This window comes from Paenibacillus sp. 1SOY10 (assembly GCF_056836745.1).
Genome location: NZ_JBXENK010000003.1, coordinates 1 through 57,671 on the forward strand (window position 1 = coordinate 1; position 57,671 = coordinate 57,671).

The 57,671-nt window shown below is 48.1% G+C and carries 51 protein-coding genes (1 of these 51 running past the window's edge); 26 read left to right on the top strand and 25 right to left on the bottom strand.

Annotated elements, in window-relative coordinates; all coding sequences use genetic code 11:
- Window positions 1-399 precede the first annotated feature (399 nt).
- The 4 genes from AC1VOR_RS10860 to sfsA all read left to right on the top strand — a co-directional run bounded on the left by AC1VOR_RS10860 (window position 400) and on the right by sfsA (window position 4,186).
- Complete coding sequence (locus AC1VOR_RS10860; RefSeq protein WP_059050307.1) at window positions 400-738, top strand: zinc ribbon domain-containing protein YjdM; 339 nt, start codon at window positions 400-402, stop codon at window positions 736-738.
- 225 nt (window positions 739-963) lie between these two features.
- Window positions 964-2,520: a malate:quinone oxidoreductase gene (locus AC1VOR_RS10865; protein WP_482618311.1), complete on the top strand. Its 1,557-nt coding sequence runs from the start codon at window positions 964-966 to the stop codon at window positions 2,518-2,520.
- Window positions 2,521-2,538: 18 nt separating this feature from the next.
- A complete protein-coding gene (gene hprK / locus AC1VOR_RS10870) occupies window positions 2,539-3,456 on the top strand; it encodes an HPr(Ser) kinase/phosphatase (RefSeq protein WP_482617726.1) in 918 nt (305 codons plus the stop codon).
- 43 nt (window positions 3,457-3,499) lie between these two features.
- On the top strand, window positions 3,500-4,186 hold the full coding sequence (gene sfsA, locus AC1VOR_RS10875; protein ID WP_482617728.1) for a DNA/RNA nuclease SfsA: 687 nt from the start codon (window positions 3,500-3,502) through the stop codon (window positions 4,184-4,186).
- A 110-nt stretch (window positions 4,187-4,296) separates the two neighbouring features.
- Here sfsA and AC1VOR_RS10880 read toward each other — a convergent pair whose 3' ends face one another.
- The 6 genes from AC1VOR_RS10880 to AC1VOR_RS10905 form a co-directional block, all read right to left on the bottom strand.
- On the bottom strand, window positions 4,297-5,142 hold the full coding sequence (locus AC1VOR_RS10880; RefSeq protein WP_482617730.1) for a carbohydrate ABC transporter permease: 846 nt from the start codon (window positions 5,140-5,142) through the stop codon (window positions 4,297-4,299).
- A gap of 31 nt (window positions 5,143-5,173) precedes the next feature.
- A complete protein-coding gene (locus AC1VOR_RS10885) occupies window positions 5,174-6,040 on the bottom strand; it encodes a carbohydrate ABC transporter permease (protein WP_482617732.1) in 867 nt (288 codons plus the stop codon).
- A 20-nt stretch (window positions 6,041-6,060) separates the two neighbouring features.
- Complete coding sequence (locus tag AC1VOR_RS10890; protein ID WP_482617733.1) at window positions 6,061-7,392, bottom strand: sugar ABC transporter substrate-binding protein; 1,332 nt, start codon at window positions 7,390-7,392, stop codon at window positions 6,061-6,063.
- 39 nt (window positions 7,393-7,431) lie between these two features.
- On the bottom strand, window positions 7,432-8,325 hold the full coding sequence (locus AC1VOR_RS10895; protein WP_482617735.1) for a nucleoside hydrolase: 894 nt from the start codon (window positions 8,323-8,325) through the stop codon (window positions 7,432-7,434).
- Between the two features lie 43 nt (window positions 8,326-8,368).
- Window positions 8,369-9,061, bottom strand: coding sequence for a Crp/Fnr family transcriptional regulator (locus AC1VOR_RS10900; RefSeq protein WP_482617736.1), 693 nt, complete (start codon window positions 9,059-9,061; stop codon window positions 8,369-8,371).
- 318 nt (window positions 9,062-9,379) lie between these two features.
- Entirely contained in the window at window positions 9,380-12,973 is a 3,594-nt protein-coding gene (locus tag AC1VOR_RS10905) for a discoidin domain-containing protein (RefSeq protein WP_482617738.1), read from the bottom strand.
- A 221-nt stretch (window positions 12,974-13,194) separates the two neighbouring features.
- Between AC1VOR_RS10905 and AC1VOR_RS10910 the strand changes: the two genes are divergently transcribed.
- A complete protein-coding gene (locus tag AC1VOR_RS10910; protein WP_482617740.1) occupies window positions 13,195-13,788 on the top strand; it encodes a Crp/Fnr family transcriptional regulator in 594 nt (197 codons plus the stop codon).
- A 52-nt stretch (window positions 13,789-13,840) separates the two neighbouring features.
- On the opposite strand, the gene AC1VOR_RS10915 is transcribed toward AC1VOR_RS10910, so the two are convergent.
- From AC1VOR_RS10915 to AC1VOR_RS10925, 3 genes are all read right to left on the bottom strand, one after another.
- Window positions 13,841-14,566, bottom strand: coding sequence for a DUF4386 domain-containing protein (locus AC1VOR_RS10915; RefSeq protein WP_482617742.1), 726 nt, complete (start codon window positions 14,564-14,566; stop codon window positions 13,841-13,843).
- A 228-nt stretch (window positions 14,567-14,794) separates the two neighbouring features.
- Window positions 14,795-15,922 (bottom strand): carboxynorspermidine decarboxylase, encoded by a 1,128-nt coding sequence (gene nspC / locus AC1VOR_RS10920; protein ID WP_482617744.1) that lies wholly within the window; start codon window positions 15,920-15,922, stop codon window positions 14,795-14,797.
- Between the two features lies 1 nt (window position 15,923).
- Window positions 15,924-17,168 (bottom strand): saccharopine dehydrogenase family protein, encoded by a 1,245-nt coding sequence (locus AC1VOR_RS10925; protein WP_482617746.1) that lies wholly within the window; start codon window positions 17,166-17,168, stop codon window positions 15,924-15,926.
- A gap of 653 nt (window positions 17,169-17,821) precedes the next feature.
- On the opposite strand from AC1VOR_RS10925, the gene AC1VOR_RS10930 reads away from it, so the two are divergent.
- The 8 genes from AC1VOR_RS10930 (at window position 17,822) to AC1VOR_RS10965 (ending at window position 25,697) form a co-directional block, all read left to right on the top strand.
- Window positions 17,822-18,781, top strand: a complete 960-nt coding sequence (locus AC1VOR_RS10930; RefSeq protein ID WP_482617747.1) for an SMI1/KNR4 family protein — start codon at window positions 17,822-17,824, stop codon at window positions 18,779-18,781.
- A gap of 30 nt (window positions 18,782-18,811) precedes the next feature.
- Window positions 18,812-19,540, top strand: coding sequence for a GntR family transcriptional regulator (locus tag AC1VOR_RS10935; RefSeq protein WP_482617749.1), 729 nt, complete (start codon window positions 18,812-18,814; stop codon window positions 19,538-19,540).
- 475 nt (window positions 19,541-20,015) lie between these two features.
- Window positions 20,016-22,400, top strand: a complete 2,385-nt coding sequence (locus AC1VOR_RS10940) for a phosphoketolase family protein (RefSeq protein WP_482617751.1) — start codon at window positions 20,016-20,018, stop codon at window positions 22,398-22,400.
- A 111-nt stretch (window positions 22,401-22,511) separates the two neighbouring features.
- A complete protein-coding gene (locus AC1VOR_RS10945) occupies window positions 22,512-22,859 on the top strand; it encodes a PadR family transcriptional regulator (RefSeq protein WP_482617752.1) in 348 nt (115 codons plus the stop codon).
- Window positions 22,846-24,228, top strand: a complete 1,383-nt coding sequence (locus AC1VOR_RS10950) for a permease prefix domain 1-containing protein (RefSeq protein WP_482617753.1) — start codon at window positions 22,846-22,848, stop codon at window positions 24,226-24,228. The genes AC1VOR_RS10945 and AC1VOR_RS10950 overlap by 14 nt, the downstream gene beginning before the upstream one ends.
- 12 nt (window positions 24,229-24,240) lie before the next feature.
- On the top strand, window positions 24,241-24,618 hold the full coding sequence (locus tag AC1VOR_RS10955; protein WP_482617755.1) for an iron-sulfur cluster biosynthesis family protein: 378 nt from the start codon (window positions 24,241-24,243) through the stop codon (window positions 24,616-24,618).
- A gap of 23 nt (window positions 24,619-24,641) precedes the next feature.
- Window positions 24,642-25,022 (top strand): DUF488 domain-containing protein, encoded by a 381-nt coding sequence (locus AC1VOR_RS10960; RefSeq protein ID WP_482617756.1) that lies wholly within the window; start codon window positions 24,642-24,644, stop codon window positions 25,020-25,022.
- A 192-nt stretch (window positions 25,023-25,214) separates the two neighbouring features.
- Window positions 25,215-25,697 carry a pyridoxamine 5'-phosphate oxidase family protein gene (locus AC1VOR_RS10965; RefSeq protein ID WP_482617758.1) on the top strand — a complete coding sequence of 161 codons (483 nt, stop codon included), beginning with the start codon at window positions 25,215-25,217 and terminating at the stop codon, window positions 25,695-25,697.
- Window positions 25,698-25,805: 108 nt separating this feature from the next.
- On the opposite strand, the gene AC1VOR_RS10970 is transcribed toward AC1VOR_RS10965, so the two are convergent.
- The 3 genes from AC1VOR_RS10970 to AC1VOR_RS10980 all read right to left on the bottom strand — a co-directional run bounded on the left by AC1VOR_RS10970 (window position 25,806) and on the right by AC1VOR_RS10980 (window position 28,344).
- On the bottom strand, window positions 25,806-26,738 hold the full coding sequence (locus AC1VOR_RS10970) for a GGDEF domain-containing protein (RefSeq protein ID WP_482618312.1): 933 nt from the start codon (window positions 26,736-26,738) through the stop codon (window positions 25,806-25,808).
- Between the two features lie 85 nt (window positions 26,739-26,823).
- Window positions 26,824-27,681, bottom strand: coding sequence for an EAL domain-containing protein (locus AC1VOR_RS10975; protein WP_482617759.1), 858 nt, complete (start codon window positions 27,679-27,681; stop codon window positions 26,824-26,826).
- A 450-nt stretch (window positions 27,682-28,131) separates the two neighbouring features.
- Entirely contained in the window at window positions 28,132-28,344 is a 213-nt protein-coding gene (locus AC1VOR_RS10980; RefSeq protein ID WP_482617761.1) for a hypothetical protein, read from the bottom strand.
- A gap of 285 nt (window positions 28,345-28,629) precedes the next feature.
- On the opposite strand from AC1VOR_RS10980, the gene AC1VOR_RS10985 reads away from it, so the two are divergent.
- The 3 genes from AC1VOR_RS10985 (at window position 28,630) to AC1VOR_RS10995 (ending at window position 30,652) form a co-directional block, all read left to right on the top strand.
- Window positions 28,630-29,199, top strand: coding sequence for an RNA polymerase sigma factor (locus AC1VOR_RS10985; protein WP_482617763.1), 570 nt, complete (start codon window positions 28,630-28,632; stop codon window positions 29,197-29,199).
- A gap of 156 nt (window positions 29,200-29,355) precedes the next feature.
- Window positions 29,356-29,958: a hypothetical protein gene (locus AC1VOR_RS10990; RefSeq protein ID WP_482617765.1), complete on the top strand. Its 603-nt coding sequence runs from the start codon at window positions 29,356-29,358 to the stop codon at window positions 29,956-29,958.
- Between the two features lie 91 nt (window positions 29,959-30,049).
- The gene (locus tag AC1VOR_RS10995) at window positions 30,050-30,652 is read left to right on the top strand and encodes a hypothetical protein (protein WP_482617767.1); all 603 of its coding nucleotides are present in this window, start codon (window positions 30,050-30,052) and stop codon (window positions 30,650-30,652) included.
- A 630-nt stretch (window positions 30,653-31,282) separates the two neighbouring features.
- Here the strand turns inward: AC1VOR_RS10995 and AC1VOR_RS11000 are convergent.
- On the bottom strand, window positions 31,283-31,948 hold the full coding sequence (locus tag AC1VOR_RS11000) for a TetR/AcrR family transcriptional regulator (RefSeq protein WP_482617769.1): 666 nt from the start codon (window positions 31,946-31,948) through the stop codon (window positions 31,283-31,285).
- A 154-nt stretch (window positions 31,949-32,102) separates the two neighbouring features.
- On the opposite strand from AC1VOR_RS11000, the gene AC1VOR_RS11005 reads away from it, so the two are divergent.
- The 3 genes from AC1VOR_RS11005 to AC1VOR_RS11015 all read left to right on the top strand — a co-directional run bounded on the left by AC1VOR_RS11005 (window position 32,103) and on the right by AC1VOR_RS11015 (window position 37,671).
- Window positions 32,103-32,966 carry an SDR family NAD(P)-dependent oxidoreductase gene (locus tag AC1VOR_RS11005; RefSeq protein ID WP_482617771.1) on the top strand — a complete coding sequence of 288 codons (864 nt, stop codon included), beginning with the start codon at window positions 32,103-32,105 and terminating at the stop codon, window positions 32,964-32,966.
- A 284-nt stretch (window positions 32,967-33,250) separates the two neighbouring features.
- Window positions 33,251-36,493, top strand: coding sequence for an Ig-like domain-containing protein (locus AC1VOR_RS11010; RefSeq protein ID WP_482617772.1), 3,243 nt, complete (start codon window positions 33,251-33,253; stop codon window positions 36,491-36,493).
- A gap of 332 nt (window positions 36,494-36,825) precedes the next feature.
- Entirely contained in the window at window positions 36,826-37,671 is an 846-nt protein-coding gene (locus AC1VOR_RS11015) for a sugar phosphate isomerase/epimerase family protein (protein ID WP_482617774.1), read from the top strand.
- A 114-nt stretch (window positions 37,672-37,785) separates the two neighbouring features.
- Here the strand turns inward: AC1VOR_RS11015 and AC1VOR_RS11020 are convergent, their stop codons facing one another.
- The 8 genes from AC1VOR_RS11020 to AC1VOR_RS11055 form a co-directional block, all read right to left on the bottom strand.
- Entirely contained in the window at window positions 37,786-39,003 is a 1,218-nt protein-coding gene (locus tag AC1VOR_RS11020) for a VWA domain-containing protein (RefSeq protein WP_482617776.1), read from the bottom strand.
- Between the two features lie 2 nt (window positions 39,004-39,005).
- Window positions 39,006-41,342, bottom strand: coding sequence for a DUF5682 family protein (locus AC1VOR_RS11025; RefSeq protein WP_482617778.1), 2,337 nt, complete (start codon window positions 41,340-41,342; stop codon window positions 39,006-39,008).
- On the bottom strand, window positions 41,343-42,446 hold the full coding sequence (locus AC1VOR_RS11030) for an AAA family ATPase (RefSeq protein ID WP_059050276.1): 1,104 nt from the start codon (window positions 42,444-42,446) through the stop codon (window positions 41,343-41,345).
- The gene (locus AC1VOR_RS11035; RefSeq protein ID WP_482617780.1) at window positions 42,443-44,251 is read right to left on the bottom strand and encodes a HEAT repeat domain-containing protein; all 1,809 of its coding nucleotides are present in this window, start codon (window positions 44,249-44,251) and stop codon (window positions 42,443-42,445) included. The genes AC1VOR_RS11030 and AC1VOR_RS11035 overlap by 4 nt, the downstream gene beginning before the upstream one ends.
- Before the next feature lie 26 nt (window positions 44,252-44,277).
- Complete coding sequence (locus AC1VOR_RS11040; protein ID WP_482617782.1) at window positions 44,278-45,711, bottom strand: SWIM zinc finger family protein; 1,434 nt, start codon at window positions 45,709-45,711, stop codon at window positions 44,278-44,280.
- Between the two features lie 406 nt (window positions 45,712-46,117).
- A complete protein-coding gene (locus AC1VOR_RS11045) occupies window positions 46,118-48,229 on the bottom strand; it encodes a TerD family protein (protein WP_482617784.1) in 2,112 nt (703 codons plus the stop codon).
- 229 nt (window positions 48,230-48,458) lie between these two features.
- Window positions 48,459-49,226, bottom strand: a complete 768-nt coding sequence (locus AC1VOR_RS11050) for a DUF4097 family beta strand repeat-containing protein (RefSeq protein ID WP_482617786.1) — start codon at window positions 49,224-49,226, stop codon at window positions 48,459-48,461.
- Window positions 49,227-49,877 (bottom strand): TetR/AcrR family transcriptional regulator, encoded by a 651-nt coding sequence (locus tag AC1VOR_RS11055; protein WP_482617788.1) that lies wholly within the window; start codon window positions 49,875-49,877, stop codon window positions 49,227-49,229.
- 203 nt (window positions 49,878-50,080) lie between these two features.
- Between AC1VOR_RS11055 and AC1VOR_RS11060 the strand changes: the two genes are divergently transcribed.
- Window positions 50,081-50,413 carry a nucleotide pyrophosphohydrolase gene (locus tag AC1VOR_RS11060; protein WP_482617791.1) on the top strand — a complete coding sequence of 111 codons (333 nt, stop codon included), beginning with the start codon at window positions 50,081-50,083 and terminating at the stop codon, window positions 50,411-50,413.
- A 13-nt stretch (window positions 50,414-50,426) separates the two neighbouring features.
- A complete protein-coding gene (locus AC1VOR_RS11065) occupies window positions 50,427-52,292 on the top strand; it encodes a DNA/RNA helicase domain-containing protein (RefSeq protein WP_482617792.1) in 1,866 nt (621 codons plus the stop codon).
- Window positions 52,293-52,374: 82 nt separating this feature from the next.
- On the opposite strand, the gene AC1VOR_RS11070 is transcribed toward AC1VOR_RS11065, so the two are convergent.
- A complete protein-coding gene (locus AC1VOR_RS11070) occupies window positions 52,375-52,719 on the bottom strand; it encodes a helix-turn-helix domain-containing protein (RefSeq protein ID WP_482617794.1) in 345 nt (114 codons plus the stop codon).
- A 166-nt stretch (window positions 52,720-52,885) separates the two neighbouring features.
- On the opposite strand from AC1VOR_RS11070, the gene AC1VOR_RS11075 reads away from it, so the two are divergent.
- Window positions 52,886-54,283: a helix-turn-helix domain-containing protein gene (locus AC1VOR_RS11075; RefSeq protein ID WP_482617796.1), complete on the top strand. Its 1,398-nt coding sequence runs from the start codon at window positions 52,886-52,888 to the stop codon at window positions 54,281-54,283.
- Between the two features lie 189 nt (window positions 54,284-54,472).
- Here the strand turns inward: AC1VOR_RS11075 and AC1VOR_RS11080 are convergent, their stop codons facing one another.
- Window positions 54,473-54,889 (bottom strand): hypothetical protein, encoded by a 417-nt coding sequence (locus AC1VOR_RS11080; protein ID WP_482617798.1) that lies wholly within the window; start codon window positions 54,887-54,889, stop codon window positions 54,473-54,475.
- A 143-nt stretch (window positions 54,890-55,032) separates the two neighbouring features.
- Here AC1VOR_RS11080 and AC1VOR_RS11085 point away from each other — a divergent pair, with 143 nt between their 5' ends.
- Window positions 55,033-55,221: a hypothetical protein gene (locus AC1VOR_RS11085; protein WP_482617800.1), complete on the top strand. Its 189-nt coding sequence runs from the start codon at window positions 55,033-55,035 to the stop codon at window positions 55,219-55,221.
- A gap of 47 nt (window positions 55,222-55,268) precedes the next feature.
- Window positions 55,269-55,790 carry a hypothetical protein gene (locus tag AC1VOR_RS11090; RefSeq protein WP_482617802.1) on the top strand — a complete coding sequence of 174 codons (522 nt, stop codon included), beginning with the start codon at window positions 55,269-55,271 and terminating at the stop codon, window positions 55,788-55,790.
- A 27-nt stretch (window positions 55,791-55,817) separates the two neighbouring features.
- Here the strand turns inward: AC1VOR_RS11090 and AC1VOR_RS11095 are convergent, their stop codons facing one another.
- A complete protein-coding gene (locus AC1VOR_RS11095) occupies window positions 55,818-56,117 on the bottom strand; it encodes a hypothetical protein (protein ID WP_482617803.1) in 300 nt (99 codons plus the stop codon).
- Between the two features lie 194 nt (window positions 56,118-56,311).
- Window positions 56,312-56,701, bottom strand: a complete 390-nt coding sequence (locus AC1VOR_RS11100) for a RidA family protein (protein WP_482617805.1) — start codon at window positions 56,699-56,701, stop codon at window positions 56,312-56,314.
- A 105-nt stretch (window positions 56,702-56,806) separates the two neighbouring features.
- Between AC1VOR_RS11100 and AC1VOR_RS11105 the strand changes: the two genes are divergently transcribed.
- Together AC1VOR_RS11105 and AC1VOR_RS11110 are read left to right on the top strand one after the other, a co-directional pair.
- On the top strand, window positions 56,807-57,151 hold the full coding sequence (locus tag AC1VOR_RS11105) for a winged helix-turn-helix transcriptional regulator (protein WP_482617807.1): 345 nt from the start codon (window positions 56,807-56,809) through the stop codon (window positions 57,149-57,151).
- A gap of 47 nt (window positions 57,152-57,198) precedes the next feature.
- On the top strand, window positions 57,199-57,671 hold the start of the coding sequence (locus AC1VOR_RS11110) for a LacI family DNA-binding transcriptional regulator (RefSeq protein WP_482617809.1). Its footprint extends 535 nt past the window's final position; the window shows 473 of its 1,008 coding nt (coding positions 1-473); it begins with the start codon at window positions 57,199-57,201; its stop codon lies off the right edge, out of view.

Sequence of the window (57,671 nt, forward strand, 5' to 3'; positions counted from 1 at the left end):
TTTCTCCCTATAATGTTGCCCCGATTACCGAAAATGGCTCAAAAACGCGGAATTATAGGGAGCTTTTCCAGTTAAGTAGCACAAATCAGCCAATCTGTGAAAATGAACTGGATGATTTCCTGCTAATTTGCCACAAGAGGGGGATATGAGCAAGGGGCTGCATATTCTAACTTGCCTCCAGGCCCATTTTCGGCCACCATGGTGCTTGTCCCTTGTCCCTTATGTTTTACCACTTGCTCGCTGCTCCCTTGCCACTGAACTATACTTCGGACGCTCGCAAGTAAGAGCACAGCCAGCTGTACCGAGCGTGCCAATGAGGATGCCGCTCTTTTCTGCGGAAAAGTTCCGGTTATGTTATGATAAGGGCTAATGATAAAGCAAAGGGAGAGTATGAATTTCATGTCAGATTTGCCAAACTGCCCAAAATGCAACTCCGAATACACTTATGAGGACGGCAACCTTCTCATTTGCCCGGAGTGTGCCCATGAGTGGAGCCTGGAGCAACAAGAAGCCTCCGAGGACAGCAAGGTTTATAAGGATGCCAATGGCAACGTATTGAACGACGGGGACAGCGTAACCGTAATTAAGGACCTTAAAGTCAAAGGCAGCTCATCCGTGCTCAAGATCGGAACCAAGGTCAAGAACATCCGCTTGGTCGATGGCGATCACAATATCGATTGCAAGATCGACGGCTTCGGTGCGATGAAATTGAAGTCGGAATACGTTAAAAAGGCGTAAGCTGTTACGGTTAATTAAGAAGTCGATTCAAGTATCCCAGCGGATACTTGAGTCGGCTTTATTTCATATGAGGGCCAGTTCAACCCCTAAAAAATAAATATTATAGAAATACATATTTCAATCCTTGCACGCTATTGATACACTAAGACCAGAGAAGTTATCGGAAAAGGTGTGGGCCTGCTCGAAGTCCCGGGCTATCGATAGAACGGAAGCGAGAACGCTTACATCGTTTCGGCAAATTTTAAGGTAAGGATGGTAGACATGAGCCACGAACAAACTACTACGGATGTTATCTTGATTGGTGCCGGAATTATGAGTGCGACATTAGGGGCTTTGCTGAAGGAATTGGCCCCACATTGGAGTATCGCAGTATTCGAGAAGCTGGACAAAGCCGGAGAAGAAGCGTCCAATGAGTGGAACAATGCGGGAACAGGACATGCTGCGCTCTGTGAACTCAACTACACCCACGAACGGCCGGATGGCTCTATCGATATTGCCCAGGCCGTGAAGGTGAACGAGCAATTTCAGGTATCCAAGCAATTTTGGGCCCATCTGGTGCGGACTAAGCGAATTGCCAACCCGCAGGATTTCATTATGCCGCTTCCGCATCTGAGCTACGTACAGGGAGAGCGCAACGTTCAATTCTTGAAGAGCCGGTATGAGGCTATGTCCAGCCATCCACTGTTCCAGGGGATGGAATATTCGGAGAACCCGGATCAGTTGAAGGAATGGATACCGCTCATGATGAAGAACCGTAATATACAAGAGCCTATCGCTGTGACCAAGGTAGACTACGGCACGGATGTTAACTTCGGCGCTTTAACGCGCATCATGCTGGAGTCCTTGCAGAAGCAGCAAGTGGATATTCGTTACGGTCATAGCGTGACCAGATTGAGCCGAACGAGTGATGGGCGCTGGGAACTTAAGGTGAAGGATTTGAAGAGCGGCGAGACGAAGCGGCATACGGCCAAATTTGTCTTTATTGGCGCTGGTGGTGGCAGTTTGCACTTATTGCAAAAATCCGGCATTCCAGAGGGTAAGCATATCGGGGGCTTCCCGGTTAGTGGCTTGTTCCTGGTGTGCAATAATCCGGAGGTCATTCAGCAGCATCATGCCAAGGTGTATGGCAAGGCTTCGGTAGGAGCCCCGCCTATGTCAGTACCCCATCTGGATACCCGGTTTATTGATAACCGCAAATCGCTGCTATTTGGACCGTTTGCTGGATTTTCACCTAAATTTCTCAAGACAGGCTCCATGATGGATTTGATTACTTCGATAAAAACGCATAATTTCTTAACTATGATGGCCGCGGGCGTCAAGGAGATGTCGCTGACGAAATATCTGGTACAACAATTAATGTTATCCAAGGAGCAGCGTATAGAAGAATTACGGCAGTTTGTTCCGGACGCCCGCAGTGAGGACTGGGATTTGGTCGTGGCCGGGCAACGGGTACAAGTCATCAAGGACACCCCTGAGGGCAAGGGCAAATTGAGATTCGGGACAGAGGTAATTAGCAGTGCTGACGGCTCGGTAGCCGCATTGCTTGGTGCCTCTCCAGGGGCCTCGACGGCAGTGAATGTTATGCTGGAGGTCATCCACAGATGCTTCCCTCAACATGTGAAGGATTGGGAGCCGAAAATCAAGCAAATGATTCCTTCCTATGGCTTGCTGCTGTCAGAGCAACCGGACCTTCTGCGCGAGATTGAGCCTACCGTTGCGCAGGTGCTTGGCTTGACCGTGATGCCCTCTCTTGCCGATGAGACTGTGGAGCCTTTCATTTAGCTCCAGAAGGAGAACAACATGAAGACGATAACCGCCGAGATTCTTGCAGATAAATTCAAGCTCGAAGTGCTGGCAGGAGCCAGCCGAATGGACCGGGTGATTACCCGTCCGAGAACGCATCGCCCCGGCCTGGAATTCGTGGGGTACTTTGATTTTTTCCCCATGGAACGGGTACAGGTCCTGGGCCGCAAAGAGATTACTTACTTGCTGACCTTAAGTGTGGAGGAACGCAAGCTGCATATTGGAAACATTGTAAAATACCATCCACCGTGTTTTATCGTGACTTCGGGCCAGCAGGAAATTCCCTATCTGACCCTCTTCTGCGATCAGGAGGGCATACCGCTCCTGCGCACGAAGGAAACGACGACGGAATTTATCGCCAAGCTGGATAGCTATCTGGTCAAGGCGCTGGCCCCCGAGCTGTCGATTCACGGGGTGTGCGTGAATGTATCCGGTATCGGCATTCTCCTGCGTGGTAAATCCGGCATTGGCAAAAGCGAGACGGCCCATACGTTAATCCGCAGAGGACACCGCTTTGTGGCGGATGATGTTGTGGTGCTGAAGAAGCTGGGACCTACGACATTGTTAGGTACCCATAATGAGACGACTCGGGAATTCCTGGCCTTGCGCAGCGTGGGGCTGATTAACGTTGTCCGTCAATATGGACGTAGGGCCTTCCAGGATGAGACGCGTATTGTTCTGGATATCGAGCTGGTGCCATGGCGGGAGAACGCCCTAAACAATGAATTGGAAGTGGTGCCTCAGTTCACGGAGTACCTGGGCGTCCAAATCCCGCATATTGAGGTCCAGCTTCAGCCAGGCCGGGATGTGGCCGGGTTAATTGAAGCGGCGGCGAACAACTGGTATCTCAAGCAACTTGGATATAGTGCGGCCGAAGAGTTCATGAAGCGAATCCAAGACGAGATGCAATCGTGAGCGATGGCTTCAGGTTCGGGCTATTAAGGGAAGTGATTCAAGGTTGAAGTATGGACAAATTGTATATGGACGGTTCTACGTGCGGCTTAATCGTTTTATTGCCGAAGTCTTCGTAGGCGGTGTTAAAGAACGGGTTCATATCAAAAATACTGGCCGACTAAAGGAGCTTCTGCTACCAGATGCCGAGGTACTGTTGGAGGCGAGCGGTAATCCCTCCCGGCTGACCCGCTATTCGCTCATTGCGGTAGTCAAGGAAGGACGCTGGGTGAATATTGATTCCCAGGCGCCCAATGCCGCGGCGTTCGAGGCGGTACTAGCGGGAAAGGTAGCGGAACTGGGGCCTATCGTCAAAGTAAAGCGGGAGGTTACTTATGGGGATTCCCGCTTTGACCTATATTATGAGCACGATAGGGGTCAAGGCTTTGTCGAGGTCAAGGGTGTGACGCTTGAGCAGGAGGCAGTAGCGATGTTCCCCGATGCTCCGACAGCCCGGGGGACCAAGCATGTGTTGGAGATGGCTCGGGCGGTTCGCGAGGGCTATGCCGGAGCTATTCTGTTTCTGGTGCAAATGAAGGGCTGCCGCTCCTTTACACCGCATCGCCAGATGGATGAGGCGTTAGCCGATGCGTTGCTGGAGGCTTCCCGCCAGGGAGTGCGCATTTTAGCTTATGATGCAGTGGTGACGGAGAATGAGCTGCGGCTGGATCAGCCGCTCCCGGTTATCTTGTAATAAGCAGCAAAAAAGGACGCTCTCGGAGACGTCCTTTTTTGCTGCTGTCCAGCCATTCTCCACTACATCGCCCTTGCAATATCACGGCGTAATCATTGGCGCAGCTTACCTTACTCCTTGCTGCCCGTATTGGCAATCCCTTGCACATAATAACGCTGCAAGGGAATCAGCAGAATGACCGGGATAATGACCGACAGAATGGCAGCAGCGAACATTTCGTTCCAGTAGGTTCCATACTCGGTGATGAAGTCGCTCAAGGCAACCTGAATGACCTTATATTCCTTGGACCGGGTGGCGATGAGTGGCCACATGAAGGATTCCCATTGCTGGATGAAGATAAGCAAGCTGGCGCTCACGGTGACAGGCTTACATAGGGGCATGACCACGCGGGCATACACCCGGCCCCAGGAGGCTCCGTCCATCCGGGCAGATTCAATCAAGGAGTAGGGAAGCTCCAGGAAGAACTGGCGGAACAAGAAGACCACCAGCCCGTTCGCCAAGCCAGGAACGATGATCCCCGCGTAGGTATCGATCCATCCCAACTGATTCACCAGGCTGTAGAGGGGAATGGAGATCACTTCGAATGGAATCATGAAGGTTAACAGAACGAGCAGGAACAACGCCGACTTGCCGCGGAATTCGAAGTAGACGAAGGCAAAGGCAGCCATCGAGCCCAGGAGAAGTCCGCCCACAACCGAAGAGAAGCCTACGAGGAACGTATTCAGGAGCGTTCTCCCGAACCCACGTTCCGTGAACAGGGATTGGTAGGCCTCCCAGGTTAGCTCACTGGGCCAGAAGGTCTTCCAGGTGACCGGAGACATATATTTATAGATTTCATCCAGGGGTCTGAATGAAGATACTAGCGCAAAGGCCAACGGGAGCAGCACGATCAGAGCCAGGGCCAAATGAATGATATAGACCGGCAACGACGAGCGTAGAGATCGGATCACAGGCATGTCCTTTCTGACAGTTGTCTTAAAATGTAGTTTAGTGGGACGCCTTCAACCATTTGAACTGAGCAGCAACCGCCGTCAGCGTGAGCAGCAGCAAGATAACAACGATGGCCGAAGATCGCCCCAAGTCGGAGTATAGAAAGGCACTGTTGAAGCTTTCCAGCATCAGTACGTTGGTACTGTTCTCCGGCCCTCCCTTGGTAAGAATGTACATGGGCGAGAACAGAAGAAAGTTGGCGGTGGTGATGGATACCACAATGAACGTCAGGGGACGCTTCATCATGGGGTAAATAATGTGAATCAGTTGCCGCCACCGTCCCGCTCCGTCCAGAGAAGAAGCCTCCATTAATGAGGCGGGAACCTCTTGAAGACCAGCTAGCAGGAATAGCGCCCAGTAGCCTACGCCCTTCCAGGAAGCAATAGCAATAATCGAGCCTAAAGCCTGGGCGCTACTGCCTAGGAACGGCTGCTCCGGCAGGCCGAAGGCGGCCAGGATGGAATTGACGACGCCTTGCTCCGGACTGAGCATGATATTCCACAGCATGCAGGCGGTAGGCACCGATATGGCCACGGGCACAAAGTGGATACTTCGGAACCAAGCGATTCTCTTGATTCTGGCATTCAATAGTAACGCCAACAAGAAGGCGAGCACGACCTGCAACGGATTAATAATGATATTGAACAACACCGTCACCTTCAGGGAGTTCCAAAATACGGGGTCCTGAAATAACGTGATGTAATTCTGGAGTCCAACAAAGCTTTGGCCGCCGGTCAGGAACGATGTCGTGTACAAACTTTGCAGAATGCCATTGCCGATGGGGTACAGCTTGAATAGAAAGAGGCCCGTCAAAGCGGGCAACAGAAATAGTAGAAGAGGGCCAAGCCTTTTTTTGCTACGCATCGGGTTCACCTTTGACCTATTTATTTTGCAGCTACGTCTTTGTATTTCTTCAATTGATTATCAATAATCGATACCGCTTGATCCAAGGCCTTTTGAGGCTCAGCCCCATTCTTGATATCATCAAATGCCTTGTTCATATTGGACTCCCATTCCAGATATCCTGGTGTCATAGGACGGGATACGGCTGTCTCCAGCGATTCCTTGGCCGCAATGCGAAGAATGGAATCCGGGAAGGCCTCATATTTCGGATCGGTAGCGATGGCGTCAAGTAGCTCAACCTGTGGAGGTAGTGTTCCCCCTACTTCAAAGATGATTTGCGCACCTTCACCTAGCGTCAGGAATTCAACCAGCTTGGCGGCGGCTTCTTTCTTCTCGGAGAACTGGGATACCCCAAGGTTCCATGCGCCCGTAGGAGTAGCGATTTGTTTGCCTGCAAAATAAGGATGGAGCATCACGCCGAAGTCCATCCCGGAATCCCGGATTTTCGGCATATTCTGATTGGTGGCCAGGTACATGGCGACTTTACCTGAGGTGAAGTAGTCCAGCGATTCTTCTTTCTTAATCTTAGGACTCACTTGATCTTGATTGAACAGATCGCCATAGAATTGGAAGGCCTGCGCAGCTTCCGGGGAATTGGAATATCCCGTTGCTGTTAGTCCATCCTCGCTGATCATCTTCACACCCAGACTATCGGATAAGGCTAGCATTTGATAGGCTTTGCTAATCTGCTCGAACGAGAAGCCGTAGACATTATCACCGGTGAGCTTCTTGGCGAGCGCTACAACTTCTTCCCAGGTCATGCGTGTGTTCTCATCCGGAAGAGGAATGCCGTTCTTCTCAAACAGCTCTTTGTTGTAGTAGAGTACTTGACTGGAGCTATTCATCGGTGCCGCTACTAGCTGGTTATTGTAGGTCACACTTTCTACGGCAGCAGGCGTCCATTTTTGCTTGGCGTCTCCGTCAATCAACTCGTCTAAGGGAGCTAAGTACCCTTTAACCGAGTAGTTCATGACCAGCGGGGAATCGACAAACAGGGCGTCCACGTCTTTCGATTTGGCACTCAGCTTGATTTCAATCGTCTCCATCAGTTGATCGAAGGGAGCCAGGTCCAGCTTGACCTTAATCTCGGGATTCTGTTCTTCGAATGCATTGATGGCTTCGGTTAACGGCTTCTCATAGTTGGAATATGCGGCAAATGTGATTTCCTGCGTACCGGCGGTGGACTCCGATCCCGCTTGTCCATCCGCAGAAGGGGCGGGGGTACCGGAAGCACAGCCAGCCAGGATCGTTGAAGTGATCAACAGCGGAGCAAGCCAGGCTCCTAATTTATGCATCGTTCGGTTCTTTATCATCAAATCTTACACCTCATTTGTAATTAATGAAATCTAGCCTTAAGCGAACAGTCGTTGATGCAGCAGATCGAAGAAACGCTCCTTATCCAGCTCCAGGGCCACTTCAATGGCGCTATCAGGGTGAAGGCGAGCTACTGTTTGGCCCGAGGAGGTTCGGTGGTCGTACATGACCTCGACGTCCATGGCCGATGTACGAATCAATGATGGATCGATCAAGGTGGCAATGGTCAGCGGGTCGCACATATAGGAGAAATCTCGCTCCATATAGTCCATAAAGGCGTGCATCTTCTCTACCAGGTATGCTGCGAGCGGGGTGGCGCATTGCGCCATCTGCCGGGCCTCGTCTCGAGTGAATCGTGCTTGTCTGGTGACGTCCAGTCCTACCATCAGGATGGGAGCACCACTGCCGAATACCACCGAGGCTGCTTCCGGATCGCATTGAATATTATGCTCTACTGCATCCAGTTCGGCGGCATTGGCCGCCAGACGGGTCACACCACCCATCATGACGATGCGCTTTACCTGCTTGGCGACCCGGGGTTCGAGAATCAAGGCGGTGGCTACATTAGTCAGGGGTCCAATCGTAACCAGTGTAATTTCGCCCGGATGGTCTACTATCTGCTGAATGATGAATTCCACGGCATGACGTTCAGGTACCGTGGCTTCATTGAACGATGGCCCATAGCCTTCAATGCCTGCCCGTAGTAACGGCCGATTACGAAGCAGGGGAGACGATACCCCTGGAAATACAGGGATATGATCTATCCCGCACAGCTTCAGGACGGTACGTGCAATTTGTGCTCGAGCGTAAACTTGTCCGTAGACGGTGGTCAGGCCTTCTACACGGATTTCCGGGGATCGTAAGGCCAGGGCGACAGCTACCGCGTCGTCGGCATTGGTGCCGATATCGGTATCGATGATAATTCTTGACAATAGGTCCACTACTTTCTCTCTAGTTGCCTGGGAGTACCCTTGCTTAGCTGGGCTCTCCGATAATTGGTGTCAAATCATGGATCAGAATATGTTTGCGGTCATAACGTATAAATCCTTGCTGTTTCCATCGGCTAAGCAGTTCGGAGACGGTCTGACGGGTGCAGCCGATGATGTTGGATATTTCCTCATGGCTCAAATCCAGTTCTACCCGAAGCTCCCCGGAGGAAACCACGGTTCCCAGCTCTTGAAGTAGCCAGGCCAGTCTCCATGCCACAGGCTTGGAGATCAGTAACTCCACCGTGCTTTGATGATGAATCAGCCTGTGAGTCAGCGTGTACAGAATGGTCTGTGTGATGGCCGGGTTGGTCAGGATTTGTTCACGAATGATGGAAGATTCCAGCACCCAGATTTGGCTATCATGCAAGCATTGGGCATAGCAAGGATGGTTCTGCTGCAAGATGATCTCAGCTAGTCCAAACGCATCCCCTGTCTTGCGAATGAAGAAGGTGACGTCTCGTCCTTCCTCCGTAAATTGGCAGACCTTCAGGAGTCCGGATTCAATATAATACGAGCCGGTGGATACAGACCCTTTCGTAAATACAAAGGAGCCTTTGGGAAAACGCCGCAAGGTCCCGTGTTTACGATGCAACTCATGGACTGAATTGTCGGGATAAGGGGCATTCGCAGACGCCGGGTTAATCCTAAGGTCACGGCCAGAATGTTGAAGCTCAATCAAGCTGATCCCCTCCTTCGCTTCTGTACACAAAGCGTGGATAGGAGACTTCACTTGTCGAGTGCGATTTCAGTATAAATAAGGGGTTATGTGGATTCTGTCGGCTATCCGACAGAGAGAGAAGAAGTTGCTCAGACAAAGACATGAAGGGTTCCTCCCATCTGATGGTATTGCACTCTTCAGTATGGAGGACGAGTACACGCGAAATGTTATGGCAGGGTAAAACTTTGTAAAACCCAGTATTTTCAAAGCCGCAATGCATAAGAGCCAAGCCCCATTCAAGGGGCTTGGCTCTATGTTGTTAAATCCCACGATTTAACCTTACCAATTATTTCCCGATACCCGGATGACGTCGAAGTTTGGACTTCCGCTTTCCCCGTAAATGGCGGTTACACCAGGATTATGGATCTGCACATTGGTGAAGCTGGCTTCTCCCACGACAGGCCCTTGCCCGGCTTCCGCACTGACAACCAGCTTGATTCCGTAACGGGTCGGGTTGTTGATATTGATGTTCTCCAGGCGGACATTCTCCATGGGAAGATTCTCCGGCGACTTGGTTTGGAACATAATTCCGAAGTAGACCGGATCATTAATGTCCACATTTTTTACGACCACGTTCTTGAAGTCGCGGTCACCACTATGAAGCCAGATCGCCCCGAAGTTTTGGTATTCGTTGATCTTATCGTCGGCTCCGACGCTGGTCCAGAAATCTCCGCCAGTACGGTCCAGTGTGACCCCGTCGATGACGGTATCCTCATCGCCAAATCCGAGGGTATTGTATCCAAAGCTCAGACTGCTGACGGTCAAGCCTGGATAAGTGAGCGTATCTGCACCGTACAGGTTCTGGAACAGATTGTTCTGACCTCCATAGACGGCAAATGCAGCCGCACGTCTCACGTTAGTTGCCGTAAGATTCGTGTACTTGTTGCCTACATTATAAGATCCTCCCGAATCGATGGCACTGAACAGGGCAAAAGAATCATCGCCGGTGCCACGGGCGTAGTTATTGTCGATGATGTTGTAGGAGGAACCGTTAGTCATGTTGATTCCGTCGGCAAATACGTTCTTAATCCGGTTATCCTTGAACGTATTATAGGAGGAATTCACTCCCCAGTAGAGGCAGATAAAGTGCTCTGCCCAGATATTCTCGATGGTTACGTTCTGCATCCCGTTTCCGTCGATGAATTTGCCTGGACCATCCACACGATAGACGTAGTTGCCCCAAGCGGACAGGTCTTTAATGGTTGAACCATTGGCCTGGGAGCTGATATTGAATCCGACATCGGTATTGGTTTTGTCCTGCGGAGCCACCAGCTTGGTATGCCATGGACCCGCCCCAATAATCTCTGTGGCCCGGCCGTAGAGATAAATCTTGGATGAGATCGTCCATTCTCCGGCTGGAATAAAGATTCCTTTCTTGGCCGGGTCTTGGCGGAATTCATTTAAGGCTTGCTCAATAGATTTGGTGCTGGATACTTCTACATACTTGCTTGGATCAGGATTGGATGCGGCAGGTGCTACCTGCTCGGTCTCAATCATGTCCACGTAAATCCAGGGTACATCTCCGGAATCCTTCTGGATTTTGATCTTGGTTCCAGCAGGATAGACCTGGTCCAGCATAAGCTGAGCATCTTCATAAAGCCAGTAAGCTTTGGAGCCAGAATTGTCATAGCCAAGTTGCCCTAAGGTTGAAGGCGTTGCATAGACGTAAGAAAACTTGGAGGTGACGGTGAAGTTACCTTTGTCCACGCCATCGGCATAAATGCTAATCGTGCCTGTTGTATCCTCGTCAACCGCGTTGCGCAGCACGAAGGCATTCGCCGGAGAGGTTAACGTGAATTCTACATATTCCCCTGTAGCATCCAGACGAACGGCAGATCGGCCAGAAGCCTCGCCTGCAAAATCGCCCGGGGTAAAGTTTGGTGCCAGTTTGGTGCCGTTAGTGCTATTGCCCGGAGCCTCAGCTTCCAGAATGGTGAATGGCATATTCGCCCCACGACCGGAATACAAGCTCAGCGTACTGGTGTTATTTGCTTGCTTGGAGGCGACTTCGTTCGCATCCACATCTACCGTAGTGGTTACTGTATAGCTACCGTTAACGGCGGTCCAGGTGCCCATGGTTACGTGGGACGATGCACCCGCAGCCAAGGAGCCGTTATAGGATTTGGTGAAGGATTGAATGGTGGAGCCGCTGGCATCCTTCAATTCCAGAGTAATGCCATGGGCACCACCGGCAGAGGCCAGAATGCCCTGATTGCTGAGGTTGACACTGAAAGTCACTGTATCCCCGGCACTTGGGCTACTTGGAGTCCATGAAGCCGTGCCAATGAGATCGGAGCTTTGCACCTGGCTCACAACCAGTGGCGTGGCATGGGTATAGCTGTTATTGGTATTGTCCTTCTCAATAACCGTGTTGCTTTCGTCTACTTTGGCCGACACAGCGTAAGAGCCTGCTTCTACGGCATCGATGGTGGCGGAGACCTGTACAGATTGGCCTGCGTCAATCGCGCTCACAGGAGCTGTTCCCGCAAGCTGGGTGCCCAGATAGAAGTTGACGTCAGTAGCCCCTGAAGCTAAATCGCCGATATTGGCGACAGTGGCTTGAAGGTTAATATCCTGGCTCTCATCAGGTGAGGCTGGGGACCAGGTGATGTCCGTGACGGTTAAATCCGGATTAGGAGCAGGGATACCGATGACTTCAAATTCAGCAACCTGTCCCCCAGGAGCACCCGAATTGTCAGTGAAGCGGAGCTGAACGCTGCTGACAGTTGCGCTGACCGGAATCGTAACCGTGTTATTTAAGGCCGGGTTGAACGTATAAGAGGAAGCGGGAACCAGACTCGTGAAGTTGGCTGCTTCCTGGGTACGTCCCAGCACTTGGATGGTTTGGGTACGCGTTGCCCAATCGCTGGATGGATTCAGCTTGATGCGAGCCGCTGATAGGCTGGAATTGGCTTCCAGGTCGACGGTCAATGTGCTTGGATGACCATTGCCTTCCCAGTATGTGCTTGTATCATTGTCGTTGGCGTTGGTGGCTACAAAGGTAACGGCAGAGGAGGAAGCTGTGATTGGCTTGCCCAGCGCCAGATTCACTTCGTCCTGCCCACCGCCTGAAGCTGTGCGTGTTACTGAATTGCTAGGTGGTGACACATTGCCTGCCGCATCCTTGGCAGTGACATAGTAGGTCACCGTTACGTCTGCTGGCTGTTGATCAGTGTAAGCCAGGGTAGACCCGCTCACGCTACCTTGAAGCTGATGATTCGCATACACGTCATAGCCAGTCACGCCTACATTATCTGTGGACGCAGCCCAAGCCAGTTGGATCGTATCCGTTGCGGATTGAGTATAGGTCAAGTTGGCCGGTGCGGTTGGCGGCTCTTGATCCGGAGTTCCAGGAGAGGTAGCACCGTAGACTTCTAACTCGGACAGTTGTGCCGCTGGCCAGCCGGTATTAGCAGTGACCTCGATGCGGACATAACGTGCCTGGGTAGCTGCAAAGTCGATCGCTACCGTATTTCCGGTATTTGGATCAAACGTATAGCTGTCGGAAGCTTTAAGCTGGGTAAATGTACTCCCATCGGCACTGCCTTGTACAGACAGGGTTTGAGTACGGCTTTCCCACCCTGCGGGGAGTTTCAATACGACCTGTTCCACCGAGGCGGATTGGGCCAAATCAACTTGAACCCATTGGGGAAAAGCTTGATTGGTGCTCTCCCAATACGTTCCGGCATTTCCATCTACAACGTTCCCTGATACATAAACATCGGCATGTCCCGAGGCCGAGGTGGCCTTGCCTGCGGCCAGGTTCGGGCCTGCTGCACGCGCGGGGTCCGCAAAGCCAAAGGCGGTCAGGAATGTTCCCGCCACTAAGGTAATCATGCAAATCCAGGCAAATACTCGCTGATAACGTTTCACGAATGTAATTCTCCCTTCATTACTGTTTAGAATCTTGTAAGCGGTGTCAAAAATGAGCAGCTCCTTTCCACACCTGAAATTGGATGCACTGCAATCATAAGTCAATCAATGAGATGAAGTAAGGCGCAATTCTATCGAAATGGTGTGCATGACTATGATATATTGACTGAGAAATACTCCTATAGTATTGCTTGCTTTGATGGAAAGGAGCTTGAGGTCTCATGAAGGATATTCTAATGAAATATATGGGCGAGCTGACTTCGCTCAGTGAAGAGGAGCAGCAGGCTGTGCTTGCTGATATTCAGATCGAGGAGTTCACAAAGGGAACAATCCTGCTGAAGCAAGGGGATATCCCTCAGGAATGTTATTTTGTCCTAAAGGGTTGCGTCAGACAGTATATGCTGGATGAGGCAGGGAAAGAGGTCACAACCGGCTTCTATACGGAGGAGCAAGCGATCGTCAGCTTTAACCGTCACAAGCAGGATAAATCCTCCGAGTTCTCACTTGTGTGTCTGGAGGATTGCACTCTGGTCGTAGGGGATGTAAGCATCGAGCAGGATATGTATGCCAGGTATGGGCAGCTTGAAGGCATGACGCGAAGCATGGTGGAACAACATTTCGGTGAGACTCAAGACCGTTTTGCTGCCTTTATCGCTTCTACACCTGAAGAGCGTTACACCAGGCTTTTGCAGGAACGCCCTGATCTGGTGGTCCGGGTGCCGCAGCATCAATTGGCAAGCTATCTTGGCATTACCCCGGAGTCGTTAAGCAGAATTAAGAAGCGGCTGCAAAAGGAGACGAAGCCGTCGGACTAATATAAGAAGAGGTGAGCGCAAAGCTTTCAGTATCTGATCAAATGGCTTCGAGTTAACCGATTTGCTTGCGGCGTTTTGGCAGAACAGTTGAGATCAGCCAGAAGGCTAAGCCCAATTCGCCAATCATCATCGGTACGGTCAGGATAGATTCAAGCAACGTAACTATGCCGCTACCACTTGGAAGAAGTAAGGTACAAAGATGTATGATGATGTATCCAATGGCGGACAGAAGTAGTAGGAAGCCAAGCAGATTAGGCATTGAATCCGCGATCAGTACCAGATAACCTACCATCAGCAGATGTGCTCCGAAAACAAGGAGCCCTGCGGACCACATCATATCAAAGCCTTGCAGAAAGAGCATGTTCAAGGCCTCTAGCTGTACATGGTCGAGAGCGGTGGCCAGAGATGAGCTATTCGTCAGGAGCAAGACCAGTAATAAATTCAGAATAGAGGTTCCCAGTAGCGCGGCATAGATCAATCGTAGCCAGGCAGCCAGGAGAGACAGTGGGCGATGGAACGGCTGGAAGAAGAGATAAAGGGCCCAGGCTACCACCACATCGCAAATCAATATAAAGATCCAGCCTAGAATTCCCCCCTTGAACAGCAGGCTGGATGCTTGAAGGTTATTCCATGTGGCAAGTGCGTCATCCTTTACGACAAGGCTTCCGTGGGCGATTCCATAAGAGAATGCCGCAGCCAAGGCCATCAGCAATAGCGCGATTCCTCCAATCAGTGCAGACTTGCGTTGGTCAGACGGGTTGTTCTTCAAGGCTATCATGTTCATTCCCCCTGCTTATTTTAAATCATCGTGCTAAGTTCAATAAGGTTAGGTTCTCTGCTTATCTGTAGTTTAATGAAGCGAGCCGTAAAGCTCATTGACTTAAGTTAAGCCGCGGAGAAAGAGGGAGTTCCCTAGCAGAAATAGCAAAGACGCCTCCAAACACCACCAATCGGTGGGCCTGAGGCGTCTTCTTGTATAACAAGGATGCTGCATAAATCATTAAGCTTAAGCCAGGCGCATCTTGAAATCTTCGTAACCGAACTCGTGCACAATATGGCAGTCGCCAGATTTATCTTGAAGCACGATGGCAGGCAGTGGCATGCCGTTAAATGTCGTGTTCTTCACCATAGTGTAGATCGCCATGTCACCAAACACCAGGCGGTCACCTGGCTTCAGGGGTTGATCGAACGAGTAATCTCCGATATTGTCCCCGGACAGGCAAGTGGGTCCGCCCAGTCGGTACGTATGAGCCTTCTCGCCTGGCTCGCCGGAGCCAAGAAGCGGCGGACGGTATGGCATTTCCAGCACATCTGGCATATGGCAAGAAGCCGAAGTGTCCAGAATGGCGATATCCATGCCATTTTGCAACGTATCCAGTACGGTAGTAATCAGGTAACCGGCATTCAGTGCTACTGCTTCCCCAGGCTCCAGATAGACTTCCAGACCGTATTTCTCTTGCATCCGTCTGATGCATTGCTCCAACAGTGGAATATCGTAGTCCTCGCGGGTGATATGGTGCCCACCACCAAAGTTAATCCATTCCATCTGGGATAAATAAGGTCCGAACTTTTCCTCGATGGCATCAAGCGTTATGGCCAGATCATCGGAGTTCTGCTGGCAGAGGGTATGGAAATGCAGCCCGGATACCCCATCCAGCAGCTCGGGACGGAAATGCTCGATCGTTACGCCAAAGCGAGAGCCAATGGCACAAGGGTTATAGATATCGTGTCCTACTTGGGTAGAGCATTCAGGATTGATACGAAGGCCGATCTTCTTGCCTGCGGCCAGCACCTTATCACGGAATTTCTCCACTTGGGACAAGGAGTTGAAGATGACATGATCGCAAAGCTGCACGATCTCGTCAATTTGATCCTCCCGGTAAGCGGGGGCAAAGACATGATTCTCTTTGCCCATCTCTTCACGGCCAAGCCGTGCTTCATACAGACCACTGGAGGCGGTTCCGCTCAAATACTGTCCGATCAGCGGGTACGTCGAGTACATCGAGAACGCTTTTTGCGCCAGGATGATTTTCGCGCCCGTCCGCTCCATGATGCCGGCCAGGATTTTCAGGTTTTTTTCCAATAGTGTCTCATCGACAACATAACATGGGGTAGGCAGCTCCTCAAAGCGCATCTTAACGAACGAGCCCCGATTCCAATTTCTCAGCGTCTTCCGGGAAGGCATCGACCAGTTCAGGGTTGAAGCTTTCTTGCCAAGGCAAGCCCCATTTGTTCAAAGCTTCCATGAACGGATCTGGATCGAATTCTTCAATATTAAATACGCCTGGTTTGTTCCATTTGCCTGTCATCAGCATCATGGCGCCGATCATGGCTGGAACGCCTGTAGTATAAGCAACGGCTTGAGAGCCGACTTCCTTGTAGCATTCTTCATGGTCGCAGACATTGTACACATAATACAGCTTATCCTTGCCATCTTTTTTACCTTTGAAAATACAACCGATATTCGTCTTGCCCTTGGTGCGAGGTCCCAGAGAGGAAGGGTCCGGCAGGACAGCCTTCAGGAACTGCAACGGAATGATTTGCTTGCCCTCGTATTCAATAGGCTCAATCGACGTCATGCCCACGTTCTCCAGACATTTCAGATGAGTCAGGTAGCTTTGGCCAAAGGTCATGAAGAAGCGAATCCGCTTGATGCCAGGCATATTCAAGGCCAGGGATTCAATTTCCTCATGGTGCAGCAGGTACATATCCTTCTCGCCGATTTCCGGGAAGTTGTAGACGCGTTTGATCTCCATTGGCTCGGTATGAATCCAATCGCCGTTCTCCCAATAGCTGCCCTTCGCCGATACTTCACGAATGTTGATCTCCGGGTTGAAGTTGGTGGCAAATGGATAACCATGGTCGCCGGCATTGCAGTCCAGAATATCAATGTACTCGATTTCGTCAAAATGATGCTTCAGGGCATGGGCCGAGAATACGCCGGTTACGCCCGGGTCGAAGCCGCTACCCAGCAGCGCAGTAATTCCTGCTTTTTCAAAGCGCTCACGGTAGTCCCATTGCCATTTGTATTCAAATTTTGCTGTATCTTCAGGTTCGTAGTTCGCAGTATCCATATAATTTGTTTTGGTCGCCAGGCAGGCGTCCATAATCGTCAAATCCTGATAAGGCAGAGCCAGGTTCATCACTATATCCGGTTTGACCTCGTTGATCAACGCGATGAGTTCATCTACATTGTTGGCATCCACTTGGGCCGTCGTAATTTTGGTGTTGCCGCCGTCCAGCTTGGCTTTCAGGTCGTCACATTTCGATTTCGTCCGGCTTGCAATACAAATTTCTTCAAAAACCTCACTGTTCTGCACACATTTGTGAATGGCTACCGAGGCTACTCCACCGCAACCGATAATAAGCGCTTTTCCCATGTTAACACTCTCCTATCCAAGTTTGTTTTGTCTGCCTTGTGAACGTAAAAAAAAGCAAGTGAAAAGGGGCCGTAGCACACCGCATCACTTGCTTTTTGACATAGTCATCATATTAGGATTACCCATAGTGGGCACGCGAACGCCAGTCCAACGCAAGAACGTCGGCAGCACAGTAGCGTAACCAAGGGGGAAAGCCCTTAATACCTGAATATATCAAATTCGGATCAGAGTCTATTTAGCAAATAATCGCCTTTACCACTCTTATTGACCGTTTCACAAGTTGATGTGCATATGCACTGGTTGTAAAGTAACCAACTTATAAAATTTGAGCTTTTAACTCAATCAATAAGGCAACAGTAGTTGCCAATCGGCATTTGACCCGGCTGTCCGTATGGCCTTAACTCTCCGAGGAAAGTGGTCAAAGTTATCTGCTTGGAAAGACCCTGCGATATATTCAATATGCTTTCCAAATTTCGTGCTTCTTAATATTAGCAGGAACTTTTCCAATGAGCAATAGAAATTTTAAATAAATATTTTCCAACTATTTACTTACTAAGTTAGACCAAAACCTGGCGAATACCGCTGTACTGGTGATGTATGCCTTTCCAATGGTATAATTTGCTTTAGGACAATTTGCCTGGGAGGCCAAGTGAATGAGAGATGAGTTATTGCAGCAGTTGGAAGCGTGGCATGAAGCTGATGATTATGAGCAAATCGTACAAGCCGTAACGGATATTCCTAGCGGGGAAAGGGATTACGTGCTGGTCAGCCATCTGGGTCGGGCGTTGAATAACCTGGAGCGGTACGAGGAAGCGGTTGAGCAATTTCTGACGGTTGTACATGAGGGTGCGCAAGATGCATTATGGCATTACCGGTTGGGGCTCGCTTATTACTACCTGGGGAAATATGATAAGGCGCGTCAAGCATTTCAGGCGGCAGATCGCCTGGAGCCGGGGGATGAAGATACGCTGGAGTTCCTCCGCTGGATTGAGGAGAGAGAAGCGGAAGCCGCCGAAGCCGGAGGAAACCAAGTGGCAGGTGTAGACAAGGCGCAGGCGGTGACCGGGAACGTGACTGCTGAACCCGGTACTCCGGGGGATGTAGCTTCGGTGTTATCTACCTATGAAGCCAGTCTTGATTCAAGCGGGTTCTGGGACGATGTCAATCCTGCGGCTGAGAAGTATGTATCTGCTCTCGCTTCGGATGAACTGGTGGCCTCGCTGGAGGAAGAGCTGGTGTTCCGCCTGCCTGCTTCTTATATTAGCCTGATGAAGACACATAATGGCGGGATTCCGCGGCGCAGATATTTTTCCATATCGGGAGGTTCTGTGTCTAAGATTGAAATCCTGGGGTTCCTGAGCATTGGGCGGGACAAGCCGCATTCCTTGGGCGGAGCCGCGGGTAGCCGGGCCACGATTGAACGGGAGGGATACCCTGAATTCGGGGTGGTCTTGTGCGATACTCCATCTGATACGGGCGTAGTAATGCTTGATTATCGGGAATTCGGCAATGATGGCGAGCCGGAGGTCGTCTATGTGGAGAAGGCGAGCAAGCAGGTTACGCGGCTAGCAGCGAGCTTTACAGACTTTGTCCAGGGATTAATGGAAGAGTAAGCTAATCGCAGACCTGAGAAGGGATAGGACATGGCACAATTAGTGTATAAGCAGATCATCGATGATCTGAAGAAGAGAATCTTTGCGGGGGAGTACCCCAATATGAGATTGCCGGATGAGCGGAGCTTGAGCGAGACGTATCAGGTCAGTCGTAGTTCCGTCAAGCGGGCGTTGATGAAGATGGAGCATGACGGCATTATCTTCAAGAAGCGCGGCTCGGGTACGTTTATTAATCCTCTTTACATTAAGAACGAATCCATCTTCAATTATGAAGGCTCCAACCTGGGCGTGACCGACAATTTTCAGATGCATGGGCAGAAGCCACAGGTAAAGGTATTGAGCTTCGAGGTGATTCCGCCAACAGAGGAGTTACAGCGTGATTTGTTCCTGGAGCCCCATGATTTTGTTTATAAAATCGTGCGGTTGCGGTTGTTTGATGATGAGCCTTTTATGATTGAAACCGGGTATATCCCCATCAAAATAGTGCAGGATCTGAACCAGACCATCATTGAGGGCTCCATCTTCAATTATCTGGAGGATTCGCGCAACTTGGCGGTAACGAAGTCGTTCCTGTCCATCTCCGCAGAGCCATCCCGTGCAGAAGATCACGAATTGCTTCGTCTGATGGAGCATGAGCCCGTCAGCATCATGGAAGGCGTATTCTTTCTGGATAACGGGACGCCATTTGAATATTCCCACATGCGGTTCCATTACAAATACATGAAATTTAATACGTTCGTATCGGTTCAAGAGCGATAGGAGGCCATCCATTCGTAGGACTTGGAACCGAGCGAAGACGACAGAAGCGATGTCAGGTCAAGGTGCCTGGACATCGCTTCTTTCTATTGGACAGAACACAAACTGCAAATTTCCCCAGTCAGGATAAGTGCAAGCTTTCTGGAGGATGTTAATCCTAAGGCGAGGAGCCATACTGCTGCTTGGAAAACAATTTTACCATATCGTTGGGCCACCTTTCGCTTGCTATGCTGGTGATTGGGGGGCAGGGCGCCCGGGTAAGAACAGATAAGTAAGAATGTTGCTTTACGCTAGCAATGGAAAGACGGCAAGTTGCTTGGCATAACCCTGCGAATAAGTCCGTACAAATTTCATATTATGTTCATCATTTAATTAAATTGGACCGTATCAATTTTTACAAAGGATTGCTATTATAATAATAGTACAGGTGAAAATTTTCACATATAAGAGATAAACCTACTTTAAGGGAGTGGAGAGCATGGCATTATCTATGACAGATGTCGATTATTCTTCGCCGACGTATATGTCCAAGCTGGATGCATACTGGCGCGCAACAAACTATATTTCGGTAGGACAATTATATCTGAAGGACAACCCATTGCTTCGCGAGCCACTGACTGATGCTCACGTTAAGGTCAAGCCGATCGGACATTGGGGCACGATTTCCGGACAGAACTTTATCTATGCGCATTTGAACCGGGTCATCTGCAAATATGATCTGGATATGTTTTATATTGAAGGGCCTGGGCATGGCGGGCAAGTGATGGTGTCCAACTCCTATCTGGATGGCACTTACACGGAGATTTATCCGAAGATTACGCAAGACATTGCCGGGATGAAGAAGCTGTTCAAGCAGTTTTCGTTCCCGGGTGGAATTGCATCCCATGCAGCACCGGAAACACCAGGCTCCATTCATGAAGGTGGAGAGTTAGGCTACTCCCTGTCCCATGGCGTGGGGGCGGTGCTTGATCATCCTGACCTGATTGCTGCGATTGTTGTAGGAGATGGGGAAGCAGAAACAGGACCACTCGCGGCTTCCTGGCTGTCCAATCGATTCATTAATCCGATTACGGATGGAGCGGCATTCCCGATCTTGCACTTGAATGGCTTCAAGATTAGTAATCCGACCATCTTGTCGCGGATGAGTCATGAGGAATTGACAGCTTATTTCAAGGGTATGGGCTGGGAGCCGTTCTTCGTGGAAGGGGAAGACCCGGCAGTAATGCACGTAGCTATGGCGAAGACACTGGATACCATCGTGGAAAGAATCCGCGAAATCCAGCAGCATGCCCGTACAACCGGTGATACAACGCGTCCGGCATGGCCGATGCTCGTCTTCCGGTCTCCAAAAGGTTGGACTGGGCCGAAGGAATGGGGAGGCGTACCGAACGAGAATTCCTTCCGTGCGCATCAGGTACCCATTCCGGTCGATCAGAAGAACATGCAGCATGCCCCGGCTTTGCTGGAATGGATGAACAGTTACCGTCCAGAAGAGCTGTTTGACGAGAAGGGGCAGTTAAAAGCTGAACTGGCTGCTATTCTGCCGAAGGGCAATCGCCGCATGGGAATGAACCCGGTGACCGATGCCGGGAAGCTGGTTAAGGAGCTACATTTGCCGGATTTCCGTCAATATGCGCTGAATAATGCCGTGCCAGGCGAGGTTATCGCCCAAGATATGCTGGTGTTGGGTAAATATGTGGCCGAGGTTGTGCGTTTGAACGAAGAGAATCGCAACTTCCGTATTTTTGGACCGGACGAGACAATGTCCAACCGCTTGGGTCCTGTATTTGAGGTAACGAAGCGCCAATGGCTGGATACCGTGAAGGAACCGTATGATGAATTTCTAGCTCCTTATGGACGCGTCATTGACTCACAGTTGTCCGAGCATCAGGCGGAGGGATTGCTGGAAGGTTATGTGCTGACGGGAAGACATGGATTCTTTGCCAGCTATGAAGCATTCCTGCGCGTAGTTGATTCCATGATTACTCAGCATTTCAAATGGCTGCGTAAGGCGACCGATCAAGGTTGGCGTGCTGATATTCCTTCCCTGAATGTGGTGGCGACCTCCACCGTGTTCCAGCAGGACCATAACGGCTATACACACCAAGATCCGGGACTGCTTGGCCATCTGGCTGATAAGAAACCGGAATTCATTCGCGAATATTTGCCAGCCGATGCGAATTCTCTGCTCGCTGTCTTTGACCAAATTCTGAATGACCGGCAGAAGATTAACCTGATCGTGTCCTCCAAGCATCCGCGCCCGCAATGGTTCACCGCGGATGAAGCAGCGGAATTGGTCGAACAAGGCCTTAAGATTATCGATTGGGCCAGCACCGATCAAGGTGGGGAACCGGACATCGTGATTGCTTCCGCAGGAACGGAGCCTACCATGGAGAGCCTGGCGGCAATCAACATTTTGCATGACAAGCTACCGAATTTGAAAATTCGTTATATCAACGTGGTGGATTTGCTTAAGTTGAGAAGCCAGAAGCTGGACCCACGCGGGTTATCGGATGAGGAATTTGATGCCTTCTTTACGAAGGATAAACCGGTGGTCTTTGCCTTCCATGGCTATGAGGGCTTGATTAAGGATCTGTTCTTCGACCGTCATAATCATAACCTGCATGTTCACGGGTATCGGGAGAACGGAGACATCACTACACCATTTGATATGCGTGTGCTGAATCAAATGGACCGCTTCGATCTGGCGAGGGAAGCGGTACTCAGTCTGCCGCAGCCTGAACAATATGCGGTCATTGTAACGGAGATGGAGGCCATGGTGGATAAGCACCATGCCTACATTCGCGAGGAAGGCGTCGACCTGCCTGAGGTGGAGAACTGGGTTTGGAAGCCGTTGAAATAGGTGTAAATTGTGGGGTGTTCCGGATTATCGGGACACCTCTATTGTTGTTTATATATATAGATACTCGATATATAATATATAGATAATCTATATATGGAGGGGGACCTGTATATGCCCATCGATAAAGGACTGTTAACAGGCAGCACAACAACTTTAATTTTAAAATTGCTTGAAGAAAAAGACATGTATGGATACCAAATGATAGACACTCTAATTCAAAAATCAGACCAGACTTTTAATTTGAAGGCTGGAACACTATATCCTATATTACACAACCTTGAGAAAAACGGAGCTGTCGAATCATACGAAGAAAGAGCAGATAATGACAGAGTGAGAAAATACTATCATTTAACACCCAAAGGGAAGAAGCTTCTACGAGAAAAGCATGAAGAATGGATCTCCTATACATCAGCTGTCAACAAAGTATTGAATGGTGGGCTCAACCATGCAACCACTTGATCTAATAAAGCAATATAGCCAGGCAGTCTGCGATCAGATACGTTGGAAAAAAGCCCACAGTATTGTTGCAAAAGAAATAGAAAATCATATATATGATCAAAAGGATACATACATTTTGAATGGAGAGAATGAGCAAGAGGCTGTTAATAAGGCCATTCTGCAAATGGGTGATCCAGTCTCTATTGGTTCAGAACTCGATAAAGCACATCGACCTAAACCGCAAGGATTGATGTTTGTTTTAACTGGAGTTTTAATGCTCATTGGGATGCTTGCAAATTATTATATGGATGCCTCTTCTTACTCCTTGAATCTCTTTAGTTTTGTGCCCTATTTAATAGCTTTTTTTATGTTTGTCGTTTGCTATTATCTAGACTTTACCCTTTTAGGTAAGTATCCAGCACATTTATACTCTTTGGTGATGCTTGTTTCAGCAGTAGCTGTATTGTTGGGGAATCAAGTAAATGGCAAGAAGTATTGGCTAGAAGGGTTCTCGTTTAACTTAACGTATTTGTCTCTAATATTTCCAATTATGTATGCTTTACTCATTTATAAGATGCGTGGCAAAGGATACAGGGGAATATTTTTTTGTGGATTAGGCTACCTGCCGCCGGCGACCATTCTATTATTGATTCCTACATCTGCAGGACTGGTCTTATTCACTTTGTCAGCACTAGTGATTCTTTGCTTTAGTATAATAAGAGGCTGGTTTGGAGATGGCAGAAGGAATTACCTGCTATTTGTTTTATTTCCAACGTCAATCGTTTCTATATTCATTTTTCTTTTCCTTGTGCAAGGCACTTCTTTTCTGACCAGGATAAAAACGCTAATAAACCCTTATCCAGAGCGTAGTGAAGCAGGATTTTTATATTGTCTCATCCGAGACCTGCTTGGAAATTCTCAATTTATTGGGCAGGGAAAGATACCACCATCTTTGGAATATGGAGCTCAGGAGATATTAACGTATGATACCGGATTTATGCTCACTTCCTTAACTCATGATGTGGGATGGATCTCTTTTGTTGTTATACTAGCTGTAATAGCAACTTTTTCAGTAATTGGGTTACACAAAGTTTTTAAGCAAAAGAGTGTTTTAGGGACCTTGGTTGCCCTGGCAATCATGCTGTCATTTATATTTCAGTCTATTTCTTATATGATCAACAATCTTGGTTACGGCTTATTATCATCTGTGTCCCTCCCCTTTATCTCTTACGGAAAAACGGCGCTTAATATAAATGCTGCTTTAATTGGCTTTATGCTGTCCGTATTTAGAACGGGAGACGTTTACCGAGATCAGATGAAATCACCACTTAATCTTCGTACCATGTTTTCGTATAAGGATGGGAAATTAGTGATTAACTTTAGAGCTTAGGAGGATGTAGTCATGAAAATTGAATTGAACGCCGTAACCGAAGCGCGGCTGCGTGAGTTGAAGGGCGAACAACCGGGCTGCTATAAGCTTTATTATGATACGGAAAGCTGTGGTTGCAACGGGGTGTTAACCCTCCAGCTTCGGACGGAGCCGCTGGACACGGATATCATCGTACAGGAGCAGCCGTTTGTGTTTGCGGTAGATCGCCAGCAACAGCAGCAGTTCGACCGGACGATGAAGATTGAAGCCGATCCGGCATACCCTTCCTTCAAAGTCACGGGTGATAGCGGACTGTTCAGCTCCAATGTGCGCGTCCAGGATGTGCGCGGTGGTAAGGCGGCTGACGCTGACGGAGCGGCACAATGCGAAATACAGAACCGGATCCAATGAGCAAAAGGACATGGGGAACAGATATGCTACGAGTGAAGCGTATCTACACACCGCCGGAGGACACCGATGGGATCAGGGTTCTGGTGGACCGCTTGTGGCCCCGCGGCTTGAGTAAGGAAGCGGCCGGGCTGGATGCCTGGCTGCGAGAGGTGGCGCCTTCTTCAGAGCTGCGCAAATGGTTCAACCATGAGCCGGGCAAGTTTGCGGAATTTGCCAAGCGCTATGAAGCGGAGCTGGCCAGGGAGCCAGCCGCAAACGAACTGGCTCAGATCTGGCAGTGGGCGGAGTCTGGCCGCCCGGTCACGCTGCTGTATGCAGCGAAGGATGAGCAGCATAACCATGCTGTGGTGTTATATAAGGTGCTTTTCCAGCGAATATCCCAGAAGGGAAAGAATCATTTGTAATAAGTTTTCTATAGCTTAAAGGACAGTGTAATGCCTACAATTCTACGCCCATCCGCGTTGTGATCTGGAACGGATAGAACTAATCTCACCGTCTTGCCTGGCCTATTTTCTCACCAGAGATGGTTAATTATGCTGCGTTTTGTTTAATCTAAAGAATGAAATGCACATCACTTTTGCTGGGAGGGAATTTCAATGATGAATCATCAAGAACATCGCGAGGCTGTGGAAACGGTCAGAGATTTGATTAAGGGCATTGAGATTGCTATGCTGACAACGGTGACGGACGAGGGACTTGTGTCCCGTCCCATGAAGACCCAAGAGGTTGAATTTGACGGGGACCTCTGGTTCCTGACCAAGTCGGATACGGATAAATATGGCCAGTTGCAGCTGCATCCCGAAGTGAATGTCTCGTATGTGGGCAGATCCTATGTATCGGTTCGCGGAAGAGCCGAACTGGTATATGATCGAGAGAAAATCAAGCAATTCTGGAATCCGGCGTATGCGAGCTTTCTGCACACGACCAGCGATGATCCGGAGCTGGTGCTGATCAAGGTGAAGGCGGAAGCCGCCGAATATTGGGAGACGGGTAATGTGGTCAAGATGGTCAAGCGGATGTTCTCCCAGATCGCGGGGAAAGAGAACCGCGAGGAACTGAACAAAACCGTCGAGTTGTAGGCATGAAAAGCGGACCTTGGGGTCTTTCCGATACGGAAGGCCTGTCAAGGTCAGCTTTCTTTTTGCGGATAAAAAAAGAAATAGTCTCGCATTTATGGACCAGAGCTGCTAATTGGCCAAGCTGATGCTGCCTGGACGTGCCTTGCAAATTTTCTTCATGCGGGTCGCTTCCTCAACAATCTCGTCCATGTTGTAGAACTGGCGGCTTTGATTCGTGACGATGGCAATGGAAATAGCTACGAGTGGAATCGGGCCGTATTTGCCAGAACGTCCGTCACCCATGACGAAGTTGTTCTTCAGATCTTCCTTGCTGTAGAACTCTTTCTTCAGTAACTCGAACCCCTCAATGACTTTGCTGCAACCAAACTCATAGTTATGGTGGTGGAGGATGACGATATAATCATCTCCTCCGATATGTCCGAGGAACGATCCAGGTGTGGGGAACTGCTCTCGCAGCAGGGATGCTGTAGCTTGAATAAGCAGATCCCCCCGCTTGAAGCCATAGCTGTCATTATAGGATTTGAAGTTATCCAGATCGACATACAATACGCTGAATTGCTCCTGCCGGGCAGCCTGCTGCAATCGGTCATCAATAATTCGGTTGCCAGGCAAGCCGGTTAACGGGTTGAGGAAGATTGCCATTTCCGCCCGAACGTTCGCGACCTCCAGCAGTAAGCGCCGAATGCTGACAAAGCCGTAAAGACAGCCCTCTTCAACAACCAGCACACCGTCATACAGTTCTTCTTCGGGGCGGTTCATGGCGCGGATGCTGATGTCGGTAATGGGTTCGTTGCGCTCCACGATGAGTGGCTGATTGTTCATCACCAGGCTGACAGGCCGACCCATATATAAGTTAAATCCATATTGCGTAGCCAGTAGCTGGTAGAACCGTGCGCGCATCAGTATGGCCAAGCTACCAGCTTCGCCTACGACGGCAATTCCCTCTAGCTTGGGATTCTGCTTAAACAGAGTATTGATTGTTCCACATTTGGTTTCAGGCTCAACAACGGGTACGATCTCCGCAATTTCGCCGATATTCATCAACAACACGTCCGACCTCCTATAAGTGCAAGTTCAAAAAGCCAGGTTTTCAGCACCAAGAAGCCTGGATGCCATTATCCCCCTCCTACATGGGCAGGAGAGGTGTGCTACCCATTTCTGTAGCTGGTCTTCCCAGGGCATAACCTTGTCCATAATGAATACCTCTTTGGTGAAGGAAAGCTAGTTCTTCGCGTTCTTCAATGCCCTCGGCGATAATATGTGTGCCGGATTCATTGGCAAACTCTTGCAGCAACTGCACGATTCGCTGTTGATTGGCATTGAGGTGGATCGAACGGATGAGTGATTTATCCAGCTTGATAAATTCAGGCTTAAGACTAACGATGGCCTTCAGGCTGTTATAGCCGGAACCAGCATCATCGATGGCGATGCGAAATCCCTGCGCACGGTAGTGAGATACAATGCTTTGGAAGGCAATATAGTCTTGCACCGCCTGCTTCTCCGTGAGTTCAAATACGACCTGCTGAGGAGACAGGCCATACCGGGCTAGCAGATGAATCGTCTCTCCGCTCCGATAGCTTGGGTCCGAGAGCACCTGTGGATGAACGTTGACAAATACGACCGTGTCCGCCGGTTTGTGCGCTAACAGCAAGGCCAGGCGAAAACGATTAAAGGAAATATCGCGGCAGAAGCGTTCGAAGGCAAAGGCTTGATCCGTATGCCCGATAAAGTCGTAGAAGGCTTCTGTATGTGGGAACAAGGAGGACACGGGCGGGCGGTTAAGTACCTCGTAGCCAAGGCAACCGCCCCCCTGCAAGTCCAGGATGGGTTGGAAGTAAGTCGTTAAGGTCTGATGACGAATGATTTTTTGCAAGGCATGGTATTTCCTGCAGGACAGCCAATACTGCCGGGTCGAGCGAGTGAAGTAGGTCATGTAATTGTATAGCCCACGGTTGTCCGCCGAGGTAGGGAGCGGCAATTTCATGTCGGAATCATCCTTTATGCCCAAGAATTCGGGGAATGGGCATACCTAAGGCCCGTCCCTATAGTCCCATCGTATCACTACCTGGCGTAATCGGTATCAACGTAGCGTTAACTTCAAGTAAAATCTATAGTAGCACCCGGTTGAACTTGAAATTTTTGTCTGAGGTCGCTTGCAGGAACACATCAGGGCATGTCAGGAATCTCTTCTCCATTGTGGTTATCTCTATTCTCCCTATCCGAGGTTCGAAGCGAATGAGAGAGGAAGCGAAGTGTCCCTGTATAAGCTGTTCATAGAGAAGATATAGCAACTCTCTACGTTTGTATTCATAGGGCCTGCTACGTACCTTCGCGACCAGTTTATTGGACAATCTTGCCGTCAGAGTAGGCAGTGTCCCCTTATCGTATAAATAAATCAGCCCACGCCATTGATAAAACAACAGCAAACCTGTCCCTAGGTCACAAGTAGGGGTAGTGATAATGGCGGAGGAATATCGAAATAGCCCTTCTGACAATGGAATACTTCTTCAATGTGGAAGGCGATGCGGTGCAATGAATAAGGCTCAGAAATATGGCGAATGGTTTTAGCCGCGTTTTGAGATCTTTGAGGCGTGTATCCGCCCAAAACCTCCTGATCTTTCTTGGCGCTGTCTTCTGGATGGAACATGGTATCTCCTCCATAAGATTTTGTCTTAAGTGAACTGTAAACATGTTGAGTTATTTATGCAAGTTTACTCCTTCTCATCACAGTTAATTTCTTAATGGAATCTAATCCAAATGTAATTAATTAAGTTATATATTGACATTTATATTCAGTTATAGCTATATTGTAAAAGAATTGTCTTAAATTTAATAGATTTTTTTCTATTAATTTTTATAGAGTTATACACATTTTAAACATATGAAGAAAGAAAACATTGATCTAAAATTAGTTTTTTAGGGAGGAGTTATTGTGAACTACTTCTCAATGTTAATAACATCTAAGAATTTTAGTGATCTTGATTATAAAATACAACAAAAAATTTACGGAGAATTTTTTAAGATAAGTTACAAAGTAATTACTAACATTACCGACGATTATGCAGCAACAGAAGACATTATTCAAAATTGTTTTCTAAAATTAGTAAATAATATGCCATCTGTTGAAAACGAATTTCAATTAAAAAAATGGGTAAGAATAGTTGCTCGGAATGAAACCTTTAACTACGTCCGGAAAAATAAAGGTAAACATAAATCTTTAAACTTAGAAAGCTCTTTTTTTGATAACACATTTTTAGCTACAGAGAGCGACTCAATTGCTAATGAGGTAGAAATAAAGATTCTAGAAGAAACTATTGTAGAATATTTGAAAAATATTAAACCTGAATATAAATACTTAATTGAGCTTCGGTGGAAAGAGGAAATGTCATACAGAGAAATAGCGATTGAACTTGGGATTAATGAGAAATCAGTTAAACAAAAGCTTTTTTATGCACGGAAAATAATTAAGAAAAGATTTATAACTGAATGGATTCTAATTTAGGTATTAAATACATATTTAAATTAATTTTTAAAAATATACAACCAAGGTGTTTGCTAGAGTGTTATATATTAAGTATGGTAAAAAATATAATGGGAGGAGATATATGGGTATAAATTATTTTAAAATTTACTATAAAATTTAGGAGGTAAGGAAAAAATGAAATCAAAAAAATTATCGTTGGTAGTGGTATCTTTATTTATAACATTTACATTAATAACTCCTGCAGTATCAAATGCACAAGAGGCTGTAACTGATAGTGCTTATTCTACTTATGATGATCTTCATAGGGACAGTAGTTCTATTTTAAATCCGGACTATAAGGAGAGTAGTAATATTAATGACGGGATTATTACTCCAATGTGGGACTCTTATACTTATTCGCTTGAATCAGAAGCACAAAGAAAGTTCGAAGAGTGGTCACTTGTTCATACTAATGCAGATGATATAGCAGATTCTATAACGTATGCTGTTGCTATTACATCTAGTGCTTCTATCACTTTAGGAGGGGAAACTGAATTTGGGGCACTTGTATCCAAAGCGAAGTTTACAGCCAATGCATCTGTAGGAACAAGTACTACCAAAACTGTGAGTATTACTTGGAATTTGCCCAAAGGACAATGGAGACTTAGTGCTGGTGCTATGTTTAATAAGCTTGTAGGTTATAAAGAGTATCGTATTAATGGACAAATAATAAGTAGAGAAAGATTAAGTGCCGATTACACTTATGATAAGTATAGTGACCAACAAAGAATAAACTAGTCAAATGTAAAGAATGTGGGTACTTGGACTTAAAATACATCTTATAGATGTATTTTAAGTCTTTTGCTTAGATATAAACTTGGAGGTAATTATGAAGAAGGTTATTCTGATATTGATACTAGTTTTTGTTTCTGGTTGTACGGGTATTTCTAATGAGAATACAAATAAGTTGAGTAATAAAGAGGTTTCACATAATACAACTATTGAGTCCCCAGTAACTGATGATGAAATTTCTCCTTCTGAAGATAATTTGCATTCTGATGAGGACATTGAAAAAATTTTCTTACCTCCTAACTTTGTTGTGAAAAACTTCGAAATTAATTATAAAAATAAAAAAATTAATTTCACAATGGATTACATATTCAATGAAAAATTATATGAAATATTAAAAAGTGGGATTGCATATTCATTCGTGATTGCGTATCCTGAACCAGTGCAAAATATATTGGATAAACAACATTCCGAAATAGTACCAGGTCAATTAAGCCCAGATGGAAAACTCGGATATAGTTTGTCTTACAGCGAAACAATTGATATTGAGATCAATGAAGAACAAATTAGAACCTTACAAGAGAATATGGAATATCAACTTCATGTCCTTAATTCTAAACAAGAGGTTTTTCAGATATTTCCGACTTTTAGATATATGGTGGAATATGAAGAAGGGAAATCACAGGAATTATTTTATAAATAGAACAGTAAAAATTGGATTAAGCATTAATAAATAGCCAAGTTAGGAGTGACATTATTTTGCAGTTGGTTTTCACTGAGGTGAATTAATAAAGAAATCTATAATTTGTTTTTTGTCTAAAATTAATATATTAACTGCCTGTTCACCAAGCAAGGCTGATGTAACAGACTACAGTGAGCTGACAGAAGAAATGCTGACTGTCATTAATTCTGAGGAGATAATTGAATCTCTAAGTATCAACAACATGACTTTTATTAGTGTAAATGACAAAACACAAAAATATAATTACAAAGATATCTTTAACATTAGGCAATCTCCGACGATTATTGTATTGGATGATGAGAAAATTATTCTTGAAACTAATAATTTTTCTGAAGTTAACTTGCTTTTAGATAAGCCCTAGTATCTTAAATTTGAGTTAGTTAGAAAATGTTTTACAAGAATAAAATTTTATGGGTAATAAAAACTCACAAATTAAAATAATAAATGCAGCCTATTCTATCTAAAGGGTAGGCTGCATTTTTCTATATACCAAACTATGCGAAGCAACAGGAACCTGACTTGAGGGCTTCTCTAGAGTCACCTCAAAAAATGGCTAATTCGGCAATTTTAACACAAGAAATTCTTGCCCGGTCAGTACAAATTCTGTGTAATCTTCTGGGCCATGTATTCTATCCTTGGAATGATTCGGCTATCATCGACCGCTTGCAGCCGATCGGGCTTGAACAGTTGATATTTTTTTAGCTGGTAATACTCAAATAATGCTTCGTAAACGGTCAAATGATGTTCCATCAAGTATTTAACGTCCAGTAGATTTTGTAACAGCCTGTCTTGCAAAACAATCAAATTGCCGTTGATTGGATTGAAAACTCCCTCACGTATGCCTTCGTCGTAGAATTCCAAAACCTGGAAATCCCATTGCCCCATTGCGGTTCTTAATTGTTCCGCACTCCCCGAAGAACTAAGTTCCAACTCCTTAAGAAACGTATCAGTGATAGATTCAAGCAGCAGTACGGATTGCTCGAAGATTTGCTGGAACCGGTCCGCGAACATCTGCTCCCGATTTGAACTGATAGTGACCTCTTGAATGTATTCCACCATCACTTCCACCACATAGGAGATGAGGTCTTCTTTGGTTGAGAAATATTTATATAAAGTCGCTCGGCTGACGCCCATTATCTTAGCGGCCTCGTCCATACGTAATGATTGGAACCCGTTTTTTCTTACATATGGAAGCAACTTCGCAATAAGCTTGCGTCTGGCCTGATTCTGTTTGTCTTGCATGGCAGCGTTACTCATCGGATGCTCTCCCTTTTCTTTTTATTTCGATTATACCTTTTTTTAAACTTGAATACACAAAGTAAACAAAAAGAACGTTTTTTGTTTACTTTGTATTATTTATTGTGCTAACATAACATTAATTTAGTGGGAGATAAGAAAAGGGAGGAAATGAATGATGAGTAAAAATAAGAAGGTAGTAGTCATTACGGGGGCAAGTGACGGGATCGGGGCAGCCGCCGCCCGTAAGCTTAAGGTTAACGGTCATACTGTGGTTGTGGTGGGCCGATCGCCTGAGAAGACTCGTGCGATTGCAGGCGAACTTCACGCGGATAGCTACGTGGCCGATTTCACCCGGCTTGCAGACGTGAAGAGACTTGCCGATAAGCTGAAGGAGCGCTATCCCCGCATCGATGTGCTGGCCAATAATGCCGGTGGAGTGTTTGGCGAGCAGACGAAGACGATCAATGGATTCGAGAAGACCTTCCAGGTCAATCATCTCGCACCATTTCTGCTCACTAATTTACTGCTTGATACCTTGATTGCATCACGGGCAACCGTGCTTCAAACTTCCAGTACCGTACGGTTTGCCAAAGAAATCGATCTCAATAACCTTGATCATGATGGGAACTATGACCCGGTGCGAGCATACGGTGCGGTGAAGCTAGAGAATATTCTCTTCACAATGGAGTTAAACCGGCGCTATCATGAAGCAGGTGTTTCCACAGCATCTTTTTACCCTGGGAATGTGGCAACCAATTTTGCCTCCGCAACGACCAGCCCGATCATGCGCGCGGTTCGGTTCTTTGGGTTATTGCCAGGGATCGGTAGGCTTCTCCTCTCTACACCGGAGCAGGGAGCGGACCAAATCGTCTGGCTGGCAGAAGGTACTCCTGGCGTGGATTGGCGTTCCGGGGCTTACTACTATAAACGCAAAGACAGCGTCCCTAACAATCCGCAAGCGATGGATGCCAATCTGGCTCAGCGATTCTGGGAACGCTCTGAAAGTCTCCTGGGTGATCATCTTAAGGGGTACTGATAATCTTTGGAGCTAGCTAGGTTAATAATGTACCTCTCGTGTGCGGAGCTTCAGCGTGGGACATTGCATTTTATGGAATAAAAGAAACATAGTTCAAAATTCACATTTACATGGAAATCACAATGAATTTTTATATAAAAACCGTGAAATATTTGTCGACTTAGTGTCGAATGCATGATTAAATAATCGTAATCAAACTTTTAATTTAGAGGGAAAGGGAGTGTTATATGCATCGTGTGAAAAAGGTATTCATAGTTATTCTCTTATTGTCAGTAATGACTGGAATGCTGAAATTGATCCCTGCTACCAAAGTGTCCGCAGCAGCTCCAACGGCGACGATTGTAGTGGCTGACCCTTCCTTAACGGCGGTCGAGACGTCACTTGTGACGATTACCTTCTCTGAGGCAGTAATGGGTGTTACGAATGCGGATTTTACCGTGTCAAATGGTACTCTGAGTGGGTTAGCTTCGTCAGATGGAGGAATCACATGGACAGCCATATTGACACCAATGGATAATATCAGTGCTGCGACGAATGTGATTACGCTCAATTTAGCTGGTGTGCAAGATACTGCTGGGAATGCAGGGATAGGAACAGTCACATCCAATACTTATGCAGTTGACACCCTGCGTCCAACAGCAACGGTTGTAGTAGCTGACCCCAATTTAACGATAGGGGAGACATCGCTCGTTACGATTACCTTCTCCGAAGCAGTAACGGGCTTTACGAATGCGGATCTTACCGTGGCAAATGGAATCTTGAGCGGTGTAAGCTCATCAGACGGAGGTGTGACGTGGACAGCTATACTGATACCAACTAATAATATCAGTGATGCGACTAATGTGATCACACTCGATTTGTCGGGTGTGCAAAATGCCGCCGGCAATGCAGGAACAGGTACAACAGACTCGAACAATTATTCAATTGATACGATTCGCCCAACAGCGACAATAGTGGTAGCTGACACTTACTTAGCGATTGGCGAGACGTCACTTGTGACGATTACATTCTCTGAGGCGGTAACGGGCTTTACGAATGCGGATCTTATCTTGGCAAATGGAACCTTGAGCGCTGTAAGCTCATCAGACGGAGGTGTGACGTGGACAGCAACGTTTACGCCCACTGCCAACTTTACCAGTTATGTTAACTTCATCACACTCGACAATACGGGTGTGGCCGATCTTGCTGGTAATGCCGGAGCAGGTACAACAGCATCCAACAATTATTCAATTGATACAATACGCCCGACAGCGACTATCATGGTAGCTGACACCTCCTTAACGGCGGGTGAGACCTCACTTGTGACTTTTACCTTCTCGAAGCCGGTAACGGGCTTTACGAGTGCGGATGTTACCGTGTCAAATGGTACTCTGAGTGGGGTGGCTTCGTCAGATGGAGGAATCACATGGACAGCCATATTGACACCAATGGATAATATCATTGATGCAAGTAATTTGATTATTCTCAACAATTCAGGTGTGACGGATTTAGCCGGCAATGTAGGAGTAGGTACAACGGATTCGAACAATTATTCAATTAATACGTTACGCCCGACAGCGACGATCGTGGTAGTTGACACCTCCTTAACGGCGGGTGAGACCTCGCTTGTGACGATTACCTTCTCTGAGGCGGTAATGGGCTTAACGAGTACGGATTTTACTGTACCAAATGATACCTTGGGAACGCTCATCTCTTCAGACGGAGGAATCACATGGACGACCATACTGACGCCAAATAATAATACTGAAGATGCGAGTAATGTGATTACACTCGATTTGTCTAGTGTGCAAAATGCCGCTGGCAATACCGGAATAGGCACGGTCACGTCCAACAATTATTCAATTGATACATTACGCCCGACAGCAACGATTGTGGTAGCCGAGCCTTCATTAATAGCTGATGAGACGTCGCTCGTCACGATTACATTTTCTGAAGTGGTAACGGGTTTTACGAATGATAATCTGACGGTTGAAAATGGCTCCTTGACGGCTGTGTCATCATCAGATGGAGGTATGACGTGGACAGCTATACTTACGCCAGATGCCAACGTTACGAGTGCAATAAATCTCATTACGCTGGACAACCTGGGAGTGACCGATTTGGCTGGCAATACCGGAACAGGTACAACAGTATCCAATAATTACGCGATTCACACAGATCGCTTAACGGCAAGTATTGTGGTATCCAAATCACAGCTGGCTATTGGCGAGACATCGCTGGTTACCATCACCTTTTCTAAACCAGTGACAGGACTTACTAATGCAGATTTGACAGTAGAAAATGGCACTCTAACTGGTCTTAGCTCCAACGATGGGGGCGTGACATGGACGGCAACGCTTACGCCTTATTCCAATATCGCGGTCACAACCAATGTCATTACACTTGATAACACAGGTGTATCAGACGTTAATGGCAATGCAGGAACAGGGCTAACGAAATCTAATCCTTATGCTGTATCGACCATGCCAGTTTATTCTGGTGGTGGTGGAAGTGGAGTATCTCAGCCTGCGCCTGTCAGAGAGCTCTTTTCGACAAATGGCCAACTGACTCTTCCCCTCAATACTTTTGGCACGGTTAGCCTTGATAACGAAATAAGACTGTCTATTCCATCAGGAGCAGCGACACAAGAATTGAAAATTACGATTAAAAAAGTTCGAAATACGGAATCATTGCTTGCTCATAACGAAACGCTGGCAAGTCAAGTATTTGAACTGCAGACAAACAACTCATCTACTTTAATAAAACCAGCAAAATTATCGCTAACCTTTGATCCTTCAAAGGCAGAGAACAATCAAACGGTGGGTATATTTTATTATGATGAAGTAAAGACAAACTGGATCGAAATTAAGCAAGGCGTTATCAATGGGAATCAAATTTCTGTAGAAATGAACAAATGGGCCAAATACGCGGTGCTCGTCGCAGATGAGATTACTGAAACGCCTGATCCTCATACAGAGAACCCTGCAGAATTGCCGCAGAACAATGCCTTTGAGGACATGGCTGGGCATTGGGCACAAGCGAATGTGGAGAAAGCGCTGAACAGCGGCATGATCACTGGATTCCCGGATGGAACATTCCGACCAGGCGAAAGGGTCACGCGGGCACAATTTGCGGTTATGCTGCTGAATGCTGTGAAGTCTGAAGCAGAGGGGACCGAGCTGACTTTTACAGATACTGCGATTATAGGTGATTGGGCAAGGACAGCAGTAGCACAAGCTGTTCAAGCCGGATGGATCAAAGGCTATGAAGATGGGACATTCCGTCCGAATGCTAGCGTTACCCGTGCAGAAATGGCCGTAATAATTGCTCGTGTGCTCAATGTGTCGGAGGAAGGCATCAATGATAGTTCATTTGCAGATGGTAGCGACATTCCCGTTTGGGCTCAGCATGCCGTTGCTTCGCTAAGGCAACTTGGTATTGTAAGAGGCGACAGTAACCATCAATTTGTGCCTCATGCACCAACGACCAGAGCAGAGGCGGTAACGGTGTTAATAAACATGTTGGATCAAGCCAACAAGGTCAAGTAATAGTTACCTGGAAAATTAGTAAAAGGCGTCCCTAAGGGGATGCCTTTTACTATTTATCTTCTGCATCGCGCCGAGATTTTTAATCGGCCCTTAGGGGTGTGGTGTTTGATCTGGCGCTGTGCTTAGCTTGTGTGCTAACATGTTACTTATTAAGGACACCTTCTCTCGCCGGCTATTATTGATTATTTTAATCTCTAACATAAGGCACACCGTGTTCTATTTTTATTGCAAAAAACTTACATTATTATGAGAGACAAACCGTGAACGGATGTGGTTTTTCAGATTTTCAAGCTGTACTTTCTGAATCTATGTTTAACAGAGGAGGAGTAGGTATGTCGGCAGGTATTTTAGCGCATTTGTTAGGAAAGCAGCCTTACCGAGAACTGGCAGCCAAGGTGGCTGATTACGGATTTCCGTATGTGCAGTTGGCCTTGTCCAAGGCCATCTCGGATGTGGATTGCTCACTGGGCAAGCTGAGTCCGGGACTGGCTGCTGAGATTGGAGGGGCTTTTGCCGATCGCGGCGTGAACATTGCGGTGCTCGGCTGTTACGTTAGCCTGATTGAATCGGAGGAAGACACCTGGCGGCATAATGTAGAGCGATTTAAGGAGCATTTGCGGCATGCCCGGCAATTTGGTGCACCGATTGTGGCTCTTGAGGTGGGGAAGCCAACGGATCAGGATCATGTGGCGGAAAATTGGAAGCGGCTTCATCGGGCGCTCGCGGAACTGGTAGAGGAAGCGGAACGCTGGGGTGTCACGATTGGCCTGGAAGCGGCTCAAGGGCATCTGATTGATTCACCGGAATCTATGGCTGCTACGCTGGAGCATTATCCGTCCTCGTGTGTCGGGGTGCTTCTGGACCCCTGCAATCTGATGAATGCCGGGAACTTTGCCCGCCAGGACGAGATTATCCGTAGCTCCTTCGACCTCTTTGGCTCCCGGATTGTAAGTAGCCATGCGAAGGATGTAAAGTGGGAAGCGAATGGTGAATTATCGGGTACTGCTGCAGGACTTGGCCAGTTAAACTACCCGCTGTTCTGGAAGCTGCTGGAGCAATACAAACCGCACGGCTTTGTAACGCTGGAAGGGGTAGAGGAAGCACAATGTGGAGCGGTTGCCGGCTTTGTTCGGGAGAGCCGGGCTGCCGCGAGAACGGAGTTATTGATAGGTAAATGAAAAAACAGCCAGCAGGGGAGGGAGTTCGTCACCCTACTGGCTGTTGCTATGATTTCTTACATGCCTAAGCTCAGAAGGAAGATTGTCTCGGCTTAGGCCTATTTGTATGTTCAGCTATACAGCGCCTTGCGTATTGCTGATTCGCTTCGACAGCTCGCCCAGGTCCATGCCCTTCAGGGCACCTTCGACCAGCTCCGGCAATAACGCAGGCGTACACGCGAAGCAAGGTGTGCCGTCCCTGCCAAGCTGGCGGGCGATTTGCTCATCGTAAGAGGGCTTGCCTTGATCGGACAAGGCCAACAAACACATGGTTTGCACGCCTGCTTCTTTGAGCTCACGCATCCGCCGAACCAGCGCCGCTCGATTGCCGCCTTCGTAGAGGTCGGATACGATAATCATGATCGTTTTTTTCGGCTCCACAATAAATTGCTCGCAGTAGTTCACTGACTTGTTGATATCGGTTCCCCCGCCAAGCTGGACACCGAACAGCATATCGACCGGGTCATTGGCGCATTGGTCTGTCAGGTCGACCACTTCGGTATCGAACACGACGACACGGGTATCCAGCGAAGGCATACTGGCAAAGATCGACCCGACCACGGACGCCCAGATCACCGAGTCGGCCATGGAGCCACTTTGGTCGATATCGACGATGACGGTCCATTCCTTGCTCTTGCGACTGCGGTCAAAGTAATAGAACTTTTCCGGAATCAGTTGCTTGCGCTCTGCATCATAATTTTTCAGGTTGCGCTGGATGGTGCGTTTCCAATCGATCCCGCTCAGCGAAGGTAAAGGAGAGTGTTGCCTGCGGTTCAGCGCTCCGGTCACCGCCCGGCGTAGGTCGCTGTCGAGTCGCTTGATCAGATCATCAACTACGCTTTGGACGAGCAGGCGGGCTGTATCTTTGGTCTTTTCGGGAATTTTGCCCTTTAAGGAGAGCAGGGTGCCCACAAGCTGGATATCCGGTTTCACCGCAGCAAGTAGCTCCGGCTCGAGCAAAAGCTGATTCCAGCCCCGACGTTCCATCGCATCGTTCTGAATAATGGATACGATGTCGTCCGGGAACAGGGAGCGCACATCCCCTAGCCAGCGGGACAACACGGGCGCAGAGGGTCCGCGTCCCCCTTGGCTTTTGCCGCTTCCGCCAGCCCCCCGGCTATCGCCCTCGCCCTGTGTGGTCTCGTCATAGATGGCGGCCAGAGCTTCATCCATCACTTGATCCTCACCCTGAAGGGCCGCGCCAGGCCCGTAGCCTTCGAACTGTGCTTCCGTCGATTTGCCCAGAATGAGCCGCCAACGCTTCAGATCATGTTGCTCCACGTTCGTACTCATCGCTATATATCCTCAAAATCAAAATCGTTTAGTTCGTCCAGCATACTCTGTTCTTCCTCCTTCAGGTCGCCGGTCAACACCTCGGCGGCTTGCTCGGTATTGACTCCCCATAACTCGCCCAGCAGTTCTGCGACCATGTTCTTCTCATGGACGGTGAAGACGCTGAACGCTCGGCGCAGAAATACCAGGGAGCGCTTGAATTCCTCATCGTCCAGGCTGCCGATGTAGGCGTGAAGCTGCTCCCACAAGCTCATCCGGGACAGGAGGGCGTAGCGGTTGCGCATCGCCAGGCCCTCGAACCAGCCCGCGCCAAGATCCGCGGGAATCCCCGGCGACAGTCGGCGGGATACCTCTGCTCCAGCCTCGCTGGCGGTAAGCTGTCCTCTCTCCAGCAGAATGGCACAGGCCAGCCCAGACAGCTTGGGATTACGATCATCTCGCTCGGCCAAATCGCGTAGTTGGTCCAGCCATAGTTCTTCGTCGACCTGCTCGTGGTGTTCGAGCGAGATGGCATTTAATTCATGGATGGCTGCGGCCATCGGCGTGGCCGCTTCATCATTACACTGGCTGGCCTCCACGAGGAACAAGGCGCCGCGCATGAACAACTGCTCCAGCAGTGGGATGAGCGGATCGGTATCGACCTGTCTCAAGCCGCTATAGCTGATAATGATAGATAATTCCCGAGCGGCTGCGGCGATTTGAATGACATCCCGGCTGTCGGCGGCCAAATGCTGGAGCGTCATCTGGGCGGCCTCCATCTGCTTGGTCATCGAGCACAGGCAGGCTACCTTGATCAGCGTTGCTGCATCAGCTATGCTGGTGCAGGCCTCCAGCTTCTGCTGTAAGGTGTAGGCACAAGCAAGCTCTACCGTCTCGCCCAGCAAGGTGGACTCGACGACGGCAATCTCCGTCTCCGGGGTCCACTGAACAACCCATTCCTCCTTCCAAGAGGCATCTGTTTGGGGTCTGGGCAACTCCTTGGCAAAAGGAACGGACAACAGAACCAGTCGGTGCAGCAGAGTGGAACGATGCAGGTCGAGAAAGGCGGCTGCCGCCGAGCTTACTCTGCGGTTCTCACGCAAATCCAGCGATAGATTGGTGGCTACCGGTGTTTTGTACTTATCCAGCTTCAATTGCTTGAACAAGCGGTTAAGATCCTCCTGGACCGGTGTCTGACTGACACCTTCGGCCAATTCACCGACAGCGGTTCCTACATCCAGCCGGGCCAGAGGTTCGGCCACCACGGCCAAGTCGCCATGCCCCAGCAGGGTACGGGCGGCATCACGCAGATCGTGCAGCGTAGGCGCTGTTCCGCCATGCAGGGAGGCCAGCGCTTCTGCCAGCCGTACCGCCTCGATGACCTCTGCTGTGGAGCGGTGAGTTCCCCGCTTACGCAATAATCGTGCTGCCGTAGATAAATAACGATGGGGCAACTCTGCCAAGCTGTCCGAGCTCATTGCTTCCCACATCATTTGATAATAGTTGGGGGCTGTATTGCCCGCGCCGTACCCCGACATGGAAGATAGCTTGTAATAGGTGTACGGCATCAGGGTCAGCTTCGTGCTGCGGGCCGGGAGTGTGGCCAGTTCTTCATCGGTCATGACATTACCGGTCTGCCGAAGGGCAGAGGCATGATAAGCCCCGCAGATGACCACAATACGTTCCGGAGCATGGCCGGATGCGATTGTCGCCTGTATTTGACGGGCCATATAGGCCTCACGAATGGCATTATAAGCGTACTCACCGGCACGTTCCTCGCGTTCCCTTCCTTCAGACCACTCGCGCAAGGAACCGGACAGGGTTAAAATAGCTGCTTGGTAAGCGTCAGGGTTCATATTGTGCTCGTAATGCCGCTCCCAGTACATATCGTAATCGGCTTCTCCGGCTAATTCGGCAATCGATTGGTACAGGGCGTGGTGGTCCGATAGATAGCTGACGCCTGGGTCCGCAGTTGCTTCCTGCTTGAAGAGTGCATCTTGGAGCCCCAAGGTTATTGCCGATGGCAAATCAATAAAGGAAGCCTCTGCCCCGTGCTGCTGTGCCCATTTCATGGCTTGCAGCTCCGGCGAATACTCGGCGAACGGCCACAGGACGGTTCTTACCGGGACCTCCTCGGTAAAAGCCAGAATCGCCACGGGAGGCTTAGTAGCCTGATTAACCAAGTGACGAATTTCGCCAGTGGCATCGGAGGGTCCCTCGATCAGCACGGCCGTCGGGGAGAGGGCGTCCAGACGCTCCAGCAAATGCCGGGCCCCGCCCGGGGACAAGTGACGGACGCCAAAGATATGCACCTGGAGAGCCGCCGCTGGCTGAGCCTGCGATGTCAGGGGGGCGTTCACTTAGTTCAGCTCCTTGCAGGCCTGGTACAAGCCTCGCCATTCACTGCCGCGCTTCTTCATGACGTTATCTAAATATTCCTTCCACACCAAGGAATCCTTGGCATCATCCTTGACGATTGCCCCCTGAAGACCTGCGGCCAAATCTTCATCGGTCAGCTCTCCATTGCCAAAGCTTGCGGCTAGCGCCATGCTGTTGGTGAGCAGGGAGATGGCCTCTGCCGTAGAGATCACACCTGCCGGTGATTTCAGCTTCTCCTTCTTATCCAGCGTCATCCCGCTTCGCAGCTCGCGGAAGATGGTGACGACCTTCTCCACGGCTTCATCCGCCGGAGGAGCTGCTTGTAGCTCATAAGAGGCTGCAATCTCGCCTACGCGCTTCTTCACGATTTCGATCTCAGTGCCGATATCGGCCGGGGCCGGGAGCACGATGATATTGAAGCGGCGCTTCAAGGCGGCCGACATTTCATTCACACCGCGATCTCGCGTGTTGGCCGTAGCGATGATCGAGAAGCCTTTGCGGGCGCTGTGCTCCTCGCTGAGCTCAGGGACCGACACCGTCTTCTCGGACAGGATCGAGATCAGGGCATCCTGCACTTCGGAGGCGCAGCGAGAAATCTCTTCAAAGCGGGCAATGCTGCCGCCATCCATAGCTCGCATAATCGGGCTTTGCACCAGGGCGGCCGGGGTCGGTCCATTAGCCAGCAGCATGGCATAGTTCCAGGAGTAGCGGACATGCTCCTCACTGGTTCCCGCCGTACCTTGCACGACCAGTCCGGAGTTGCCACAGATGGCTGCGGCCAAATTTTCGGATAGCCAGGACTTTGCCGTTCCCGGCTCGCCAATGAGCAGTAAAGCGCGGTCGGTCACCAAGGTAGCAATGGCCATCTCCACCAGGCGATTGTTGCCGATGTATTTTGGCGTAATGACCGTGTCGCCTGCTTGACCTCCGGTAATGAAGGTTAGCACGGCGCGCGGTGACATCTGCCATCCGGGGGGGATGCTGCCAGTATCGTGCTTCTTCAAGGCTTCCAGCTCATGCTGATAGAGCAGTTCGGCAGACTGTCTCAATACGTTCTTGTTCACATCGGTGTTCGCAGTTGTCATTGGCTCAGCTCCTTAATGATATATTCGAGAATTTGATGACTCGTATAATGATAGTAAGGAAGTGCGGCCTCCAGGGTGCTGACGGCGCTGGCAGGCAGGCCAAGTATCAGCTTGATCAGGTAAGGAGAAATCAGGGACCCGTTATAGATTCTCGCCTGACCGATGGTATCCAGCAACAATTGCTGCCGTTCGCTCAGACTGACTCCCACATTCTCCAGACCGCGCAGGATTGTGGCACCAGGAGCGGTCTTCCCTTTATGGCGCCCTGCCAGTCGGTCCCTCATATATTGCTCGGCACGAGCATGGCCCGGCGAGGCGAAGGCACATACAAGCTCAATATGGCCCTGGTCAATGAACCAATCCAGCCAGCGAGGGTCCCAATCAGCCTCAATTTCTGCATAAGGGATCGGCTCTCGTATGCTATACATTCCGTAGTTTACATAGTCCGGCAGTTGGAGGTCGGTATCGGGTTTGCTCTGGACATAGACCAGATTTTCAATGGTATAGGTCAGGGTGTCAATGCTTGTGGTGTACTTGTTCTTGCGGTTCTCTATCCCTGCATATCGATCAAATAGCTCGGCAGGAGACAGGTGCTTCCGCGCTAACTGGAAGGCGACCGGCAGGAAATTGCTGTGGTGCCGGGTAATGTGGGTAAGTTGGTCCAGTGCTCCGAGCGTACCGAGCTTCTCAAAGTATTCGCTGGCATAGCCGGAAAGGGTATGAATACCCAGCGACTTCAAATATTTTAAATGCGCTATGGCATAGATGTAGACTTGCTCCAATTCATCATTCAGTTCGCCGTCGATGGCCTGCAGTAGTGCGGTCACCCGCTTGGCTAAGGCCTCTTTCTTGTTGGGCAGCACGCCTTGCTCTACCGCTGTAGTTAGCTCTTCTTTCAGCATAGTTATAAAGCGCGGGCTGAGCTCAGAAGAAGGATGAGCATAAAGTGCTTCGGCTATGAGTTCCTGATCCTTGCCCTTGAAGGAGGCGTGCAAATGCTCCAGACCCTCAGGAAATCCGCCTGCTGCCAAGGCTTTGTAGGCAGCCTCGCGCACGGCTTTCTTCTTGTCCTTGGTCCAGGCCATGACGGAGGACAGATGCTCCGGCTGTACCAGGTAGCCAATGGCCGCTACACGTATATCATCGCTGCCTTGCTCGGCGGCCTCCAGAATGACATCACTCATGGCAGCACCGCACAATTGGCATAGGACATAGAGGCGACGAACCTCGCTTTTACCCCCTTGCAGGTCCAACTGCTGTTGGAGCAGTGGGGCAATCTGCTCGCCATAAGCAGGCAAGATATGCTCCGCGACATAATCGGCCAACTCGGCATAAGGGTCAGCGAGCGCATCCAGCGCTAGTGGGAGTAGCCGCAGGTCTTGAAAATGCCCTTGCTTAAAGGCTTCAATCACGATTTCATAGCGTCCGCTGCCGGTGGTGGTCAAGGCAGTCTGTATGGGCGCAAGCTGGCGGTAGGTCAAGGTGGTGGTCAAGGTTAACCGGTGATCCGGTCGGTCCTTGGGGTTGCCTTGAGCTTGCACGCTGCCTTGGGTAGCGAGGACGGCATGGAGCAGGGCTCCGATATCCTGTAGCTTGGCTTCAGAACCCGCCTCGGGGTCAGAAGCAGGATCAATCAAGCTGGCGATTCCTTCGCCAAGCTTCTTGAAGACGGGGGCGCGTTCGCCTAATTGCTGGAACTGTGGCAACATTCTTTTTAAACGGAAATCATCTGCGGCGAGGTCGCTTCCTGCGATGTACAGTCGGCGCACCTCCTGCTGTAGTTCCTGTAGTAATGGGATACTCATGGCCATCCTCCCTTTCTCCGATTGAATTAGTATAAGAGCCGAATTTGCTGCCCACCGTGGATGAGTGTTAAGGGCTGTATGGCTAGTGTGCCTGTAGCGCTCTCGTATCGGAACATCACCAGCAGTTCAGAGTGATGAAGCAGTTGCTGAGGCACGTAAGGGAGGTACTGCAACGATCCCTGCGGGGAGGCCCCAATATCTGATAGCTTAAGCTGTTGTCCAGTCTCATCGGTAATCACGTATTCCCCTTGATCGGTTAGCAACATGTCATGGACATGCAGCAATACAACCGGTTCTGGATCGGCGAGTGGGCTTTTTAGCTGATTCTTCACGGTCTTCAGGACATCGGCATAGCTCCGCTGAGATGCGCTGGCGATCATGGCAAAGTCCTGTTCCGTCACATCTCTGGAGGTGAATTGCTCGTAACGGATGCGATGGTTCAAGTCTCCTGGATAATGATAAAGCGTAGGAACCTGAACCACTTCCCAAAAGCTATCCTCCTCTTTCAGATGGCGCGCTGCCCGGTAGGGTCGATATTGGATGGTGCGATGAATTTCTTTGTTCTCGTAGTTCAGCCAGTAGCCTGTATCCACATACTCTTGTCTGGCGGGATCATCATAGCTGATGAAGGCGAGTTGAATTAATTCTGTAGCCCCTGATTGCAGGTCATGAGCCGCGAGGTCTGACAACTGCCAGGCATGCCCCAGCCATTCTTCTAGGGTCGAAGTTGGATCAGGGGTGAACTGCTCATTGTCCAATTTAGCTTGAATATGAGTGCGTCCCCGTTTGATGAGCGCATGCAATCTCGTAAATTGCTCTACAGCTAGCGTGTAGCGTAGCTCTTGCTCGGCATCGCTTGTCAGAATGACGCTAAGCTGACGCAGCTCATACTGGGCACCGGGCAAATAATAGTTGCCGAGTTCTTTGATTTGGCTGTTCATATGCTTGAGCGTTTTGCTATCTATCGTGCCAAGACCGGAACGAATCAACGGCTGAATCAGTCGCTCGAGCAGGTCAAGTCCTTCCAGTTGTGCATTTAGCTTCTTCTTGAGCGCCGAGGTATTCACTTTCTTGGGCTTGCTTGGCGCAGTGGCTTCTTGTTGCTTCTTCTCTTCACGCTTCTCGGCCTTCTCCCGCTTGGAGGCGATATCCTCTGGGACGGGAGCTTCTGTAAAGGCCTGCCCCTGAAGGAAGGCATATAGTAGACCGAGGGAATGCTTGCAAGGAAATTGACGGCTAGGACAACTACAACGAAATACCGGCTTATCTGGAATGACGAAGTCCGCTGAAGTCAGGTAGTTGCTTTTCCCACTGCCGCTACATTCACCGAAGAGCAAATCTCCTTCCGGGGAATGATTCAGGCTGACGAATTTCTTCTTCTGGACCAGGGCCTGCCCGTTCTTAATGGCTGAACTGTTGGGGGCCAGGGAATCGGCATAGGCCGCCGTAATCTCGATCATGAGTTACCTCCTTAATGGCTTTGTGATATGTAGAAATTAGTAGTAATAAACAGAGGGGGGTTGTAAGTTAGACTTAAGATTTATGCAGAGAAGCAGACGAGAAAATGTTCTTACAATCGCTGTTGCTCACGGATTTCTTTAATTTAATAAATTCTTATAAGGTTGAAATCCATTCACAAAGGCGAACGCTTCGCTTTTTCAGAATCATTATCTCTCTTGCTTATTATGCATATTGTTGGGTCCAACTTGTAAAGAAGCCTGTTTATTAGGCTTGCAGTCATCCAGCAATACTAAGAAAAGTGTAACATCATTAAATGCAGCATCAAAGACATCCGTTGGCATCTGCAAGTAAATAAGCAAAAGGGCCTTATTCCCGAAAAAGCAAGGAGCTAAGGCCACTAAAAAATTAAGAGATGTATTCAGCAACGATGGTTGAAGTATCGAACGGGGTGATTCCGTCTTTTAATGAGAAAATGGTGTCAGCTTCTTCCCGGTTGCAGGTCTGCTCCCCTCTGGCCTGAGCATGTAAGGAGAACAGGTCGTACAGGTTTGGCTTAACAACTGAGGTCATGGCCTGACCCATCGCTACCATACCGGACAGATTGCCCTCGACATTATTGGAATAGGCCGGATGGCGGCGGAGGGCCAGGTCGCACCAAATTACCTCACGTTCCACCAGATCGAGGATGACAGGAATGGCAATCTGCGTATCTGCTGCCAGGTCAATGCAGTCCTCCACCGTAGCCGGATCGAAGATTTCTCGCGAATTCGGCTTTTTGCGCATCATCCAGCCAGCAAAGCATTCCGGTAGATTGCAGAAGGGCTGCAAAGTGAACGAATTAAGATAGGACACGACATAACGACCCCCATAACGCAGGACAGATGCAATATCGATATCAATAAATTCGCAGGCCCCCTGTGGTGCAGTGACAATATCACCGCTATGAAAGGCTTTATACTGGGCGGAACGCAGATTTGTGTAAGATACATGCTCCATATAATCCCAATTCGTATCATAGATGGCAGCGGATAAGTCGATATCTACGCGGTCGGTTGGTACGCCGTCCACCATACCTTCCTTCCACCACAGGAAGAAGCGGATCGTGCCGCCCTCCGGCATAGCGACTCGGCTTCCACGGCTCAAGGTTCGGAGCGCTTTACTGGCCGAGCGCATGGCAAAAGGCACGTTATGCTTCTGCAAGCCGGCTTCAATAAAGACCTTGCCCAGGGACGGGAGTTGACTGAAACGTTCGATCAGGGTTTGCTCGCAGAGCTCTACAATTTCCTTACATATATATAAGGAGATCGGAGGCAATGTATTCGGAATAGCGATAGCTTTACCAACGCTGCCCTTTGGAAAAAAGGTACGCCATGCCTGCTTCGTATGACGATGCTTGAAATGAGTCAGCACCTGCAACAGCACTGGAGTTGAGACTTGCTCTGCAATCAGGCTGAATGTCAGCACAACCTCGTAGGGCTCGGAGTGCGTACGCAGCAAATGATCCAGCCGACGGGCGAATTCGCCCGGACGTTCTGCCAGCAAGGATGTAGCCAGCGGGGCATTATGCCATCTTAACGCTTGCTCTACCTGGCTGCGGAAGGTGATGAGCTTCTTACCATTACGAAGGATGTCAAAGGCCTCGGCGCATTGCGGATATCGCTTCTGATATTCAGAAGGATGCAGGATTTCGCCAAGGCGAATCCAGCGTTCCTTATAGCGCAGCATATCCTCCGCGGGATTTGGGCATTGCTCCAGCAGGGCCAGCATGAGCTTGCGCTCTGAACGCTTGAACTTACGGAACACCGTGACCGCAGCCAAACTAACATCGCCGTCAGACAACGCTACGGCTAAGCGCAGTACATCGGTAGCGGTTTTGAAGTAACGTCCAATGTGCTGAAGGTCTGCTTTACCATATTTTAAGAGCAGGCTGGTGATAAATCCTACGTTCTCCTTCAAAGGAATTTCGTTCGGTAAAAGCTCCAGTATATGGTCGTCCAAGGCAACCAGCAATTCCAAGTGCTCTTGATCTGCTTTCGAGATGGAGCTATTTGCGGCGAGGGTTTGTTGCATCATCTTATAGAATTGCCCGGCGTTGCCAAGGTCAATGATTTTGAGAGACTTCTGGAAAGGACTCTCCGGCTCCTTCATTTGGGGCTGCACCTGCTCAGTCCCTTCCGGCAACAGCAACGTGTAATAATGGATGATGGCATGGATGTAAAGCTCGGCCTCTGACATTTCCATTACTTGCTGGGGGAAGCCAGGGTACATCGGGCGGTATACATAATCTGCCTTGACCATGGTTTTGAGCTGTGTTTCGATAGCCTGATAGGTCGTTGTGAACTCCGTGATATCCAGGGTAAGCAGGGCATCTATAAGTGATTTGGAGAAGGTGAATCCAAGTTCTTCTATATTCTTGAGAGCTGCGGCTAAATAAGAAACGGGCAATTGATGCTCCCCTGGCTGCACAACCCATTTACGACTCTTTTGCAAATAAATTTCATTGTATATGGTGGACATGTTGCCACCTCCTTGTTTGTAAATGCACAAGCAGGGAAGCTGCATCTCTAAATCATCAAGTTGGTTAGAAGGAAGAAATGCAATAGCCTGCTTGTGCCGCCGGGAAGTCGGCCACCCTAAATGGATTAAGTCAACAGAAGGAAGGATGACCATAGCCTGGCGATAAACTTACTTTAACAAAGGAAGATGTTGCTGAACACGGCAAAAGTATTACGAGTCGGGGAGCCCTTTACGATTTGCAAAGGGCACAGCTTCCACCTCTGACTTCAGCGTGGTAGGTGTTTATTTCATTTAGGTAAGTGTAGGTATTTCCCTTCTGCTGCAAGGGGAAGTCACTCTGAAATCGACCAGAGCGTTTTTTGAGATGTAGTACGAACCCGTCATTCTCTGGTATCGTTACAGTCACCTTGGCTCCGGTAGAGATTGAGTTGACCTGAGTGGGTACGATGGAAGAGCAGATGGCTACGCTTCTGCCCGTGGCTACGGTATTGATTCTCAGAAATTGTCCCGTTAATTCGATCTTGGAGGAGGTGGTTCGCAGATCAAGTTCGCCGACCTCTAATTCATGGCCCGTGACCTGGCTGGCTGTAGCATGAAGGGTGAGTTGTTCCATACGGCCGGCAAGCTTAGCTTGACTGGAGGTAGTGCTGCAACGAAACTCCTTGGTATGCAGTTGTTTGGCGGTGATTTGCCCACCTACATGACGGATGGCTATTGAACGAAATTTCATTTTGGGAAGCTGAATTTTTAAAACCGTTTTGTGCCAGTTGAAGCCGATGTGAACCCATGATTTACGCCCATCCACGATAGATAGCGTCTCGGCGTCTACTTGCTGAAGTTGAAAGAGCTTGCTCTCTGGAAATTTAAGCTCTGCGAACTGTGTAATCACTATATGGTCACCATCACTGGGCTCGATCAGGAGGTCACCTGTCAGCCAGTCCAGCATAATATCCGTTGTGACCAGAATATGCTCCGTTTTTCGCAATACTAGTGTCATCTATTGATATCCCCCTAGGCTTGAGTGGTGCTCCGTCACTTTCTGTAGCAATTGATCAGTGATGATGTCCGCCCCCAAGCTTTTCATCATTTGCTGTAAAAAGGTTAATCGTGATACCGTTTCAGAGCGATTCCGTCTAAATAGTGTCGGATTGATCCAGATATTGATGAGCAGCATAAATACCTCGGCGCACTCGTAGGGGAACTCTGTCGTCATCGAACCGTCCGCTTGGCCTTCAACCATAATTTGGGCAATAATCGGGGCATCTTTTTCTATGCCATTCTTCATGCCAGTCAGGACAAACTGTGGATTTTTGATCTGATGACTTAGGACCTCATCCAGGGTATGGGCCTTCGGATCAGACAATAGATTCTCTAATATTTGAATGAGCTTTAATCTGGCGTTGGGTGCTTCGGTGTTGGCTATCAGATAGTTAAGCCTTTCTGTAGCATAGCTAAATTGTTGCTCCATAACCGCTTCCAAGATGTCTTCCTTCGACTTAAAGTGATGATAAATCGCCCCCTTGGACATGCCCAGCGCATGGATGATATCTTGTATACTCGTTTTCTCGTAGCTTTTTTCCGTAAATAGCTTGGCTGACACAGATAAAATTTGTTCCAAGGTCTGCTCCGGATGTTTATTTCTAGCCATATTATCGCCCCCTTTTTTAATACCGACCGTCGGTATTTATGCTAATCTATTCAATTTCTGTTTGTCAATGATCAGGATGGATGAGTAATATTTTAAGAAGAGGCTATGTGGTTTGACAAACATTGGGCCAAGCCATAAATTGAAAGAAGTGGTAGGGTAATTCGAATAATCACATTAATTAAGAACATGATAGGAGCTAGGTTATGAACGATGAACTCAGGAAGCAATTGCTTACCTTCCGTGAGGACCGGAATTGGGGGCAGTTTCATAATCCAAAGGATTTAGCGATTTCACTAAGTTTAGAGGCTTCAGAACTGCTGGAGAATTTTCAATGGAAATCCTCAGAAGAGACGGTGGCTACGAAAGGACAAGCGTTGGCGGATGAACTGGCCGATGTTCTGATTTATGCCTTCTTTCTGGCTGAGTCCTTGGATCTTAATATGGAAGAAATCATTCAGAACAAAATGAAGAAGAACGCTGCTAAATATCCGGTGGACAAGTCTTTCGGCAAAATGACTAAATACAACGAGCTATAGGAGTGCAGGCAGAATGATCATATATAGTAGTAATGCGTTGCAGTTTCGCAAGTCCGTGGATCGCAATCAAATTACTGTAGAGATTGAGCAAGCATTCATTAATAGGATGGGAATGAAACCAAGCCCCGGTGAAAAAAGAGCATGGAATAACTCTATGAGATTCATGGAGAGTATTATTCGCAATGCTAACATTGCTGATGACTGCGGAGTGATGATTGAATACAACATTCCAGCGACCAGTAAGCGTATTGATTTTATTGTGGCAGGCCAGGATACGGAGGGGCGGGACAACTTCGTAATTGTAGAACTGAAGCAGTGGGACGCGGCTCAGGCAACGGACAGGGAGGATGTAGTTGTTGCATATATTAATGGTCGGCAGCGAGAGATTCCACACCCCTCCTATCAAGTATGGTCATATCGTCAGTTTCTAGACGATATGAACGAAGCTATTCACAGCAGTGACTTAAAGAGTTATGCCTGTGCTTATTTACATAACTACCGTGTGCCGGAGCCTGATCCACTCAAGAATGAACGTTATCAGAACATTATTCGGGAAGCCCCGTTATTTATGGCCGATGATACAGCGAAGCTTCAGGCATTTTTGCATCAACATATTGGTAAAGGTAATGGCATTAATCTACTATATTTAATTGAGAATGGGAAAATTCGCCCTTCAAAAAAGTTAATCGATCATATTGATGGATTGTTCAAAGGGAACACCGAGTTTATTTTGCTGGATGAGCAAAAGGTAGCGTATGAGACAATTATTAGCTTGGCCAAAGACACGAGTCAGAAAAAGACAGTCATCATCAATGGCGGGCCGGGCACCGGTAAATCGGTAATCTCCATGAACGCACTAGGCGGCTTGCTGAAGCAAAAGCTAAACGTTAAGTTTGTTGCCCCCAACGCTTCCTTCCGAACGGTAATGGTAGAGACTCTAGCCAAGCAGCAGCCAAGGAACAAGGCGCGAGTTCGAGGTTTGTTTGCCGGATCGGGACAATTCGTCGATACCCCAGAAAATTTTTTCGATGTCCTAGTTGTTGATGAAGCACACCGTCTGAAAGGGAAAGGAGCTTACCAATACCGCGGTATTAATCAAATTGAGGATATTATTAAGGCTTCAAAGGTCAACGTTTTTTTCATTGATGAGTTCCAGAGAATTCGACCGGACGACATTGGGACAGTGCCTGAGATTAAACGAATTGCAGAATTACACGGTTCGGAAATTCACGAATATACATTATCAGCTCAGTTTCGCTGCTCTGGAGCCGAAGGTTTCATCAATTGGGTAGACGATGTACTGCAAATTCGTCCAACGGCTAACTTTAGCGGGTGGGATCGGGAAGCTTTTGAATTCAAAATGTTTGATACGCCAAATGGGGTCTATGAAGAGATCAAAGCGAAGGCAGCGAGCGGATATAAGGCCCGAATGCTAGCGGGGTTTGCTTGGGATTGGACCAAAGATACCGATGGCAACCGCAATGGAGAGGTTGCGGACGTTACCATTCCTGAACATGACTTCGAAATGCCTTGGAATGGTCGTTCTATTTCCAGCACCTGGGCCATCCACGAGGCTGGACTCGAGCAAATCGGTTGTGTCCATACCTCACAAGGTCTAGAATTTGAATATGTCGGTGTAATTATTGGCAATGATCTTAAATATGATCCGACTACAATGAGGCTCTATGCCGACTATAACGAGTATAAGGACACCATGGGCAAAAGAGGTCTAAAAAATAACCCTGAGCAGCTCACCAGTTTAATTAAAAATATTTATAAAGTATTGATCTCCAGAGGAATACGGGGATGTTACCTATATTGTAGGAATCAGGAATTAAGGGAGTATTTACAGAAACGGTTGGAATTCACACAATTATAGCGAAGGAACCATTTGAGATAGTCATGACTACAATGAAAAAATTTAAGTTTGAACCTAAATAGCCTTTCCCGCCCGGGAAAGGCTATTTAAATGCCCTTAACACTTCTTCGTTCACTCGCCGCAATGTCTGAATCTGCTCCTCGGTCAATCCCTCGGTGCTAACCACAAATTGATCGATAGCTTCCCAGCGCGGGGAATCTTCACGGATCTGCTCAATATTGAAGTAAGCCAGTTCACGAAGCGTAACTTGTAACGCTGTCAGCACTTTCTCCAAAGTATCAATGGTAAAATTCCGTTCTCCCCGTTCAATTGCACCGATATATCTATAGTCCAAGCCGGATAAATCCGCCAAATTTTGTTGAGTGAGGCCTTTAGCATTTCGTAAAGCTCGGATTCGATTTCCTAGAAAATTGCGCAATTCCGCCATTTCATCACCTCAATATAAGCTTAGGTGACTTGGAAAGGTTTATGCAGGGCACCAAATATAGTTTTTTATATACAAAATGCTATTTATATGTAGTATAATAGAGGAGAAAGTAGGTATATATGGAAATTTAGCCTTGGCAGTTTCTTATTTATCAAGGAGGTACTCCATGGAACCTGAAACTACGGTCAGGCAGCAGCTAAAGGATTATTTGAGCGAGTCAGGGCTGACTTTGCAGCAGTTCTCTGATATATGCGAGATTAACGCGGGGACTGTCAGCGCGATGTTAAGTGGGCAACGCCAAATTTCCATGCATAATTTAGACCGTTTGACGATGGGCATGGGTTTAGTGGAAGGCTTTCTCTATGAAGTGTATCTAGAAGATTGCTTACTTAACTCGCCCCCGGACTGGAGACGAATGGGGCCGTTCATCCATCGTTGCGCCGAACTGGATAAGCTGGATTGTCTTGAGCGCCTTGTGCATGCCTTGGCGGATCATTTGGCTTATATTCCTCTCTTGTTCGATACTGCGGAATTGCTATGGAAAGAGAGAAAGAGGGCTGCTGCCGCTTTGCTATATTTGTGTGTTGCAGAATGCGAGAAATATCAACACTCTGAACGATTGGCAGTGAGCCGATATCGGCTATTTAAGATGGAGCTTGGTGCTGATCAGGAAAGAAATTTACGGGCGGCCGCCTGGTTCGAGGAATATATTGATCGTTTGAATGAATCGAATCAGTTGGATGCAATAAAAGACTTGGCTGATGTATATGCATCGTTGCATCGGTGGGACCGGGTGCAGCTTCTGGCTGAGGAGTTGGAGCGTAAGGCTTCCATACAGCGCCGCCACCGCCCGAAACGAAATCGAAAGGAGGTGGATAGTAGCCCCTCCAGGGAAATGTTGTTCTATCTGCTTTACGCCTACCTATTGATGGCTAATGTATGTGATGCTCATCAGGAGTATGAACGGGCCTTGCAGTATGTTGAATTATATAGCCATGGGGAGCTTTTAGACATAGAAGAACCTGGCGAAGCAGAACAGCAAGTTGTGAAGCAGTTCTACCAGTGGGGGCAAGGCAATGCTTGTTTGTACCGTTTAATGTCCGGTGAGGTAGAGGCTTTAGCTGGTTATGTTAGATACGTTGCGCATCATGCGGAAGAGAGCATCCCGGCCATGTACCGCATTTTGCAGGCGGCTAATCGTTTTGGCCTTAATGTGGACCATTTGCTTGAGTACTATGGACCGAGTTTGGTGTTTGAGGAACGAAGCTCTCGTCTAGGAACCTATAATGCACAAATTGTGGCGGATCAATATATCCGGTATGTTTCCGAACTTGCACATTACTATTTTGGTGCTCAGAGATATGAATCAGGGTTTGGTTACTTGCTTGAGGGTTTAGAACTTGCCATACGTTACAATCATGAGTCCATGTTGATTCATTGTGTTCGTTTATTTGAAAGGTTTAGACATGGAGCATCCGAGAGTGGTCGTAAGCAATATAAAAAATTATTATGTGAGGTGCAAACCAATGAAGAGAAGAAGCTTTTTGTTGCCAAGCGTGCTTAGTTGGGCAGTAGCAGTAGGTGTGTTGGCTGATCCTGGCATCATCAAAGTGTTAATTCATGGATTGGGCGGCTAGGTTCTGGGACTTCTTATTTTAGGGATTGTTGCAAGGTGAAAAGGATATTAGAATTACCCTCTTGAAGTTCTTCGAGAGGGTAGTTTTAGGTTATGGATAGAAGTGAAGTGCCTAAATTACTTTAGTGTAAAATCAAGAGAGAGTTGAATTTTAGTTCCCCGTTTGAAATAAATGATATATTCTCCTGGCTCCCAACTCAAATTCCGCAGTCTCATTTCAAATGCAGCTAAGTCGGCCGTTTCTCTCGTCTTTTCCACTTGAAGAATTTCATTTTCACCACGTTTGGTTACATACAACTGAGCCTGTAGAATTTGTTCCTTTTTATCCGGGTAGATAGCCATAGCAATAAGCCCGGTGTCGTTTTTGAAATTTACTCCATGATCATCCATTTTGGGCAACTCTGGGTTAGGGTTATGTCCAAGCTGAAGATCGTACGTGTTGTTACTCCTAAGACCATGATATAAGTTTATAGCCAGAATACTGACACAGATCAATATCAAAGCGATAAGAAGGCCACTGATTTTTCTCTTCAAAATAGATGCTCCTTTTACAATGGACTAGTACAGCGGTGTATATCAAATGATATCTTATCTTGACTTCGGCCTAAATGATAGGAGTCATATGAATCCAGAGATTGTAAAAGATATGCTAAACTAAATGAAAGGAGATGATCATCATGTCTGATTTTAACCCAGGTCCCCCAGCGAATTCGACCGATCCTGGCGGACATAAAGCCAATCACGATGTTAATGCTCATCATTACCATACCCAGGGAGCTTCAGGTTTTTGGAGACAGGTGACCAATCTACTCATTATCGTAGGCATTATTGCCGTTGTCATTCTCATTGTAAGGTGGGTCAACTAAACCATAGATGATGAAGGCTACAGATGAAACAAGGAAAGAGAGTTCATATGACAAAAAAGAAATGGGCTATAAGCATAATAGTTATACTTTGTCTCGCATTAGGGTTGACATCGACCTATTTGTACCGTACGTATACAACACCAGGAATTCTGTGGCGGCTTGGTATATCTTCTAGTGATATCAAGTTGGTTTCCAAGGACAATAGATATTTCCATTACTATCTATATGAGAAGGATAATGAACGGGTAGGACTATTAACGTTGCAGCGGCGTGGTGAGTCGAACCTTTGGTCAATCTATATAAAAGAGGAGGCCTTATACCTGCCTGCGCGGCAAGCGAGTGGGGGGAAGATCATTCGTATCTTCGTACCAGGTTATCAAAATCATACGTTGATCGTTTCACCTGTAATCGGAGGTTCCGTGGAGGGGGATCAGGAAGTTCAAATTCTTACCAAAGGCGAACTCCGTTTACCCCATCACTTACTTCAGAAGGAAAATAAGGCCTATTTCTTGTTCACCCCCGATGATTTGACACTAGAGGATGAGCTTGAGGTGATTGTGGAGGATTGAGATATTGATTTGAATTGAAAATTAGGGTTATTCAATGAAAGTGGTTAGTCCAGTGGAGTGATACTTTACCCAATTCTCAATCTCGCTTTTTAGAAAAATCTTTTTCTTGTTAGGAAGCTCCAAATAGGGCATAAGTGAGTATGTATCATAAATTCCTCCACTCATGACTGCTCTTTTTTGTTCATCCAGGTGAAGTAGAACTTCTAAATCCTTGGTCGTGATTCCAAGATATTCAGCTAGATCTAACTCTGAAAGCACAGCCTTATTGTCGTTGATGATTCTGACAGGAATATTTGTAGTTTCTTCTGAAGTCCTTTTCTCACTCAACAGGTAACATCCTCCTAGAAATGAAATGGAGAGAATTACACTACAAATAATGTTACTATACTTACTGATCAAGCTGTTTACCCCCTATAAGGAAAAATACACTATATTCTAATATTAGCTAATTTTTGATGAAGATGGTGTATTAATCGAAAAAAAAGTAGTATACAGTTTAACCTGCATACTACTTTTTTTGTTTACTCTTCCACATGTGCCACGGCCCGGATTTCAACCCACTGCTCGGGGAAGGCGAGGTAGGTAACGCCGATCAGGCTGCCGGCGGGACGGTGATGGTCACCCAGGTATTCCTTGAATAGCTTGATGACGGGTTCTCCATGCTCCTGGGCGTTGGTGAGGTAGACCTCGACATAAGCAAGATTGGCCTTGGTAATTCCGAATTCTGCGAGTACATGGTCCAGATTGTTCAGCGTCTGCCGAGTCTGAAGCTCAATATCGCCAGCTCCGATGAACTCACCGGCGGCATTGTGAGAAAATTGCCCCGAGATATAGAGGGTATCGTTGACGCGGTATCCTTGCGAAATGCCATGATCCCAGAGATTGTGGTTATATGTTTTGATCGTAGTCATGTGAACTCTCCTTTACTTCAAAGTAGGGTTAGTATAAACTGGGCACAAAGAAAGGGATAGTACGCACTTTAAAGATAGGTACTATCCGGAAGGATAGTGTGAAATATGGGCATATCCGATTTAAATGGCATGGATACGCGTATTCAGGACACCCCGTTCGGCTATACGATGTCCGTGATTGGCGGAAAGTGGAAGATGGTAATTCTGTACCTCTTGGCTGAGAAGCAGCCGGTTCGTTTCAATGAGATGAAGAGACAGCTTGGAGCAATTACGTATAAGACCTTAAGCTCCCAGCTTAAGGAACTTGAGGCCGATGGGATGGTTGAGCGGAGAGAATATCCCCAGGTACCGCCCAAGGTAGAGTACAGCCTGACGGAGAAAGCCCAGACGTTGCTGCCCGTGTTGGAGCAGCTATGTGACTGGGGCATGAAGAACCATAATAATGGCTAGCGATACGGTTATGAGCTTGTAGCACAATTCAAATAGGCGGTGAATTTGTGGGAGTCAGTATCAAAGATGTAGCACGAAAAGCGGGCGTATCGGTTACCAGCGTCTCACGGGTGCTTAATGGGGAGAAATACATAAGTGAAACGCTATTAGCCAAAGTCAATCAAGCCATCGCCGAATTGAACTATACCCCGAGCCATATTGCTCGCAGCTTGAAGAAGCAGAAGACCGATATGATCGGAGTCATTGTTCCCGATATTACCAATCATTTCTGCTCAACAATCCTCAGCAGTATTGAGAAGACGGCAAGCGAGCACGGATACAACCTGATGATTTGCAATATCGCCGAGGACCTGGATAAGGAATATACCTATTTGCAATCCTTTCAAGAGATGCGGGTGGACGGTATCCTTATTATGCATCAAAAGGTAGACGAGCGAATCGTTACCCTGATGGAAGGTCTGACCATACCCACGCTGTTCACCTGTGTTAAATCTCCGCTACCCTCCAAGCGCTCCGTGTT

Excerpts from the sequence above, each read along its gene's own strand:
- AC1VOR_RS10860 (WP_059050307.1), top strand. The coding sequence starts at position 400 with ATGTCAGATTTGCCAAACTGCCCAAAATGCAACTCCGAATACACTTAT.
- hprK (WP_482617726.1), top strand. The coding sequence starts at position 2,539 with ATGAAGACGATAACCGCCGAGATTCTTGCAGATAAATTCAAGCTCGAA.
- AC1VOR_RS10880 (WP_482617730.1), bottom strand. The coding sequence starts at position 5,142 with ATGCCTGTGATCCGATCTCTACGCTCGTCGTTGCCGGTCTATATCATT.
- AC1VOR_RS10885 (WP_482617732.1), bottom strand. The coding sequence starts at position 6,040 with ATGCGTAGCAAAAAAAGGCTTGGCCCTCTTCTACTATTTCTGTTGCCC.
- AC1VOR_RS10890 (WP_482617733.1), bottom strand. The coding sequence starts at position 7,392 with ATGATAAAGAACCGAACGATGCATAAATTAGGAGCCTGGCTTGCTCCG.
- AC1VOR_RS10910 (WP_482617740.1), top strand. The coding sequence starts at position 13,195 with ATGAAGGATATTCTAATGAAATATATGGGCGAGCTGACTTCGCTCAGT.
- AC1VOR_RS10915 (WP_482617742.1), bottom strand. The coding sequence starts at position 14,566 with ATGATAGCCTTGAAGAACAACCCGTCTGACCAACGCAAGTCTGCACTG.
- nspC (WP_482617744.1), bottom strand. The coding sequence starts at position 15,922 with ATGCGCTTTGAGGAGCTGCCTACCCCATGTTATGTTGTCGATGAGACA.
- AC1VOR_RS10925 (WP_482617746.1), bottom strand. The coding sequence starts at position 17,168 with ATGGGAAAAGCGCTTATTATCGGTTGCGGTGGAGTAGCCTCGGTAGCC.
- AC1VOR_RS10930 (WP_482617747.1), top strand. The coding sequence starts at position 17,822 with ATGAGAGATGAGTTATTGCAGCAGTTGGAAGCGTGGCATGAAGCTGAT.
- AC1VOR_RS10935 (WP_482617749.1), top strand. The coding sequence starts at position 18,812 with ATGGCACAATTAGTGTATAAGCAGATCATCGATGATCTGAAGAAGAGA.
- AC1VOR_RS10940 (WP_482617751.1), top strand. The coding sequence starts at position 20,016 with ATGGCATTATCTATGACAGATGTCGATTATTCTTCGCCGACGTATATG.
- AC1VOR_RS10945 (WP_482617752.1), top strand. The coding sequence starts at position 22,512 with ATGCCCATCGATAAAGGACTGTTAACAGGCAGCACAACAACTTTAATT.
- AC1VOR_RS10950 (WP_482617753.1), top strand. The coding sequence starts at position 22,846 with ATGCAACCACTTGATCTAATAAAGCAATATAGCCAGGCAGTCTGCGAT.
- AC1VOR_RS10955 (WP_482617755.1), top strand. The coding sequence starts at position 24,241 with ATGAAAATTGAATTGAACGCCGTAACCGAAGCGCGGCTGCGTGAGTTG.
- AC1VOR_RS10960 (WP_482617756.1), top strand. The coding sequence starts at position 24,642 with ATGCTACGAGTGAAGCGTATCTACACACCGCCGGAGGACACCGATGGG.
- AC1VOR_RS10965 (WP_482617758.1), top strand. The coding sequence starts at position 25,215 with ATGATGAATCATCAAGAACATCGCGAGGCTGTGGAAACGGTCAGAGAT.
- AC1VOR_RS10970 (WP_482618312.1), bottom strand. The coding sequence starts at position 26,738 with ATGAATATCGGCGAAATTGCGGAGATCGTACCCGTTGTTGAGCCTGAA.
- AC1VOR_RS10975 (WP_482617759.1), bottom strand. The coding sequence starts at position 27,681 with ATGAAATTGCCGCTCCCTACCTCGGCGGACAACCGTGGGCTATACAAT.
- AC1VOR_RS10980 (WP_482617761.1), bottom strand. The coding sequence starts at position 28,344 with ATGTTCCATCCAGAAGACAGCGCCAAGAAAGATCAGGAGGTTTTGGGC.
- AC1VOR_RS10990 (WP_482617765.1), top strand. The coding sequence starts at position 29,356 with ATGAAATCAAAAAAATTATCGTTGGTAGTGGTATCTTTATTTATAACA.
- AC1VOR_RS10995 (WP_482617767.1), top strand. The coding sequence starts at position 30,050 with ATGAAGAAGGTTATTCTGATATTGATACTAGTTTTTGTTTCTGGTTGT.
- AC1VOR_RS11000 (WP_482617769.1), bottom strand. The coding sequence starts at position 31,948 with ATGAGTAACGCTGCCATGCAAGACAAACAGAATCAGGCCAGACGCAAG.
- AC1VOR_RS11005 (WP_482617771.1), top strand. The coding sequence starts at position 32,103 with ATGATGAGTAAAAATAAGAAGGTAGTAGTCATTACGGGGGCAAGTGAC.
- AC1VOR_RS11010 (WP_482617772.1), top strand. The coding sequence starts at position 33,251 with ATGCTGAAATTGATCCCTGCTACCAAAGTGTCCGCAGCAGCTCCAACG.
- AC1VOR_RS11015 (WP_482617774.1), top strand. The coding sequence starts at position 36,826 with ATGTCGGCAGGTATTTTAGCGCATTTGTTAGGAAAGCAGCCTTACCGA.
- AC1VOR_RS11020 (WP_482617776.1), bottom strand. The coding sequence starts at position 39,003 with ATGAGTACGAACGTGGAGCAACATGATCTGAAGCGTTGGCGGCTCATT.
- AC1VOR_RS11030 (WP_059050276.1), bottom strand. The coding sequence starts at position 42,446 with ATGACAACTGCGAACACCGATGTGAACAAGAACGTATTGAGACAGTCT.
- AC1VOR_RS11035 (WP_482617780.1), bottom strand. The coding sequence starts at position 44,251 with ATGAGTATCCCATTACTACAGGAACTACAGCAGGAGGTGCGCCGACTG.
- AC1VOR_RS11040 (WP_482617782.1), bottom strand. The coding sequence starts at position 45,711 with ATGATCGAGATTACGGCGGCCTATGCCGATTCCCTGGCCCCCAACAGT.
- AC1VOR_RS11045 (WP_482617784.1), bottom strand. The coding sequence starts at position 48,229 with ATGTCCACCATATACAATGAAATTTATTTGCAAAAGAGTCGTAAATGG.
- AC1VOR_RS11050 (WP_482617786.1), bottom strand. The coding sequence starts at position 49,226 with ATGACACTAGTATTGCGAAAAACGGAGCATATTCTGGTCACAACGGAT.
- AC1VOR_RS11055 (WP_482617788.1), bottom strand. The coding sequence starts at position 49,877 with ATGGCTAGAAATAAACATCCGGAGCAGACCTTGGAACAAATTTTATCT.
- AC1VOR_RS11060 (WP_482617791.1), top strand. The coding sequence starts at position 50,081 with ATGAACGATGAACTCAGGAAGCAATTGCTTACCTTCCGTGAGGACCGG.
- AC1VOR_RS11065 (WP_482617792.1), top strand. The coding sequence starts at position 50,427 with ATGATCATATATAGTAGTAATGCGTTGCAGTTTCGCAAGTCCGTGGAT.
- AC1VOR_RS11070 (WP_482617794.1), bottom strand. The coding sequence starts at position 52,719 with ATGGCGGAATTGCGCAATTTTCTAGGAAATCGAATCCGAGCTTTACGA.
- AC1VOR_RS11075 (WP_482617796.1), top strand. The coding sequence starts at position 52,886 with ATGGAACCTGAAACTACGGTCAGGCAGCAGCTAAAGGATTATTTGAGC.
- AC1VOR_RS11085 (WP_482617800.1), top strand. The coding sequence starts at position 55,033 with ATGTCTGATTTTAACCCAGGTCCCCCAGCGAATTCGACCGATCCTGGC.
- AC1VOR_RS11090 (WP_482617802.1), top strand. The coding sequence starts at position 55,269 with ATGACAAAAAAGAAATGGGCTATAAGCATAATAGTTATACTTTGTCTC.
- AC1VOR_RS11100 (WP_482617805.1), bottom strand. The coding sequence starts at position 56,701 with ATGACTACGATCAAAACATATAACCACAATCTCTGGGATCATGGCATT.
- AC1VOR_RS11105 (WP_482617807.1), top strand. The coding sequence starts at position 56,807 with ATGGGCATATCCGATTTAAATGGCATGGATACGCGTATTCAGGACACC.